Origin of the sequence: Sphingobacterium sp. UDSM-2020, from assembly GCF_016132525.1 — a bacterium.
In the GTDB taxonomy this organism is placed as follows: Bacteria; Bacteroidota; Bacteroidia; order Sphingobacteriales; family Sphingobacteriaceae; genus Sphingobacterium; species Sphingobacterium anhuiense.
Genome location: NZ_CP066166.1, coordinates 1,693,595 through 1,751,265 on the forward strand (window position 1 = coordinate 1,693,595; position 57,671 = coordinate 1,751,265).

53 protein-coding genes (2 of these 53 running past the window's edge) are annotated in these 57,671 nt (G+C 36.3%); 42 read left to right on the plus strand and 11 right to left on the minus strand.

Annotation, left to right across the window (positions count from 1 at the left end; genetic code table 11):
* Positions 1-832 carry the start of a carboxy terminal-processing peptidase gene (locus JAZ75_RS07420; protein ID WP_208700882.1) on the minus strand. Its footprint begins 1,289 nt before the window's first position, so 832 of the gene's 2,121 nt are visible here — the first part of the coding sequence; it begins with the start codon at positions 830-832; its stop codon lies off the left edge, out of view.
* 506 nt (positions 833-1,338) lie between these two features.
* Between JAZ75_RS07420 and JAZ75_RS07425 the strand changes: the two genes are divergently transcribed.
* Complete coding sequence (locus JAZ75_RS07425) at positions 1,339-2,076, plus strand: dienelactone hydrolase family protein (RefSeq protein ID WP_208700884.1); 738 nt, start codon at positions 1,339-1,341, stop codon at positions 2,074-2,076.
* A gap of 45 nt (positions 2,077-2,121) precedes the next feature.
* Here JAZ75_RS07425 and JAZ75_RS07430 read toward each other — a convergent pair whose 3' ends face one another.
* A complete protein-coding gene (locus tag JAZ75_RS07430; protein ID WP_208700886.1) occupies positions 2,122-3,243 on the minus strand; it encodes a tetratricopeptide repeat protein in 1,122 nt (373 codons plus the stop codon).
* Between the two features lie 420 nt (positions 3,244-3,663).
* Between JAZ75_RS07430 and JAZ75_RS07435 the strand changes: the two genes are divergently transcribed.
* Positions 3,664-5,082, plus strand: a complete 1,419-nt coding sequence (locus tag JAZ75_RS07435) for an arylsulfatase (RefSeq protein ID WP_208700888.1) — start codon at positions 3,664-3,666, stop codon at positions 5,080-5,082.
* Between the two features lie 69 nt (positions 5,083-5,151).
* On the opposite strand, the gene JAZ75_RS07440 is transcribed toward JAZ75_RS07435, so the two are convergent.
* A complete protein-coding gene (locus JAZ75_RS07440) occupies positions 5,152-6,729 on the minus strand; it encodes a DUF3843 family protein (RefSeq protein WP_208700890.1) in 1,578 nt (525 codons plus the stop codon).
* Between the two features lie 203 nt (positions 6,730-6,932).
* Here JAZ75_RS07440 and JAZ75_RS07445 point away from each other — a divergent pair, with 203 nt between their 5' ends.
* The 4 genes from JAZ75_RS07445 to JAZ75_RS07460 all read left to right on the plus strand — a co-directional run bounded on the left by JAZ75_RS07445 (position 6,933) and on the right by JAZ75_RS07460 (position 11,693).
* Positions 6,933-8,240, plus strand: a complete 1,308-nt coding sequence (locus tag JAZ75_RS07445) for a replication-associated recombination protein A (protein ID WP_208700892.1) — start codon at positions 6,933-6,935, stop codon at positions 8,238-8,240.
* A gap of 122 nt (positions 8,241-8,362) precedes the next feature.
* Positions 8,363-8,896, plus strand: a complete 534-nt coding sequence (locus tag JAZ75_RS07450; protein ID WP_021188625.1) for a 3'-5' exonuclease — start codon at positions 8,363-8,365, stop codon at positions 8,894-8,896.
* Between the two features lie 357 nt (positions 8,897-9,253).
* On the plus strand, positions 9,254-9,733 hold the full coding sequence (locus tag JAZ75_RS07455; protein ID WP_021188624.1) for a hypothetical protein: 480 nt from the start codon (positions 9,254-9,256) through the stop codon (positions 9,731-9,733).
* Between the two features lie 460 nt (positions 9,734-10,193).
* On the plus strand, positions 10,194-11,693 hold the full coding sequence (locus tag JAZ75_RS07460; RefSeq protein ID WP_208700894.1) for a S41 family peptidase: 1,500 nt from the start codon (positions 10,194-10,196) through the stop codon (positions 11,691-11,693).
* Positions 11,694-11,864: 171 nt separating this feature from the next.
* On the opposite strand, the gene JAZ75_RS07465 is transcribed toward JAZ75_RS07460, so the two are convergent.
* The 5 genes from JAZ75_RS07465 to JAZ75_RS07485 all read right to left on the minus strand — a co-directional run bounded on the left by JAZ75_RS07465 (position 11,865) and on the right by JAZ75_RS07485 (position 16,152).
* Positions 11,865-12,782, minus strand: coding sequence for a hypothetical protein (locus JAZ75_RS07465; RefSeq protein WP_208700896.1), 918 nt, complete (start codon positions 12,780-12,782; stop codon positions 11,865-11,867).
* A 10-nt stretch (positions 12,783-12,792) separates the two neighbouring features.
* Entirely contained in the window at positions 12,793-14,424 is a 1,632-nt protein-coding gene (locus JAZ75_RS07470) for an ABC transporter ATP-binding protein (protein ID WP_207902413.1), read from the minus strand.
* A 22-nt stretch (positions 14,425-14,446) separates the two neighbouring features.
* Positions 14,447-14,716 carry a PqqD family protein gene (locus JAZ75_RS07475; protein ID WP_132769884.1) on the minus strand — a complete coding sequence of 90 codons (270 nt, stop codon included), beginning with the start codon at positions 14,714-14,716 and terminating at the stop codon, positions 14,447-14,449.
* A gap of 61 nt (positions 14,717-14,777) precedes the next feature.
* Positions 14,778-15,236, minus strand: a complete 459-nt coding sequence (locus tag JAZ75_RS07480; protein WP_208700898.1) for a S24/S26 family peptidase — start codon at positions 15,234-15,236, stop codon at positions 14,778-14,780.
* Between the two features lie 10 nt (positions 15,237-15,246).
* A complete protein-coding gene (locus tag JAZ75_RS07485; RefSeq protein WP_208700900.1) occupies positions 15,247-16,152 on the minus strand; it encodes a DUF5106 domain-containing protein in 906 nt (301 codons plus the stop codon).
* A 365-nt stretch (positions 16,153-16,517) separates the two neighbouring features.
* On the opposite strand from JAZ75_RS07485, the gene JAZ75_RS07490 reads away from it, so the two are divergent.
* The 3 genes from JAZ75_RS07490 to JAZ75_RS07500 all read left to right on the plus strand — a co-directional run bounded on the left by JAZ75_RS07490 (position 16,518) and on the right by JAZ75_RS07500 (position 18,726).
* On the plus strand, positions 16,518-16,940 hold the full coding sequence (locus JAZ75_RS07490; protein ID WP_208702381.1) for an adenylyltransferase/cytidyltransferase family protein: 423 nt from the start codon (positions 16,518-16,520) through the stop codon (positions 16,938-16,940).
* A gap of 233 nt (positions 16,941-17,173) precedes the next feature.
* Positions 17,174-17,599 carry an adenylyltransferase/cytidyltransferase family protein gene (locus tag JAZ75_RS07495; RefSeq protein WP_132844242.1) on the plus strand — a complete coding sequence of 142 codons (426 nt, stop codon included), beginning with the start codon at positions 17,174-17,176 and terminating at the stop codon, positions 17,597-17,599.
* A gap of 128 nt (positions 17,600-17,727) precedes the next feature.
* Positions 17,728-18,726: a mannose-1-phosphate guanylyltransferase gene (locus tag JAZ75_RS07500; protein WP_208700902.1), complete on the plus strand. Its 999-nt coding sequence runs from the start codon at positions 17,728-17,730 to the stop codon at positions 18,724-18,726.
* Positions 18,727-19,155: 429 nt separating this feature from the next.
* Here the strand turns inward: JAZ75_RS07500 and JAZ75_RS07505 are convergent, their stop codons facing one another.
* Positions 19,156-20,091 carry a UDP-glucuronic acid decarboxylase family protein gene (locus JAZ75_RS07505; RefSeq protein ID WP_208700904.1) on the minus strand — a complete coding sequence of 312 codons (936 nt, stop codon included), beginning with the start codon at positions 20,089-20,091 and terminating at the stop codon, positions 19,156-19,158.
* A gap of 194 nt (positions 20,092-20,285) precedes the next feature.
* Here JAZ75_RS07505 and JAZ75_RS07510 point away from each other — a divergent pair, with 194 nt between their 5' ends.
* On the plus strand, positions 20,286-21,668 hold the full coding sequence (locus JAZ75_RS07510; protein WP_208700906.1) for a nucleotide sugar dehydrogenase: 1,383 nt from the start codon (positions 20,286-20,288) through the stop codon (positions 21,666-21,668).
* 38 nt (positions 21,669-21,706) lie between these two features.
* Here JAZ75_RS07510 and JAZ75_RS07515 read toward each other — a convergent pair whose 3' ends face one another.
* The gene (locus tag JAZ75_RS07515; protein WP_208700909.1) at positions 21,707-22,318 is read right to left on the minus strand and encodes a DNA-binding response regulator; all 612 of its coding nucleotides are present in this window, start codon (positions 22,316-22,318) and stop codon (positions 21,707-21,709) included.
* On the minus strand, positions 22,309-24,207 hold the full coding sequence (locus tag JAZ75_RS07520) for a 7TM diverse intracellular signaling domain-containing protein (RefSeq protein WP_208700910.1): 1,899 nt from the start codon (positions 24,205-24,207) through the stop codon (positions 22,309-22,311). Before JAZ75_RS07520 ends, JAZ75_RS07515 begins: the two co-directional genes overlap by 10 nt.
* Before the next feature lie 264 nt (positions 24,208-24,471).
* On the opposite strand from JAZ75_RS07520, the gene JAZ75_RS07525 reads away from it, so the two are divergent.
* The 32 genes from JAZ75_RS07525 to JAZ75_RS07680 all read left to right on the plus strand — a co-directional run.
* Positions 24,472-24,984, plus strand: a complete 513-nt coding sequence (locus JAZ75_RS07525; protein ID WP_208700912.1) for a hypothetical protein — start codon at positions 24,472-24,474, stop codon at positions 24,982-24,984.
* A 519-nt stretch (positions 24,985-25,503) separates the two neighbouring features.
* Positions 25,504-25,983 (plus strand): hypothetical protein, encoded by a 480-nt coding sequence (locus tag JAZ75_RS07530; RefSeq protein ID WP_208700914.1) that lies wholly within the window; start codon positions 25,504-25,506, stop codon positions 25,981-25,983.
* A 152-nt stretch (positions 25,984-26,135) separates the two neighbouring features.
* Entirely contained in the window at positions 26,136-27,188 is a 1,053-nt protein-coding gene (rfbB, locus tag JAZ75_RS07535) for a dTDP-glucose 4,6-dehydratase (RefSeq protein WP_208700916.1), read from the plus strand.
* Between the two features lie 116 nt (positions 27,189-27,304).
* A complete protein-coding gene (rfbC, locus tag JAZ75_RS07540) occupies positions 27,305-27,865 on the plus strand; it encodes a dTDP-4-dehydrorhamnose 3,5-epimerase (RefSeq protein ID WP_208700918.1) in 561 nt (186 codons plus the stop codon).
* Positions 27,813-28,730 carry a dTDP-4-dehydrorhamnose reductase gene (gene rfbD / locus JAZ75_RS07545; protein WP_232789379.1) on the plus strand — a complete coding sequence of 306 codons (918 nt, stop codon included), beginning with the start codon at positions 27,813-27,815 and terminating at the stop codon, positions 28,728-28,730. Before rfbC ends, rfbD begins: the two co-directional genes overlap by 53 nt.
* Positions 28,731-28,825: 95 nt before the next feature.
* Entirely contained in the window at positions 28,826-29,179 is a 354-nt protein-coding gene (locus tag JAZ75_RS07550; protein WP_208700920.1) for a four helix bundle protein, read from the plus strand.
* 123 nt (positions 29,180-29,302) lie between these two features.
* A complete protein-coding gene (rfbA, locus tag JAZ75_RS07555) occupies positions 29,303-30,163 on the plus strand; it encodes a glucose-1-phosphate thymidylyltransferase RfbA (RefSeq protein WP_208700922.1) in 861 nt (286 codons plus the stop codon).
* Positions 30,164-30,198: 35 nt separating this feature from the next.
* Positions 30,199-32,730: an SLBB domain-containing protein gene (locus JAZ75_RS07560; RefSeq protein ID WP_208700924.1), complete on the plus strand. Its 2,532-nt coding sequence runs from the start codon at positions 30,199-30,201 to the stop codon at positions 32,728-32,730.
* Positions 32,731-32,736: 6 nt separating this feature from the next.
* Positions 32,737-33,819: a lipopolysaccharide biosynthesis protein gene (locus JAZ75_RS07565; RefSeq protein WP_208700927.1), complete on the plus strand. Its 1,083-nt coding sequence runs from the start codon at positions 32,737-32,739 to the stop codon at positions 33,817-33,819.
* Positions 33,819-35,138: a lipopolysaccharide biosynthesis protein gene (locus tag JAZ75_RS07570; protein WP_208700929.1), complete on the plus strand. Its 1,320-nt coding sequence runs from the start codon at positions 33,819-33,821 to the stop codon at positions 35,136-35,138. The genes JAZ75_RS07565 and JAZ75_RS07570 overlap by 1 nt, the downstream gene beginning before the upstream one ends.
* 17 nt (positions 35,139-35,155) lie before the next feature.
* Positions 35,156-35,872 (plus strand): hypothetical protein, encoded by a 717-nt coding sequence (locus tag JAZ75_RS07575; protein ID WP_208700931.1) that lies wholly within the window; start codon positions 35,156-35,158, stop codon positions 35,870-35,872.
* Between the two features lie 4 nt (positions 35,873-35,876).
* Positions 35,877-36,635 carry a glycosyltransferase family 2 protein gene (locus tag JAZ75_RS07580; RefSeq protein WP_208700933.1) on the plus strand — a complete coding sequence of 253 codons (759 nt, stop codon included), beginning with the start codon at positions 35,877-35,879 and terminating at the stop codon, positions 36,633-36,635.
* A 122-nt stretch (positions 36,636-36,757) separates the two neighbouring features.
* Positions 36,758-37,993, plus strand: coding sequence for an O-antigen ligase family protein (locus JAZ75_RS07585; RefSeq protein WP_208700935.1), 1,236 nt, complete (start codon positions 36,758-36,760; stop codon positions 37,991-37,993).
* Entirely contained in the window at positions 37,968-39,020 is a 1,053-nt protein-coding gene (locus JAZ75_RS07590; RefSeq protein ID WP_208700938.1) for a glycosyltransferase family 4 protein, read from the plus strand. The genes JAZ75_RS07585 and JAZ75_RS07590 overlap by 26 nt, the downstream gene beginning before the upstream one ends.
* Positions 39,013-39,870 (plus strand): hypothetical protein, encoded by an 858-nt coding sequence (locus JAZ75_RS07595; RefSeq protein WP_208700940.1) that lies wholly within the window; start codon positions 39,013-39,015, stop codon positions 39,868-39,870. Before JAZ75_RS07590 ends, JAZ75_RS07595 begins: the two co-directional genes overlap by 8 nt.
* Before the next feature lie 3 nt (positions 39,871-39,873).
* Positions 39,874-40,995: a GDP-mannose 4,6-dehydratase gene (gene gmd, locus JAZ75_RS07600; RefSeq protein WP_208700942.1), complete on the plus strand. Its 1,122-nt coding sequence runs from the start codon at positions 39,874-39,876 to the stop codon at positions 40,993-40,995.
* A 9-nt stretch (positions 40,996-41,004) separates the two neighbouring features.
* A complete protein-coding gene (locus JAZ75_RS07605; RefSeq protein WP_208700944.1) occupies positions 41,005-41,931 on the plus strand; it encodes a GDP-L-fucose synthase family protein in 927 nt (308 codons plus the stop codon).
* 115 nt (positions 41,932-42,046) lie between these two features.
* On the plus strand, positions 42,047-42,883 hold the full coding sequence (locus JAZ75_RS07610) for a glycosyltransferase family 2 protein (RefSeq protein ID WP_208700946.1): 837 nt from the start codon (positions 42,047-42,049) through the stop codon (positions 42,881-42,883).
* Complete coding sequence (locus JAZ75_RS07615; RefSeq protein ID WP_208700948.1) at positions 42,880-43,782, plus strand: NAD-dependent epimerase/dehydratase family protein; 903 nt, start codon at positions 42,880-42,882, stop codon at positions 43,780-43,782. Before JAZ75_RS07610 ends, JAZ75_RS07615 begins: the two co-directional genes overlap by 4 nt.
* Positions 43,783-44,182: 400 nt before the next feature.
* Positions 44,183-45,151, plus strand: a complete 969-nt coding sequence (locus tag JAZ75_RS07620; RefSeq protein ID WP_208700951.1) for an MraY family glycosyltransferase — start codon at positions 44,183-44,185, stop codon at positions 45,149-45,151.
* Positions 45,152-45,264: 113 nt separating this feature from the next.
* A complete protein-coding gene (locus JAZ75_RS07625) occupies positions 45,265-45,690 on the plus strand; it encodes a WxcM-like domain-containing protein (RefSeq protein ID WP_208700953.1) in 426 nt (141 codons plus the stop codon).
* A 294-nt stretch (positions 45,691-45,984) separates the two neighbouring features.
* Complete coding sequence (locus JAZ75_RS07630; RefSeq protein ID WP_232789380.1) at positions 45,985-46,539, plus strand: winged helix-turn-helix domain-containing protein; 555 nt, start codon at positions 45,985-45,987, stop codon at positions 46,537-46,539.
* Between the two features lie 15 nt (positions 46,540-46,554).
* A complete protein-coding gene (locus JAZ75_RS07635; RefSeq protein ID WP_208700955.1) occupies positions 46,555-47,523 on the plus strand; it encodes an SDR family oxidoreductase in 969 nt (322 codons plus the stop codon).
* A gap of 52 nt (positions 47,524-47,575) precedes the next feature.
* Entirely contained in the window at positions 47,576-48,859 is a 1,284-nt protein-coding gene (locus JAZ75_RS07640; RefSeq protein ID WP_208700957.1) for a nucleotide sugar dehydrogenase, read from the plus strand.
* A gap of 6 nt (positions 48,860-48,865) precedes the next feature.
* Positions 48,866-50,401, plus strand: coding sequence for a lipopolysaccharide biosynthesis protein (locus JAZ75_RS07645; protein WP_208700959.1), 1,536 nt, complete (start codon positions 48,866-48,868; stop codon positions 50,399-50,401).
* Between the two features lie 160 nt (positions 50,402-50,561).
* On the plus strand, positions 50,562-51,572 hold the full coding sequence (locus JAZ75_RS07650; RefSeq protein WP_208700961.1) for a glycosyltransferase family 2 protein: 1,011 nt from the start codon (positions 50,562-50,564) through the stop codon (positions 51,570-51,572).
* Positions 51,573-51,575: 3 nt separating this feature from the next.
* Entirely contained in the window at positions 51,576-52,628 is a 1,053-nt protein-coding gene (locus JAZ75_RS07655) for a polysaccharide pyruvyl transferase family protein (RefSeq protein ID WP_208700963.1), read from the plus strand.
* Positions 52,628-53,728, plus strand: a complete 1,101-nt coding sequence (locus JAZ75_RS07660; RefSeq protein ID WP_208700965.1) for a glycosyltransferase family 1 protein — start codon at positions 52,628-52,630, stop codon at positions 53,726-53,728. Before JAZ75_RS07655 ends, JAZ75_RS07660 begins: the two co-directional genes overlap by 1 nt.
* A complete protein-coding gene (locus tag JAZ75_RS07665; RefSeq protein ID WP_208700967.1) occupies positions 53,729-54,817 on the plus strand; it encodes an EpsG family protein in 1,089 nt (362 codons plus the stop codon).
* Positions 54,810-55,700, plus strand: a complete 891-nt coding sequence (locus JAZ75_RS07670; RefSeq protein ID WP_208700969.1) for a glycosyltransferase family 2 protein — start codon at positions 54,810-54,812, stop codon at positions 55,698-55,700. Before JAZ75_RS07665 ends, JAZ75_RS07670 begins: the two co-directional genes overlap by 8 nt.
* On the plus strand, positions 55,697-56,836 hold the full coding sequence (locus tag JAZ75_RS07675; RefSeq protein WP_208700971.1) for a glycosyltransferase family 1 protein: 1,140 nt from the start codon (positions 55,697-55,699) through the stop codon (positions 56,834-56,836). The genes JAZ75_RS07670 and JAZ75_RS07675 overlap by 4 nt, the downstream gene beginning before the upstream one ends.
* A protein-coding gene (locus tag JAZ75_RS07680; protein ID WP_208700973.1) for a phenylacetate--CoA ligase family protein crosses the window boundary here: on the plus strand, positions 56,826-57,671 show its 5' portion. 519 nt of this gene lie beyond the right edge of the window; 846 of the gene's 1,365 nt are visible here — the first part of the coding sequence; the start codon lies at positions 56,826-56,828; the stop codon falls past the right edge of the window. The genes JAZ75_RS07675 and JAZ75_RS07680 overlap by 11 nt, the downstream gene beginning before the upstream one ends.

Sequence of the window (57,671 nt, forward strand, 5' to 3'; positions counted from 1 at the left end):
AGCTTTTATCTTTAAATATCGGTCCGCCAGGAATGATTTCACTAATAGTCACCATTTCATTGTCTATTGTCAATCGTGCACCGATACCTTCAAATGTATTAGCCATACCTTCATTGAAAGCCTGTGCAAATGATGGGTTGAAATACGATGTATGTGGATCAACCGCATCAGTTAATGAAGTCATGATTACTTGGAATGCATCATTTGAATTTATTTTCTTTCCCTGAGAAATTAAATTGTTATATCTTTTGCGAAGGGTTTCCTTCTGTTTAGTTTCTGTACTATCTGTTTTTTTAACAGTTGTCATTTCCAGATTCAGCAAATCATATTTCACACGGTGTTTCCATTGCGTATCAGCTTCTGCTGTGTTTTTGAACCAGCCTAACTTCTCACGGCTTGGTAAATAGCTTTCATCGATCGTGAAGTCTTGTTTTACATCTACTTGCTTCAACGCATATTGCATGCGTTCTAAGTAGCGTTTAGAGTATACATTGAAAATATGAAAAGGAGCAGATAGGTCACCATTACGGAAATCCTGTGCGATTGAATTTCGGTATTGCTGAAACTCGTCGATATCAGATTGCAACAAGTAGTTTTTCCCCTGATCTAAAGATTTAATTAAGTTATCAAATACGATTTTAGATATGGAATCATTCAGCTGTACTTTTTTATAACTGGTCGATTCTAAAAGTCCAGCAACTTCTTTTGCTATGACTTCGTGTTGCGCGCTAGGCTTTAGACCTCCCTCTACTTCGCTTAAATTAACACGGGGCTTCGAGCCACAGGAGACAATTGAAATAACAAAAAGGGTGAATATTAGCTTTTTAAACATATTTTCTATAATTTTAATAGTCATTTTTATATATTGAGATAGCGCTTTAAATCCAAAGAGCTAAATTTAAATAATTTCAGTTCATAAATTTCAACAAATCAACAAATTTATTTGATATTTTAATTGAAAAATATGTACTATTTTATATTTCTTTTAATAATAACTCATTTTAATGAAGTTAAGTATGTTTTCTGAAAAACCAACCGTCCCTGTAATAATAATGTTATCTAATCAATCATTCCTAAGATAGCATCATTATATCTTGCGAATGATCGATTCAGTCTATACATAAAACTGTTTAGGAAGGCCCATTTATACCATTGAAAACTAACACTAATAAATAACCGAGTACAACGAGCTCATTTATACCATTGAAAACTAACACTAATAAATAACCGAGTACAACGAGCTCATTTATACCATTGAAAACTAACACTAATAAATAACCGAGTACAACGAGCTCATTTATACCATTGAAAACTAACACTAATAAATAATTTTTTCTTATGAAAGCCTTAATAATGACAATCATATGTTTTTGTGCCACAGAAACGAGTTTCGGTCAGCTTAAGCCTGTGCGTTACTCCGACGGAGACCAGGCATTAGCTGGTTTAGTAAATACAGATGCAGGCGAGGGTGCTCCTGGAGTTTTGATTCTCCCTGCTTGGATGGGTATTGACGATGAAGCGACACAGGCGGCAGTACAGCTCAGCAAGGAAGGTTATATTACATTTGTTGCAGACATCTACGGAGAAGGAAATAAACCCACTACTGGTGCTGAAGCGGGGCAACAGGCTGGAAAGTATAAGAACGATCCTGTAGCATATCAGAGAAGGATCCGTTTAGCACTAGAACAACTTGTAAAAGCTGGAGCAAGTCCACGTCGTTTGGCTGTGATCGGCTATTGTTTCGGTGGTACGGGAGCGCTTGAGGCGGCTAGGGCCGGTATGGAAGTGCAAGGTGTTGTTTCCATACATGGCAACCTTGGTAAAGGTAACCGTCCAGATGGCCCCATCAAAACCAAAATACTGGTTCTACATGGCGCTGCAGATCCTCATGTATCTCCGGAAGAGATCGCTAATTTCAGAAAAGAGGTGGAGCATGCAGGAGCAGATTGGCAAATGATCTATTATGCGGCCGCAAAACATGCCTTTACCAATCCTGCCAGTAGTGATTTCGAACCTTTAGCAGCGCAGCGTTCGTGGAAACATCTACTCATATTCTTACAGGAAATATTGAAATAAAAGCTTGAAATCTATTCAGATCATTCAAGCAGGTTACAGCTTCATTTATAAATCTTTAACCTGCTTGAATGTCGCTTTTAAGGTTGTGAAGTTTTGATAAGTTTTATCAGCCTCTTCAAAGTCTTTTAGATGTATGTACACTTCACCAAGTTTATCTAATACAGCGAGCTCAAGGGGTACATTTTTCCTTTCGCGGGCTAGTAGAAGCGTAGATAAAAATTCTTTTTTGGCTATTTTAAAGTTTTTATCTAACAATTTTGATGAAGCCAGCAGATATTCAATTGCCGGTAACTCATTTGTGATCTTTTTATTTTCTGCTAGTTGCTGTGCCTGAAGTAGAAACCATTGTGCCTCCGTGTATTTATTTTGCTCAAAATAAACCTGTGCTAATTGCTCCCAGGCAATTATTTTATCTTCATAAGCTTTCGCTTTATTATAGAGTGGTATCGCTTTTCTGATGATATTTTGTTCAGCTTCATGATAATTTCTCCTGCCACTTTTGGCCAATGCTATTTGCATCCAGGCATTTGCTTGGTCATGATAGTCTTTAGATTGAACTGCCAGATTTAAATTTTCCTGAGCTACAGCACTAGCTTTTTCAAAATTACCGGAATAAAGTAGCACTGCCGCTAAGTTTTGATGTAAGACAATACGATCCAGTTTATTGCTTTCTTTTGCCGCAATCAGGATTGCATTTTCAAAATAGGAAATTGCTTGATCGGGTAAATTATTATTGATTGCAAATAGCCCTGCTTCATTTACTAGCGCGAGGTTTACTTGATCATCGTAATTTTGTCTGATGCGGTTCAAGAGTTCATTCCATGTTGCTAAGTCCGTAGGTTCTGGTTTCATTAAATATTGAAACCGTCTTATATTCGGTAGACTATTAACTTGGGTGAGTAACGTTTTATAGCGAAGTTCTTGAGCAATCTTTTTCGCATAATCTTTTCTCATATTGCTATCAAATATGTCAATCAATTGCTCCGTTCTTGACTTAGGTGGCGGGACAAAATATACCTTTGGACCTATTCCTTTGAAATTACTGTTATACTTTGTTATTGAACCAGTATAATCTTTGGTTAATTCCTGCGCATAAGACACGAAGCATAATGCCACTATATAAGCACTACTGAGAAAGGCTATTTTCCAAAATTTCTTTTTAATCATGTATAATACCTGCTGTTGGTGAGGATATTGCAAATATGACGAAAAAATATGTGAAATATTGTTAAAGTGTTGTTCAGAATAGGTTTCAGTTTCTTTTTAAAGATACTCCAAACGGTCTTTAGCTTGTTTTAGTTATAATAATGAAAAAGTCCTTAAGTAAAACTTAATATGATTTTTTCTCAAATCATATTAAATTGTAACTTTTTGATGGATAACCGCAATTTGTAACGATCAAATTTTAAGCTTTCAATTGTGTTCTTTAATTTCGGATCCGGATCACCCATATGAACTATTAATCTGTATTGATGATTTGCAATCTAGGCGAGCAGTATGGCTTTTGCTCCACCATTTATCTATGTCTAAGATGTCCTCTTTTTTTCTGTATTAAACTAAGGACATGAATTATAAAAAACCACTAAAATGAAAAAACCAGCACTATTTGCGTTATTTTTTGCACTGAGTAGTATCGCAATAGCACAAAAGAAAACCGATCGCCCCAATATTGTATTTATAATGGCAGATGACCTGGGTTATGGTGATTTAGGAGCTTATGGACAGCAGATTATTGAAACGAAACATCTGGATGCTTTAGCAAAGGAGGGGATGCGTTTTGATAATTTTTATGCAGGAACTTCAGTTTGTGCTCCATCCCGATCTGCATTGATGACAGGCCAACATACCGGTCATACGCCTGTCCGAGGCAATAAAGAATTGGAGCCAGAAGGGCAGCTACCTTTAGCTGATTCGGTGCAAACGATCGCCATGTTGCTACAAAAAGCAGGTTACGCAACTGGTGCATTCGGAAAATGGGGCCTCGGTATGGTGGATACCTATGGATCGCCTCGTAATAAAGGTTTTGATGAGTTTTATGGCTACAACTGCCAACGTCAATCGCACCGTTATTATCCGACACACCTGTGGCATAATCAAGAACGTATTGAGCTTGAGGGTAATGGTTTATTGGCAAAAGGACAGTATGCTCCTGAATTGATCCAAGAAAAAGCATTGGAATTTATTGATAATAATAAGGATAAACCATTTTTCTTATATGTACCCACGGTCTTGCCTCATGCCGAGTTATCCGGGCCTAACGATCAATATTATGAGCAATATGCCAACAAGTTTGAAGAAAAAGCACATAAAGGAAATGATTACGGACTAAAAGCTACGATTCCAGGATATGCTTCTGTTGCTAAGCCAAGGGCTACTTACGCCAGTATGGTGAGCCGTATGGATGCACAGGTTGGACAGATTGTTGCGAAGCTGAAGGACTTAAATTTGTTAGATAATACGATTATCGTTTTTACAAGTGATAATGGTGCGCATCGTGAAGGTGGTGCAGATCCCGATTTTTTCAACAGTTCGGCAGGTTTACGGGGTTATAAACGTGATCTATATGAGGGTGGTGTAAAAACTCCTTTCATTGTTTATTGGCAAGGAAAAGTTGCTCCTGGCACTACCTCCAATTATTTAGGAGCATTCTGGGATGTCCTGCCGACTTTAGCTGAAGTGGCAAAAGCAGGTAAACCACAATATACAGATGGTCTTTCTTTTGTTCCGACATTATTGGGAAAACCTAAAAAGCAAAAGCAGCATGATTACCTATATTGGGAATTTCATGAAGATGGCGGCCGCCAAGCAGTGCGTCAAGGTGACTGGAAATTGATTTTGCAAAAAGTGAGAAGTGGAAATCCTGTTGCTGAACTGTATAATTTAAAACAAGATCCTAAAGAGCAAAATAATTTGGCGACGAGTAACGCGAAAAAAGTAGAAGAATTACGTAAGATCATCGCGAAAGCACATGTGGAAACGCGTGATTTTCCTTTAGTTTCGAAGTAACGAAGTAAATCGTGAAGTAGTAACGAAGCAATTATCTACTTCGTTACTACTTTACTTGTCACCTCTTTACTATCTAATCATCACATGTGGCTGTTGATGATAGGTTTCGCTTTTATAGAAACGGATCAGAAAATCAATCGTTTCACTGTTTAGTGGATAGAAAAACTGCTCATTGATTTCCTTTTCGTATAATTCGTAATAATGTTGTACAAGCCCAACGGAGTAAAATTTCTGAACCAGGAGCTGCAATAGATTCTGCGCATAACTGATCGGTTCGTTTTCATTTTCGACAAAATATGGATTATTTTGAAGCGGGAAAAGCGTTTCGATTCCACCGAAAAATTCCAGACCTATTTTCGAATTATAGAATGCTGTAACAGGAATAGCTCTTTCCTCATTCGGATTTGCAACCTCTTCGATTGGCGGTAATCCCACCTGCTCGCGGTACGTATTGGTCAGATCGCGGATATAGCTGCTGATTTCAGATTCTTCCATAAATGCCAGCTGACCCTGATGTTTTTTAACAAACAGTTCCTTGAGGTCAGCAACTTGTTGTGCTGCCTTTTCGATAAGTGTTGTTTTTTGATACAAAGCTTCGACAACATATGCTTGATCCATTTCTTGGTCTGAATTTAAGTCAATCTGATCCCTTTCGACAGCAGACATCATACCCGATAGGTTCCAGGTCCCTTCCCATGGCACGATCTCCATATAGAAGAGTTGATCAGCAGTAGGTTCCTGAAAGTTCTGAATCGAATTTTGATTGACCAAGAAAATTTCTCCAGTTGTCAGGTGTTTCAATTCTAAACGGCCCTCTTCCACTTTTTTAAATTCAAAAAAGCTATCAATTCTGTTGCCGATGGTTCTTAGATTCTCATGTTGCGGATGGTTAGTGTCTACAGTAGCAGCAACAAATTCACAGGATCTCAGCGCTAATAAGTGTAGACGGAAAAAAGTGAAATGATTGTCACGAACACGGAAAGTCATTTGATTTAAGTAGGCCGGGTCGTGCTGATAGCGTCCTAAGTCAGCGATATCCATATGCTGCATCAAACTGTTATAATAATAGCCACCGGTGATGTAATTGGTCGCAATTACCTTCTCAGCATAGTTGCGTACTTCAAGATAATTGGCATCTGTAGCTAGCGTATACTCTTTTTGTAACAGCGTATTTTCAGGTGCAGTCTCATAATATTCTTCCAAAACAGCATAAGCAAGATCGGTCACCAAAGCTAGTAAACGGCCTTCTTTATCCAAGAAAAGGTGCGGGTTACGCTCACTGAAAAACAACCATGAAAGGACCAATACATCTTGCGGATTGATATCTTCCGGGTAATAGTCTGTCAATGCCGCATCTTCGAAAAAAGGGAGCATCTTTCCATAAAGTGCCTGGTGCTCTTTTCGGAAAGCATCGAAAAGTTTTGTTCCAGAAACCACATCCTCCAGATAGCAGGTCAAATAAACACTGAGTGTTTTAATCATTTCAGGTCTGATCAGGGCATCGGTTTCTTCTTCATCAAACCAAAGTGTATTTAAGGCATCCTGTATATCATTGGCTACTTCTAAATAAAAACGATCGGCATCCGATCTTCCTTGATAAGGGTGCTGTCCTAGCCAATCCTGTATATAAATGCGGTTTTTTTTCATTAAAATTAATCATTAAATGAGCTCGTTTCACTCGGTTTATTTTTCGGGCAATGAAGCTATCCTAAGCCAAGTATTAAAGAGCTGTTTCAGCTCAAGTGGGTTGTATCGATTCAATGCTCATTCAAAAATAACCAAATTTTTGAATTCCATAAATTGATTGTGAAGTAAATGGACATTTGGCAATATCTTCTTACTTTTGATCTATGGCTACACGAATTCCACTGGCAGAGCGCATGCGTCCCAAGAAATTGGAAGATTATGTTGGACAGCAACATATTATCGGTCACGATGCGGTATTATATCATGCCATCCAGCAAAAAAATATTCCCTCCATGTTACTTTGGGGACCTCCGGGAGTTGGTAAGACCAGCCTTGCACTCTTGATGGCCAAAGAATTGGGGCGTCCCTTCTTTTCCTTAAGTGCTATTCAGGCCGGAGTGAAAGATATTCGCGAAGTTATTGATAAAGCAGAGCGACTGATGAATTTAAATCAGGAACAAGCGGCTATGAATTTTAATCAGGAGCAACCCATTCTGTTTATTGATGAGATCCACCGTTTTTCTAAATCACAACAGGATTCTTTATTAGGGGCTGTTGAACGGGGCTTAGTGACGCTTATCGGTGCAACTACAGAAAATCCATCTTTCGAAGTCATATCTGCGCTATTATCGCGTTGCCAGGTTTATGTTCTTGAACACTTAAGTTCCGAGGACCTGATTGGTTTAGTGGAGAAATCCTTACATGAAGACGAATACCTAAAAGCATTAAATATTGAGATTGAAGAGTATGAAGCTATTTTACGTCTTTCAGGTGGTGATGCCCGTAAGCTCTTAAATGTGCTCGAACTGGTCAGTAATGCTGCGGTACTGCATCATGAACCGATTACCAATTCATTTGTGCTGAAGCAGGTACAGCAGAATATGGCTATTTATGATAAGACAGGTGAGCAACATTACGATATTATATCTGCTTTTATTAAATCGATCCGTGGATCAGATCCCAATGCGGCAATTTATTGGCTGGCACGTATGATCGAAGGGGGGGAAGATCCTTCTTTCATTGCGCGTCGTCTTCTGATATTGGCTTCTGAAGATATCGGTAATGCCAATCCCAATGCGTTACTCTTAGCGAATACCTGCTTTCAGGCTGTTAATGTCATCGGATGGCCCGAATCGAGGATTATTTTAGCGCAGGCCGTGACTTACTTGGCGAGCTCTCCCAAAAGCAATGCCTCTTACGAAGCAATCAATAAGGCACAAGCTATCGTGAAGCAAACGGGAGACCTTTCCGTACCCCTTCATTTGCGAAATGCGCCGACTAAATTGATGAAAGAGCTTAACTATGGAGCCGAATATAAATATGCGCACGCCTATCCTGGAAATTTTGTTCTGCAGGAATTTTTGCCAGATCAACTGAGCGGTATGACCTTATACGATCCCGGTAAAAACCCACAGGAAGAAAAGTTAAGACAGGGATTACGGGATAAGTGGAAGGAAAAATATCGGTATTAATTAGGGCGTTATCGGAGTAAGTTGAAACTGTTTGTTTTCCTTAAGGAGTCTTTTGTAGTATTTCTGTCCACATTTTAAATCTCAGCGGATATTGTTTACCTTTGCTCGGATAGGAGTATAGCATGACATCAGATTTAACATTTACAGCGATCGATTTTGAAACAGCAACAGGGCATCAAAATAGTGCCTGTGCAGTTGGTATTGTGACAGTGGAATCGGGTATCATTACAAATGAGTTCTATTCCTTAATCCAGCCACCTCGCAATGAATATATGTGGCAGACAACCCGTGTTCATGGTATCAAGCCTAGGGATACGCAACATTCTCCTACTTTTAAAGAGTTATTTCCCTCTATTCAGTCCTTGCTTACCAATAAATTGATGATTGCGCACAACGAATTGTTCGACCGCAACGTTTTACGGAAAACAATGGTACATTATGGTTTGTCTTACGAGGAACTGCAGCTTGCCGAGATGTGGGAATGTACTTATAAGATCTATCGTAACAAAGGTTTTAAACCTGCTCGCTTAAATGCCTGCTGTGAAGTGTTGGGAATCAATCTCAATCACCACGAAGCATTATCCGACGCGAAGGCCTGTGCTGAATTATATCTGCGCCATCCTTTTGTAGCAACATTGGTGGAGGAGGGTAATTAGTACTTAGAAGTTAGTAATTAGATTTGAGAAATTACGACGTTACTCCGTCACTACTTTACTCCGTTACTTGATCACTGCGTCATTCCTTCACTTAATCACTGTGTCACTCCGTTACTGGTTACTTCGTTACTTTATATTAGTATCACATCGATTTTAATTTGTTATTATTTATTTTATTGATAATAAGCTTGTTGTGTGTTTTGTCGTGCGATGTCTCCCTATTTGTCCCCTCTTTGTCCCCCCTTAAAACTCGCTCTTGCAGTAGCTAAGAATTATCTTTGCCTTTGTCAATTCAAAAACGCTTAAAAATTGCCTTTTGAAAAGATTTGTCGCAAATGGTTCTTATTTTTTAATAATATGTTTTACGTCTATCTTTTACTTACTGCTTTAATTTTAGTTTCTGGTTTTTATTACTGGCGCAGATCGCGCTTGTCTGCTGAGTTTTTAAAACGCGCTGTTTTACAGGTGCACTATCGCTTTCACCACTTAGAAAATGATGAGCGAGAATACGGTAAATCAAAAAACGGGGCATTATTACTTAAAGTTGAAAGAACAGATCAGGACACACGTAATATTGTTGTGAAAGATGTGATCATGGATCATGCTTGTCTCAGTGTAAGCTTGGATCAGATCATTATGATCACGTTTCCTGCCGATTCAAACCAGGCCTATGAGGCTTCCGTACGTTTTAGAATACGGGGTGCAGTGCGTAAACCTGATTTCCTAAGCCATCACCATGCAACTGTTATCGGTTATATTACTTCCGAAAAATCAGGACGTGTGCCTTTCCGCATTAAAGTTGGGATGCTTGAGGCGGAGCAGGTTAGTCAAGTTTGATTTTAGTAGTTAGATTTTAGAAAGTGAGTGGGTTAGAAAGTTAGATGAAGGTTAGTTGGTTATAGAGTTAGAAGTTTAGAAATTTTTACTTTGTTACTCTTTCGTCACTTGTTACTATGTCACTCCGTCACTACTTTATAGGTTCGTTTTTTTTGTTACATTCATACTTAAGAAGGGGAGACACACGGTAATGCACGTGCTCCCCAATCTTATTATTTATGGATTGGTAAGTTATAAATAGTTATTGGGTGAGCATGTTAGTGAGTTAGATTGTTCATATCACCCTTGTAACTCTGTTACTTCCCTCACTTGTCACTTCGTTACTGGTTACTCCGTCACTTCTTCACTCCGTTACTCCATCACTTCATTAGCCGATAAAATAATTGTATTATAATCAGCATCATGTTATTGTTTATGAGATACTATTTATCTAAGTTTGTTTAATATTATATTAAAAAATATGAAGATAGCGCTACAGCAACCTTTCGGAAAGTGGGTTGTTTTTATTCTGGTTGCATTTTTTTTCGTTAGTTGTAAAAAAAATACACCAGATCCAGAGCCAGAACCTGAACCTACTGTACGAACCACGGATCAAAAAATTCGGGATAGTATCTATTATTATTATAAACTGTACTCCATATGGGAAGAGAAATCCATTCCAAAATATGAGCTTCCATCCGAATTCACAGATAAGTACAATTCTGCTAGTAGTGTTCTCAATGCTCTGAAAGGTATGACTCCTGCCTATGCGAACTATGCCCAGTATGGTGGTGTGTATGATCGTTTTTCTTTTATCGATGGACTTAATGGTTATAATATCAATGCTACGGCGAAGTTAAAAATGGATCGGAATGATGGTTATGGTTTATATATTTCCATGGGTACGGTTGATTCTAAAGTCGCAAGACCTGTTATCTATTTTATTGAAGGAGGTTCACCTGCTGATAAAGCTGGGTTAAAGCGATCGGATATGGTAACGGCTATCAATGGCGAGACCGACTTTACTGTTGCGATCAATTGTGATGCTTCAGGCTGTAAGCCTGTAGATCCCAATGCGCTTAATAATATGAGAAACCGTGTAGCCAATGCACTGGAAGGTGGCGGTCTTCAGCTAGCGCTCTTGCGTCAGGATGGGACGACTTATAATGTAAGTCTTTCTTATGGATCCTATACCATCGATCCTATTTATCAAGATTCCGTATATGAATATGCCACTAAGAATGTGGGCTATTTTGCGCTGTCTTCTTTTGAAGAGATAGAACGTAATAATTATAACCAGCAACGGGTAGATGCTTCTTTTAAAACGTTTGAAGATAAGCATATTGAGGATTTGATCGTAGATTTACGCTATAATACAGGTGGTTATGTTGATGCTGCGGTATATATTGCAAACAAGATTGCAGGAACAAAAGTTTCAGATAAGAAGCTGATGGTGACCTATATCTGTAACGCTTATATGGAGCGAACTCAGAAAGGTACCAATGGTATGTTCAGAGATACATATTTCAGTCAGACAAGTACGTTGAATCTGCGTAAAGTGTATTTTTTGGTAAGTGAAAAAACGGCTTCAGCTGCAGAGATGCTGATTAATGTCTTAAAACCTTATATGAACGTGCAGATTATCGCGACAGGAACACATACTTACGGTAAACCTGTTGGTTTTTTTGAACAGATTATTGAAGACCGTGTTTCCTTTTGGCCAGCATCTTTCCAGTTGAAAAACGCTGATGATTTCGCAGATTACTGGGATGGATTAGTGGCAGATAAACCTAATGTAAATGATTATATCTTTTTGCCGACAGGTGATACGCAAGAGACGATGTTAGAGACGGCTTTGGAAGATGCCGTCCCGGGAAGTACAAAGAAAATGTCAGCGCGTGTTCGTGCAAGCCAACATGCCCGTATGTCAATCGGTGGTGCTGTCAATGCTCTTCCTGAAAGAGGTCTTTTGAAAAACTAGTCGTGCTGTAACATATAGGGAGTGATCGATTGATCATTCCGATTTTTAAAATAAAAAGAGCGGGATCCATCTATATCGATCCCGCTTTTCATTTATAGGGATGAAGCAGATCACCTCATTCAATGTTCAATTGTGATACAGCAAGCTGGTACTAGTGTGAGGCATTATGACTTATGACGGCGTCTCAAAAATACGTTGATGACAGAGTTCTGCAGCCGCTTCATCCGGTAAGCATTTTAGAAAACCAACAGGAACCTGGCTGATTACTTTTTCCAATGTACTGTTCATCATTGCAAAAAGATCTTTATTCCATCTAATAGCTGTACAACTTGGCAATACAGCAATGAAACCTTTCAAGCCAGATAATTGTTCAAATATATTTTCTGGTCCCTGTTGCAGACGTACAAATGCTTTTAATGGTATCGCTTCATTTTTATAACAAGGCGTTTTACCGCTCCAAGGGGTACCATAAATAATCACGCCATTATCTGTCATCCGGATCGCCGGATTATCATCATTGAGCAATGAAGTATCTGGGATATGTTTTAACCACAGACGGCTATGCGTACTTTTTCCTGTACCGCTTTTACCCAGGAATGCTATGCCCTGACCATTTCGGTTGATGACCGATCCGTGGATCATAATGACATCGTGTAGCAGGGCGGCCTGACCAAAAAGCATCATCAGCATCCAGCAGATAACTGCACTCTGTTCTGTTTCGGTACTTTCTGGGATATAAATGGTCGACTGAGCAAAATCTCTTTCACTGTACAGATACCAAAAGTCGTTACCCCGATCATTGGCTATTGTCGTGATAAATGTGTTTTCTTTTTCATAAAAACAGAAGCGGTCTCCCCATGATATGGACTGATCACTTAAGAGTTGCCCGAGGTCTTCACCTTGCGCAGCTTGCTCCATACTCAGGTTCACCTGGATGGTCCTGTTTTCTTTCGTTGTATTGTATTGAAAATCACGGAAAGAGGGTAATAATTTTTCCAGATCTAGGCTAGCCGGATAGTTGATCTCCAGTATTAGATCTGCTATTTTATAGCATTTTTTCGATATTTCAGTAGGGTTTGTTAAAGTCATAGCGCGTTCATTAGTCGAGATAGATACGCTGTACGCATGTATCGGCCAAGTTTAAGTCATGTGTTACAAAAAGGCATAATTTATCTTGCCCAAATTCTAAAAGTCTTTTGATCAGTGTGTCGGCCGTATTTCTGTCCAGTGCCGAAGTCACTTCATCAAATAACCAGATATCACCATTATGCATCAGCGCTCGGGCAATCGCAATGCGTTGTGCCTGTCCTTCGGATAGGCCCATTCCCGATTCACCGACCACGGTATCGACACCATCAGGCAGTTCCAGTACAAATTCTGCACAAGCAATCCATAGGGCTTTTTCTAAAGCAATATGCTCGCCTTCTTTAACATGGAGCATCAGGTTTTCCCGAATAGTTCCACTGAAGAGTGAATTTCCCTGTGGAATATAGGCAAAATTGATGCGGTGTGCAGCAGTTAAGGGTCTGGTACCCTCGTGGTCCGTGAGTAATATCTGGCCTTTTTCTGCTTTGATCAGCGATAGCAATAAGCGTATCAGGGTTGTTTTTCCTTTACCGCTGGGACCTACGATCGCGGTAGGCTGACCCGCCATCAGGTTTAAATTCAGGTTATTTAACACCCATTTATCTTCATATCTAAAAGATAGATCCTGGATTTGTAGCGCTGTTGTTTGCAGTAACCTTTGCTGTTCGATCTGCGGTTCTATCTCACCTTCTTTAAGTTCTAAGAGGCGGTCGGCAGAAACTCTGAACCGTACAAAACCCGGTATATAGGTGATCAGTGCGAGAATCGGTGTTTGTATCCTTGCCACCAATTGCAAAAACGCTGTCATGGTACCAAATGAGATCTGTCCACTATGCAGTCTATAGATTCCCCAGATAAAGGTGAGCAGATAGCCCGCATTGATACAGATTTTCATGGCACTCTGGGTATAGGTCGAAAAATTGAGCTGTTTCATTTTCAAAATGAAAAGCTCCTGCTGGCTGGCGGTGAGTTTTTGCCTTCTTTTTGGAAAGATACCCATAGCCCGGATCAAGAGTCGAAAGCGAAGATTTTCTTGCAGAATGTTAGAGAAATTACTCTCTTCACTTTTTACTTCCCTGCTCAGCTTGCGCATTTTTTGGAAGTATATTTTCGAAAATAGGAATAGGGGCGATATGGCCAATATCATGAGTGCCAGCATCGGATCCATATACCATAAAAACGCCAGTGAAGCAAGTAATTGTATTACGGTAAGCAGAAATGAAAGTGCCGATTTTGCGATCATAGTGGCCACTTCTTCGCAATCCGTTTGGATTCGGATCTGGATATCACCTGTATGCCAGTTTTTGATCAGTTTCCAGACCGAGAGCATCTGTGCATCGAGCATATTCCGTTGCAGCTGAAAGGTCATCATCATTTTGATCCTTTCATTAAGCCAGCTGGTATATGCCCGTATTCCGATGCCAATAGCAACACTTGTCACAATTCCGATCAGTGTCCACTTCAACGGAAGGTCTTCCGGAGAAATGGCCATGTCTACCGCTTTTTTGGAGAGATACACAAAAAGTAGGGAGAGCACAATAGCAATAAGCTCCAATATAAAATACAGGAGCAGTTTCGATCGGTATCCCTGGCTTATCGACCAGGCCCAGCGGATATGCTGTTTCAAGTTATTATTATTGGTCACAGCTAGTGGTTCTTTTGGGCATTTATTTTTGCAGCAAACCTTGTTTTTCGAAATCCTGAATTAAAATTTCAGCATCAGCTTGTGCCTGTGTTTCCGTTACATCATAGTGTTCGCAGAGTAGCTCAACTACAGTAGCACTTGAGAATTCTATTCCTTTCAACTGCTCCCAAAGCCATGCTGCAGAATCATTTAATGTATATACTGTAGAAAGATCGACCATATCTTGACTAGGATCCACAATCATGTGATCCGAACCTATTGTTCTTAAAACTAAATCTGTTCTTAATTTCATTTATGTTAAAGTTAAAAAATTAGTAAAGTCAAAGTTAATCAATCCTTCGCATTCTAAGAAATTAGGTCAGAAACCTTCTTTTTAGTGCACTGATTACCCTTCTAACGATTCTTAGCCGGTACCAGCTCATACCCCTAAATCGTGGCCAGGTGCTGCTGATATCTTTTGCAAAATCACTGTCTCCTGAATAATGTTTTGTAGCAATCGCTATAATATCGGATGATGTTACATACTCATGCAATGCGATATTTCCATCCCCCGCAAGAACAATGTTTCCATTCTTTTTACCCACATAGCGATGAAAAACAAACTTTCCTTCATGCTTAGCCAAGATATTTGCTCCCAAAAGTAAAGGCGTATCGGCAGATGCTACCAGCAGCACCCGGTCTCCATTCTTGATAAAAGGTAACATGCTATTGCCTTTTATGCGGATGCAAACTTCTTTTCCTTCGTGGAGTAAACGTTGTACTTCTTCAAAATACAGCTCATTCGTGATGATACGTGGTTCTGTTTTATCCATCTTTCCTAACTTAGGTGAGCTGGACCACATATTGAAGTGCCTGTTGCAGTTCGGTATCTTTTAAGATCACCTTTTTTTCCGCATCTAAAAGATAGATTGTCGGCGAAGCTTTGGTATCGTAAAGTCGTTTTTTCTGAATGACAGATTCGGTATCAAAACCATTGATCCAATTTTCTGCCAGATGCGTTTGAAAGTTTTTCCATTTAGTACGGTCACCCCAAGGTTCGATGGTTACCATTTGGATCTGTTTTTTTTCAAAAAGATCGACAACTTGTGGTGTATCTTTAAGCGCCGTAATCATTTGCTTACAGTGTGGACATTCCGTATCGTAGAAAAACAGTAGTGTATATTTTGACTTCACATCCGACAGCTTTTGGGTTTTGCCATCGCTGGTTTCGAAACTAAAATCTTCTGCTAATAGACCTACTTTATTCCGCTGTACCAATTTATAAACCGGGCGGTAGGCCTCTTTTTCAAGGTCTGTCAGCTGATCGGTTTTTATGAGGTAGCGCAGTACAGATTCGTATCGGTTATCATTACGCATAGGCGAATTGCCTTCGTAAAGATAGTGTTCATATAATTTAATAAAATGATCAAAAGTTACTTTGTTTCCTTTTGCTTTATCCAACATGCGTGCTACAGCATGATCCGCTACAGTATCTGATACCGAGTTGAGTGCCGAGATAAAGTCAGCTAATTTCTGCTCGCCAATATTGGGATCTTTAATTTTTGCGGTATCCTGCATATCAATTTTATCCCAGTAGCTTAATACAGCACTGTCCGCACCGGTGTAGACGATGGCTTTCTTGTCTTCTGCATGATCCTGTTGATCAGACTTCGGTTTCGGATTGCATGCTATGGATAGCAAAGTGATTGCTCCACCTATACACAGCACTTTAAAGGGTACACATTTCATTATAATTAGCTTAATGATAACAAACTTAGCGATATTGTGATTGATATACAATATTATTGAGGTGAAGTTAAAAACAATTGCTTGATTTTTTTCATCTTTAGAATTTAATTTTAATGCTGGTTTAGCGTAATACCGCAAGGATTTAATGGCTGATGTTTTTTAATGAATTAATAACTTGTTAATTGTATAGGCTGGAATATGGATAATCCGATGTTTTGTGTTAGCATAATTCAATATTAAATTTTTATGAACTTTTCGGAATGGCTTTTGTATTACAAATAATCTCTATCTTTGAGATAGTAATAAAACTGTACTTAATTCATGTTATTATAATTTTAAATATGATTACAATACCTGCTAAAGAAATGCGTATCGGCATTACTTTCAGTGCGTTTGATCTGTTGCATGCAGGTCATATCAAGATGCTGGAAGATGCCAAACGTCAGTGTGACTATTTAATTTGTGGCCTACAAACTGACCCAACCTTGGACCGTCCTGAGAAAAACAAACCGACACAGACTGTTGTGGAGCGTTATATCCAACTCAAAGGCTGTAAATATGTGGATCAGATTGTGCCTTATGCGACAGAACAGGATCTGCAAGATGTACTGCGTTCGTTTAAGATCGATGTGCGTATTGTTGGTGATGAATACCGTGAGCGTGATTTTACGGGGCGTGAATATTGCGAAGAATCTGGTATCGCATTATATTTCAATAGCCGCGATCATCGTTTTTCAAGTTCAGGTCTGCGTCGTATCGTTGCCGAACATGAGGTGGAAAAAGGTTAGTAAGTATCAGAGTAAAGCAGTAACAGAGTAACGAAGTAACCAAGTGAAGAAGTAACGGAGTACTGAAGTAACAGGTTGCATATAACTCGTCACAAAAAAACTAGTCACTAGTTCACTATCGTTACTACGTCACTAAAGAACTCGTCACTCCAAAAAGAAAGAGCTGCGTTACTGATCACTAGTCACTACGTCACTTAAAAACTACGTCACTAAAAAAAGAAAGAACACATTACATGAAAATAGGAATTACATTTGGTGTATTTGATTTGTTGCATGCCGGACATATCATGATGTTGGAGGAAGCACGCCGCAATTGCGATTATCTGATCGTTGGACTCAATACCGATCCTTCAGAAGTTTCACCAGAAAAATCTGCACCTACACAAACTGTTGTGGAGCGTTATATCCAATTAGAAGGTTGTCGTTATGTGGACGAGATTATTCCTTACGAAACCGAGCAGGACTTGATCGATATGATCAAAGCTTTGCCTATTCAGGTGCGTATCATTGGAGAAGAATACCGCGATATGGATTTCACCGGAAAGAAATATTGTGTGGAAGAAGGTATCGACATCTATTATAATAAACGTAGCCACCGTTTTTCAAGTACAGGTTTACGAAAAGAAGTTGCTGCGAAAGAAGCGGAGAAAGTTAAGTAATCGAATAACGAAGGTAACAGATAACTTGTCACTAGTTCACTATCGTCACCACGTTACTAAGAAAAGATTACGTTACTACTTTACTAGTCAATACATCACTAAAAAAGAAAATAATTTATAAAAATAGAATGAGCAATATCGTACATGTGATTTTATCGGGTGGAGTGGGTAGCCGCTTATGGCCACTGTCGCGTAAAAGTTTTCCTAAACAATACCTTTCCTTGTTTAAAGAAGGATCTTTGTTTGAGATGACTGTCAACCGTAATCGGGATTTATGTAACCAGGTTATTGTTGTGGGGAATAAAGATAATAATCAATTAAGCCGAGAAGTTATGGAGAACGGCGGGGTGGAATATATTGATATCGTGGAGTCTACTCCTCGTAATACAGCTGCAGCGATTGCATTTGCGGCATTTGCGGCTAATGCTGATGATATTTTGGTTGTTACTCCTTCAGACCATGTTATCGTGGGCGACGAAAGCTATAATAAAGCGATTCAAGAAGGAATTGAAAAGGCAAACCAAGGATATATTGTTACTTTTGGTATTCAGGCAACTAAGCCGGAGACGGGTTATGGTTATATTGAATATAAAGGTGATCAGGTACTGTCTTTTCGTGAGAAACCTAATAAAGAAACTGCAGAAGATTTTATAGAAAGGGGTAATTTCTTATGGAACTCGGGTATGTTCTGTTTTCGTGCGGACACGTTATTGCACGAACTTCAACAGTTTGAGCCCCGGGTTTATGCAACAGCATTAGCCGCATGGCAACATAAGAAAGATGGTATTTTGGATGAGGCATTATCCAAAGAGATTCCCTCGATCAGTATTGATTATGCTGTGATGGAACGATCCAAAAAAATTCGCGTTGTTGCAACACATTTTAACTGGTCCGATCTGGGTTCATTTGAGTCGATGTATGATTATCTGAAGCATACCGGTCATCCTACGGATGAAAATGGAAACATGGTGATCGGAACGGATGTTTACAGTGCATTCGTTGGTTTAAGAAATACGATCCTGGTTTATACAAAAGATGCCTTCCTGATCTTACAAAAAGAAAGTTCTCAGGATGTTAAGAAAATCTACAATACACTGGAACGACACCAGTCCAAACTGATCGATTAAAAATATACAACAAACTGAAAAGCGTTACGTGTTTTTTTGTAAGATTACGTTTTATTAAAAAACATACGGCTTTTTATATTGTATGCATTAATGGGAATTCTACTTGTATGTGGATTCCCATTTTTTTTAGCGATAAAGTACCTATATATGCTTGTGGTGATTTTGTGGATCGCTGATTATCAGTTGTCTGCAAAAATCAAAAATATCAATTTCGATCTGTAACTACAACAGGGACCGGATATCTTTTTTGACGTGGATATTATGAAACGAATACTCCGAAATCTGTTGATCAATGCGGTTAAATGCAGCCATGAACATTCTGTTGTTAAACTGACTTTACATCAAGATGGGAATTGGTCTGTTTTAGAGGTTATCAATTTTTATGTAAAAGGTGCCCGGTATTTCAAAAGAAAAACGGTGCAATCATATTTAAGACAGATTTTTAAAATAAGCAATGGTCTTTATAAGTCCTTCTTCCAGTTGGATTTTAGGTTCCCAGTTTAATTTTGCTTTTGCCAGATCAATATCCGGTTTCCTTTGTTTAGGATCATCAGAAGGCAAAGGCTGAAAGATAATTTTAGACTTGGAACCTGTCAGCGTGATCACCTTTTCTGCCAGTTCACGAATGCTGAATTCATTGGGGTTTCCCATATTAATGGGACCTATCGTTTCAACAGGGCTTTCCATCATTTTAATCATACCATCGATAAGATCATCTACATACTGAAAGCTTCGGGTCTGCGAACCATCTCCATAGAGCGTAATATCTTTATTGTTTAGCGCCTGAATGATAAAGTTCGATACGACCCTGCCATCATTCGGATGCATATTTGGGCCATAGGTATTAAATATTCTAATGATTTTTATCTTAACATCGTTCATGCGGTGATAGTCCATAAACAATGTTTCTGCGCATCTTTTGCCTTCGTCATAGCAGGAGCGGATACCGATGGGGTTGACATTTCCCCAGTATGATTCCGTTTGTGGATGGATGATCGGGTCACCGTAGACCTCACTTGTAGAAGCCTGCAAAATTTTAATGTTTAACCGTTTTGCCAGTCCCAGCATATTGATGGCACCCATCACCGAAGTCTTGACCGTTTTGATCGCATTAAACTGATAATGTATCGGCGAGGCTGGGCAGGCTAGATTATAAATTTCGTCCACCTCGATAAAATAAGGCATAGTCACATCATGCCTGATCGCTTCAAAGTACGGGTTTGATAATAATGGGGCTATATTTTCTTTAGATCCTGTAAAATAATTATCCAAAGAAATCACCTCGTTGCCGGCATCCAGCAATCTTTTGCATAAGTGCGAGCCGATAAAACCTGCTCCGCCTGTTATCAATATTCTCTTTTTCATGGATCTCTTTTCTTCTAAAAAGTTGAACATTACGAAGATATAGATCTCACCGTTGTCTGACAAATTTATTCCGCTCCGTATTGAAATTTAGTAAATAAATGAGTAATTTCGACATCCATATAGCTGCTTTAATATCCTTATATTTTGTTGGTTAAGACTTTTAGGTCGTTGTATGCTGTATTACATATATATAAATGAGAGAAATTAAGAGAATAGCCTGTGTCGGGGCGGGTTATGTCGGTGGGCCGACGATGTCGGTTATTGCGCAGAAAAATCCAAATATCACGATTACAGTTGTTGATTTAAATCAGTCTCGTATCGATGCGTGGAATGATCCAGATTTAAACAATTTACCGATCTATGAACCCGGTTTAGATGCGGTTGTTGCTGAAGCCAGAGGGCGCAATCTTTTTTTCTCTACTGATGTTGACAAAGCGATTGCAGAGGCAGATATGATCTTTATTTCGGTCAATACGCCTACCAAAACATATGGTAAAGGAAAAGGGCAGGCTGCCGATTTAAAATATATAGAATTATGTGCCCGTCAGATTGCACGAGTTGCAAAAGACGATAAAATTGTTGTTGAAAAATCTACTTTACCTGTACGCACGGCCGCAACATTGAAGAGTATATTGGATAATACCGGAAACGGTGTCAATTTTCATATTCTCTCCAATCCTGAATTCTTGGCAGAAGGTACAGCAATACCCGATCTGCATCATCCCGACCGTGTACTGATCGGCGGTGAAGATGCCGGAGCTATTGAAGCTCTGGTACAGATCTACGAAGCTTGGGTACCACGGGAACGTATATTGACCACTAATCTGTGGTCTTCCGAATTATCCAAATTAGTGGCCAATGCCTTTTTAGCACAGCGTGTCTCTTCGATCAATGCCATTTCCGAATTATGTGAAGTGACAGGGGCCAATGTCGATGAAGTGTCGCGTGCCATTGGTTATGACTCCCGGATTGGGCCTAAGTTCCTGAAGGCATCTGTCGGGTTTGGTGGTTCCTGTTTTCAGAAGGATATTTTAAATCTCGTGTATATCGCCCGTTCCTACAACTTAACTGCTGTGGCCGATTATTGGGAGCAGGTCATTTTGTTAAATGATCATCAGAAAGAGCGGTTTGCACAGCATATCATTAAGACCATGTACAATACGGTCAATGGTAAGAAAATCGTGTTTTTAGGCTGGGCCTTTAAAAAAGATACCAATGATACCCGGGAGTCTGCAGCCATTTATGTGGCCGACCATTTATTAGAAGAAGAAGCGGAGATTGTTGTTTACGACCCTAAGGTGTCTGCAGAGCAGATCTACCGTGATCTGGATTACTTGGGCACGCGTTCTCCATCGGAAAACCGTCGGTTGTTGACTGTTGTCAGCGATCCTTATGAAGCATTGGCGGAAGCACATGCTGTCGCGATATTGACCGAGTGGGATGAATTTAAGCATTATGATTGGAGTAAAGTAAAAGATAAAATGAAAAAACCATCCTTTGTATTTGATGGACGTAAGATTTTGAATAGAAAAGAGTTGGAGGATCTAGGTTTTCAATATTATGCTATTGGCGAATAGCAAATTGAAAGTTGTTTCTGAGCTATTCTAAACAACTTTCAATTTTCCAACATGTGCTGATATTTGATTGCCCAGGTGAGCAGCGCATTATTTTCTTCTCCTAGTGAAAGCTTGCGACAGATACGGTGGCGCGTATTTTTAATCGTGTATGGGCTTAAGCATAGTTTATCTGCGATATATTTGGTCGTATACCCATTGGCGATTAATACTAACACCTGTTTTTCCGCAGAGGTCAATCCAGCTAGATTCAGGTCTGCGTTATGATCGGTATACGTGCTGAGCAGACGCTGCATTATGATATGCGTTCCGGCATATAGGCGGCTTTCATTCAGTGGTTTTATAATATAATTGTCCGGATTTACAGCCGTTGTCCGATCGATACTCTGCTTGGATTCAAACGATGTGATAAAGATGAGGGCAAATTGCTTTTCAGCTTTATATTTCACCATCAGATCAATTCCATCACAATGATCCTGTAATTGAATATCGCACAGGACCAGATCCGGTTGTTGTACCTGCATGTACGTGTCGACCTCTTCAACAGAAAGTGCAATATTAATCTGTATATTCTCATAAAAAGAATAGAAATGTTGCTCTATAAAACGCGCGATTATCATTTCATCTTCGATAATTAATACTTTTATTTCCATAAACCTTTTTTAAATTCAAATTGATAGTGATACCCATTTTTATGATCGATGGTGACCTCTCCCTTGATTTGTCGTGTGAGGTCTCTGATCAGTGCGATTCCCAAAGACGAGCCGGCCACTAACGTATTTGATCCGATGCCATTGTCCCGGCATTCTATCATCAATTTGTCCGTAGACAGTTTGATGCCTAGCGTGATTTTAGCAGACACCTTCCTTTCATCCGGAAACGCATACTTATAAGCGTTGGTTAGAAGCTCCGTAATGATTAAACCTAAAGATGTTGATATATGCGTGGGGATCCAATAATCGGGTGCACCGTATAGGTCGATCTCAATCTTTTTCTTTGGATCATAAAGCATTTGAAGGTAGCTTATGATTTCTACCACCAGTTGATCTAATTTTAACTTATTCCCTTTATTATAGACCAGGAGTTGATTAACGAGCATCATGGTATGGATGCGGCTTTGCATCTCCTGAATGGCGGGATTGTTGGCCAAGCTGTTTTTATTTCCTTTTCGGTAGAGACTTCCCAGACTATATAAAAGCTGCAGATTGTTTTTAACCCTGTGGTTGAGCTCGTCAATTAAAGTTTCAATGTATTTATTTTTTTCTAAGAGCTCCACCTGTTGTTCATTTAGAACGATATTGGCCAAATGCAGTTCAGCTGTTCGTTCTTCCACCCGAATCTCAATTGATTTGTGATATTCGAGTTCCTGCTTGCGGATTCGTAATCTGATCGCAATTAGAAAGATAATGGTTATGCTGAGTATAAATAGTTGAATCGCGGCCGGGATATAAAGTAGTGATTTTTCATCCATCTTGATCAACAAAATCACAATTAACCCGATTCCTAATGAAAAACAGGTCGCGCCATAGGCCAGGAATCGCTGTGGTTCGTCCACCTTTTTCCAGAGATAAATAAATAGAGTCGACAAATAAGCAATGTGTATCGCTCCTAAAATAAAATTAATGCGGTTGGAAAGAAAGTAATTGGAGGTTGTATAGCAATATATAAAGCTGAAAACAGCAAACGAGATCACCAATAAGCAGATGAGGATTGCCAGTTTATAAAATTTTGAACTCAGTTCTTTGAGGTTTAGAAAATCCAGGAGCAACAGGTAAAAGCTGATCGTACCGAGCCGATAAAATAATGGAGCGATGGTCCAGCCCAATCGCGGATTTTCAGCAAAAAACAAGTCTATAAAGTCTTTCTGCAAGGCAAAGCTATACAGGCCTAGCGCCATTAAAAAGGTAAAGATCCAGATATAAGGTCGGTAGCGTGACACGATCCATGTTAGTGCAATATACAGGAGCAATATGATGATGGCTCCCTCCAAGAAGGCATAGATATTGGATTCTTTTTGCTGCCTTTTGAGATAAGCCAGCTGATCTTCGATATAGAAATCCAGCTGGGGGCTGTAGCCTTTGATATGATGGATTTTCAACAGGCAGGTGTAGGTTTTGGTGACATCGATCTCCAGTGTAAAATGATTCCGGTCATCGCCTGGGGTGATCTCTTTGAGAGGTCTGAACAGTCCCGCTTTTCGGCTATCGATCGCGACACTGCTGCGGTCGTCGATCAGGGTCAGGTCCACATAGGTCAGGTTGTTAAACGAAAGAACATAAGTTTTCTTTTTATAGTCTTTACTGGCCGGGATATGGATACGGAGCCAATAGGTACCTTTCGCATCATAATCATCCTGCTTGATTTTAGGGTTTTTGAAAATGGATTTATTATGGTAGTAAAACAGCGGACTGTCTTCGTTCAGCTGCTCCTGGGCAATGAGTACCGTTGGAATTTCATTTGTGCGCTGTATTGCTGCAGACCCTTTTAAAGATACTACAAGTAAAAAAAACAGCAAAAAAGGGGCAACGAGGTCAGGTTTCATTTGTCCCTACAAATGTGCATTATTTACCTGAATATTGAGGTTTATTACTGTGATTTTTTTTATCTAAAGTTAAATAAGACCCTGGGGTCTCTGTTGTAACATCAATTTCATCTGTATTTTTGACTAAAATTAGGAACTGTTGTAAAAGTCTTGCAAAAGATCATGTAAAAGGATTTATTTCATTTTTATAACGACCTGATAAGCTATTCTTTGAGTTCGCTCGAAGTTTTCTGAAAATTAGTTTAATATTTAACATATATATATATGATGATTTATATTTTTATTTTAGTTTTTCTTTCTGCTTTTGTGATGTACTATTTATACAATCGGAAATACAGACGTTCACCATTTGAGAAACAGATTACACTAAATGCCCTTTATCGTATCCAAGATCACGCAGGTCAGTATAGTGGGAATCTCAAAAGCCGCTATGGTTCCCTTATTTTTAGTGCATCTTGTCAAAATGAGCAGCTGCGGGCTATTGTGATTCGAAAAGTTAAGATTTATCATTCAGGCGTGTCGGTCAAATTAAATCAATCTGCTAGTATTCCATTTGTGGAAAATAAAGATCAAGGATTAGCGATTTCGGTCCGTTTTCGAATCAATTCAGCCCAGCAGGTCATAGATTTAACGGGTTGTAAAGTCAGGCTGATCGGGGTATTAAATTTAAAAGGTGGCGATAGGCTCCCCTTCAAAATGAGTATTCCAATTGAAAACATTTATCAGCATCAAGAAGAACAAAATGTCCAGCAATTGGATCTACCCGTATTTCAGTAGCCATATTACTTTCCAAATTATAAATTAGTTTCTGGTACCTTGCTTGTCAAGGTACCTTTTTTATATGCTTATGGCCAGTACCACAGCGGTATAATGAGAAAAGAAAAACAAATGATCTCCTGTTTATTTTATAATAAATTAATAGTAAAGCAGTATCTGCTTGATCTTCAGTAATTATATTTGTGATCGACGGACAGAGCCTGTGTAGGACGTTGATGATCAGTTAAAAACTGATGAAAGATTTCGAATTCATACGATGTGGCTTTTGATTACGTTATTATATGCAAATCATGTTTACTATATGCAAAACCATTTTGAGCATTACAGTGTTACTTAGTTACTATTAACAATTTTAGTATTAGCCATGTAACTATTAGCGATATTACTTCGTTACTATTGACAATGTCACCAAGTCACTTGTTACTGGTCACTACTTACTTCGTTACTACGTCACTGGTCACTACGTTACTGATTACTATAAATGCTCTTTTATTTTACAACCCTTAACCTTTACCCACAATGATTATTGTAATTATTTTAATTGTATTATTTTTATTTGGCAGTTATTACTTTTGGACAGCACAGCAGGCAAAACAACGATTAGCGCAGCACGGAGCTTTATCGGTCAGTTATCTTTTTCAAGAGCGGCCTGGGCAGTACAGTGGCGATCGCAGTGTGAAGAGCGGCGTGATTGTGATCCATACCAACAGCAGTGATCAAAAATTAAAGCATGCTACAATAAAAAGTGTCAATTTAAAACACCCTGATGTCAATATACAGCTTGATCAGTCTTTATCACTTCCTTTTCAGTATAATAGTTTTACGCAACCTGAGGTATCCATCCGTTATAAAGTATTGGATAAGGATATTAGCAACCTAGATCTGACCGGAATACTTACTGTTATTTCCGGGAAATTGCATTTTGAAGGCGGAAAGACGAAACCCTTTCGCGTTGCCATACCGATATCTGGACTATATCAGGAACATATGGAAAAATAGATTTTTGACAAAAAATAAGCTGAAAACCGCATTTTAGCTTGTTTTACTCGCTTACCTTGGTTGATTGTTCATAAAATCTTATTACTTTTGATGCTAATCCCTTAATTATCGTTAAGGGGCTTTAAGCTGTTAAGAAATATTTTGCTCATATTATGAATAAAACAATCCTAATTACAGGTGGAGCGGGTTTTATAGGTTCGCATGTAGTACGAAATTTTGTTACTAAATATCCTGATTATCATATTGTCAATTTAGATGCCTTGACTTATGCCGGTAATCTCGAGAACTTACGAGATATAGAAGAAAAACCGAATTACACCTTTGTTAAGGCCGATATTACCGATGCCTTGGATATGTTTCGTGTTTTTGAAGAATATAAACCGGACGGTGTCATTCATTTAGCCGCAGAATCTCATGTCGATCGTTCCATTGCAGATCCTACCGCATTTGTGATGACGAATGTAATTGGTACCGTCAATTTATTGAATGCCGCCCGCCAGATCTGGAAAGACGATTTTACAGGTAAACGTTTTCATCATGTTTCTACCGATGAGGTATTTGGCGCCTTAGGAGCAGAGGGGCTATTTACTGAAGAAACATCTTATGATCCGCATTCACCTTATTCCGCATCGAAGGCTAGTTCCGATCATTTTGTTCGGGCTTATCATGATACCTATGGTTTGCCTATCGTATTGACCAATTGTTCCAATAACTATGGTCCCAATCATTTTCCAGAGAAATTGATTCCCTTATGTATTCATAATATCTTGAACAATCAACCATTACCGATCTATGGTGATGGTAAATATACACGTGACTGGTTATTTGTGATCGATCATGCAACGGCAATAGATCTTGTTTTTCATGAAGGTAAGAATGGTGAATCGTATAATGTTGGCGGATTCAACGAATGGCAGAATATTGATTTGGTCAAAGAGTTATGCAAACAGGTAGATGAGAAATTAGGCCGTCCAGCAGGTACAGCAGAACAGTTGATTACTTTCGTTAAAGACCGCCCTGGGCATGATCTACGTTATGCTATTGATGCCTCCAAGATCAATAAGGAGCTCGGCTGGTACCCTTCTGTAACGTTTGAAGAAGGTCTTTCCAAAACAATCGATTGGTTTTTGAACAACAAGGAGTGGTTAGAAAGTGTCACCTCAGGAGATTATCAAAAATATTACGATAAACAGTATAAGGATTAAGAAGTGACTGAGTAACAAATAACGAAGTAACAAGTAAAGAAGTGACGAGTACTAGGTCACTAAAAAAACTGTGTTACTAGTTCACTTTCGTTACTATGTCACTAAAAAAATAAACCATGAATTTTACCGAAACAAAATTAAAAGGCTGTTTTATTTTAGAACCGACGGTTTTTGAAGACGAAAGAGGATACTTTTTTGAGGCCTTTAATGATCAAAAGTTTGAACAGATTGTAGGGGCAAAACCAGCATTTGTTCAAGATAACCAATCTCAATCGCAGTATGGCGTTGTTCGCGGATTGCATATGCAATCCGGCGATCATGGGCAAGCTAAATTAGTGCGTGTTTTGGAGGGGAAAGTATTGGATGTTGCTGTCGATGTACGTCCAGGATCAGCTACTTATGGTCAATATGAAGCAGTCGAACTATCTGCCGAAAATAAGAGACAACTGTATGTTCCACGTGGATTTTTACATGGATTTTCGGTATTATCAGAAAATGCTGTGTTTTTCTATAAGTGCGATAATCATTATCACAAAGTAGCAGAAGACGGTGTTCATCCGTTAGATAAAACAATAAGTATTGATTGGCAAGTTCCACGGGAAGATATGATTCTTTCCAAAAAAGATGAAGAAGCACAATCCTTTACGGCATTTAAAGATAAAAATGGAATTGGTTAATCAAAAGCAACGGATCGTAATTACAGGAGCATCAGGGCAGTTGGGGCAGGAATTGAAAGTCCTCTTGGAGCATGATGCTGAAAAAGAATGTTTCTTTTTAGATCGCAAGCAGCTTCCGCTGGATCAGACCTTTATTATTCAAGATATTTTGGGGATGTATCAGCCCGATCTGATTATCCATGCTGGAGCTTATACCGCTGTCGATCAGGCCGAGTCAGAATCTGATCTTGCCGATCTGGTGAATCATTTGGCAGCAGATGAGATTGCGCAATATTGTCGTTTACACGGCACACAATTGATCGCCATTTCAACCGACTATGTATTTGATGGAAACAGCCGTGCCGCTTTGACAGAAGATGCACCCGTCAGTCCCATTAATGTTTATGGTGAAACAAAGTTAAAAGGAGAGCAAGCGATACAAAAATGGTACCCCGAAACGATTATCATCCGTACTTCATGGGTATACTCCACTTTTGGGAAAAACTTTGTCAAGACGATGTTACGTCTGCTATCCGAGCGCGATTCGATATCTGTGATCAACGATCAGATCGGTTCACCGACCTCAGCAGCAGATCTAGCAAAAGCGATCGTCCATATTGTTGATGGAGAAAGTTGGCAAGGTGGGGTTTATCATTATAGCAATGAAGGCGAGATCAGCTGGTATGATTTTGCTGTTGCCATTCGCGATATTAAAGGTTTGACCTGTGAGATACAGGGGATACCGACAACAGCATACCCTACACCTGCAAAAAGGCCTCAATATTCGTTGTTAGATAAAACGAAAATCAAAGCAACATTCGGAGTGGAAGTACCATTTTGGAAAGATAGCCTAGTGAGATGTTTGGATAACGAAGTGTTAAAGTAACAAAGTGAACTAGTGACGGAGTAACGGAATTATCAAGTAACGAAAGTAACGATGTGAAGAAGTAATCGAAAGATATAATCACTAAAATATAAGAGATGAGAAGTCATAAAGATTTAATTGTATATCAACGTTCACTTTTATATGTTAAAAGTATATATGATTTATCTCATGATTTTCCTGAGGTGGAAAAATTTGGTTTGACCAGTCAAATTCGAAGAGCTGCCGTTTCGGTTCCAAGTAATATTGCAGAAGGAGCTGCGAGAAGATCTGCTAAAGAATTTCTCCAATTTTTATATATCGCTTTGGGTTCATTGAGTGAAATTGAAACCCAGATCGAAATAGCTAAATTATTAGGGTATACAATTGTCATTGATTCAGCTTTAGATGAAAATGTTCAGATAAGAAGAATGCTGTTGAAATTAATAGAAAATATTAAAAATAAAATATAAAAGTACTACGTCACTACTTTACTAGTCGCTATGTTACTAAGAAAAACTAAGTCACTAAAAAAAATGCGTTACTACTTTACTAGTCACTACGTCACTAATTACTACGTAACTAAAATTAAAAAAATGAAAGGAATTATATTAGCAGGAGGCTCAGGTACACGTTTACATCCCATGACATTGGCTGTGAGCAAGCAGTTGATGCCTGTATATGATAAACCGATGATTTATTATCCATTATCCACCTTGATGTTAGCGGGAATCAATGAGATCCTGATCATTTCGACACCACAAGATCTACCGCAGTTCCAAAGGCTACTGGGCGACGGTTCACAGTTGGGATGTCGATTTGAATATATCGAGCAACCAAGTCCAGATGGTTTAGCACAAGCATTCATTTTGGGCGAGGAATTTATTGGAGATGATAAGGTAGCGTTGATCTTAGGGGATAATATTTTCTATGGCTCAGGGATGTCTAAGTTACTGCAATCCTGCGTGGATGTTGAGGGGGGGACGGTTTTTGCATATCAAGTGAACGATCCCGAGCGTTATGGCGTCGTGGAATTTGACGAGAATAAAAAAGCAATTTCAATTGAAGAAAAACCGTTTGAACCGAAATCAAATTTTGCTATTCCAGGCTTATATTTCTACGATAACGATGTTGTCGCCATTGCAAAACAAATAAAACCATCTCCAAGGGGCGAATTGGAGATTACTGATATCAATAAAGTCTATTTGGAGCGTGGAAAGCTCAATGTCGCTGTTTTTGATCGGGGCACAGCTTGGTTAGATACAGGAACAATTCAATCCCTGATGCAGGCAGCACAGTTTGTTCAGGTTATTGAAGAAAGACAGGGTATGAAGATCGGAGCGATTGAAGAAGTAGCTTACCGAATGGGGTACATTAATAAGGACCAATTATTAAAGATTGCCGAACCCTTGCGTAAATCAGGGTATGGTGAATACCTGAGTCAGTCAATTAAATAAATTTACCTACTTTTGTGAAAATTTTGGAGTTTATAATGAAAAGAGTAATATTGTTGTTGTGTGTAATGAGTCTTTTTGGGTCTTTATATGCGCAGATCAATCCAGCAAATATAAAAGTTGATGATTTAACGGATGCTCAAATTGAGCAATATGTTAAGCGAGCTGAACTTATGGGGTATGGTGAATCACAGTTGGATGGATTTGCACGTGCGCAAGGCGTATCTGCAGTTGAAACTCAAAAGTTGAAAGATCGTTTGCAGAAAATCAAGAAAAATAAACAACAGCCTAAGCAACTGAAAGATAAACAAAACAATACAAGTTCATCTTCAGGTCGTCAGGTCAATGGCAATTTACAGGTAGATTCTTTAAAAAGTAAAAAAAAGGATCAAGACTCTTTAAAAATTGATGAGAGTAAACTTAAAATTTTTGGTTCAGACTTATTTAAGAACAGCGAAATCACTTTCGAACCCAATTTACGGATGGCTACACCAAGTTCGTATATTATAGGACCCGATGATGAGATCTTATTGGATATTACCGGGGATAATGAAGCATCTTACCAACTTCCCGTAAGTCCTGATGGTACCATCACGGTCGAATATGTTGGCAAAGTGGCTGTTTCTGGGTTATCAGTTTCGGCTGCAAAAAGTAAAATACAACAACGTTTAAGCGGTACTTACCCAGCTATCCGTTCGGGTAATACACAGGTTGATGTTAATATTGGTAATATCCGGAGTATTCGGATTACACTAACCGGTGCTGTGACAAAACCAGGTACCTATACTTTACCTTCTTTAGCGACTGTATTCAATGCGCTATATGCATCAGGTGGTCCTAGTGAAAAGGGAACTTACCGTCAGATCCAGGTGGTTCGCAACAATCAGGTTGTTACGACCATTGATTTATATGACTTTTTAGCGAATGGCATTCAGCGCGGTAATATCCGTTTGCAAGATCAGGATATCATACATATCCCTGTATATGGTAGCCGTGTCCAATTTGAAGGTGAAGTGAAGCGTCCAGCTATTTTTGAAACAGTAGCAGGAGAGTCGCTATTGGATTTAGTGAAATATGCTGGTGGTTTTAGTGAAAATGCATATACTGCCAAAGTTAAAGTATTGCAAAAAACAGATAAAGAGCGTAGTGTCAAAGATATTTACGCAGATCAGTTTGCGGATTACACTCCAAAATCAGGTGATCAATTTATCGTGGAGCCAATTTTAGAACGCTTTGCAAATCGTGTCAGTGTTCTGGGTGCAGTATTCCGTCCGGGTTTATATGGCATGGAACCGGGAATGACCCTTAAGCAATTATTAGAGCAGGCGGATGGTGTACGTGAAGATGCTTTTTTAGAAAGAGGAATTATCAATAGATTGAGAGCTGATAACTCGGCAGAGCTGATTAATTTCAATGTTCGCGAAGTATTAGCAGGAACAGCAGCTGATATTCCACTGAAACGAGAAGATAAGATTGAAATAGCCTCTATTTTCGACTTAAGAGACGAGTATAAGTTCACGGTACAGGGTGAAGTACGTTTGCCAGGTGATTTTCCTTTTGCTAGTAATGCAACGCTAGGCGATTTGATCCAGAAAGCAGGAGGTTTGAATGAATCCGCTAAAAATGCACGTATTGAAATTGCCAGAAGGTTAAATAATCGCGATGTTACAGATCCAAGTTCATCAAAAACAATTCAGGTAGAAATAAAAGATGGTATAGTTTTTAATCCAAATATTACCTTAGAACCCTATGATGTGATTACTGTTTTAGGTGATGCCGGCTTCCGTACACAAAGGCAGGTAAAGATTGAGGGAGAAGTCTTATTTCCAGGTATTTATACAATTTCTAGAGAAGATGAACGTATCTCTGATATCATTAAGCGTGCTGGTGGATTGACTTCTTATGCGTATACCGAAGGAGCGTCACTAAAACGTACCGGTCTATCCAAACTGAAGGCCGAAGAGAAAAAAAAGAAAGATAAGTTGGCAAAAGAGTTAAAGATGAGTCGTCTCCAAGATGATGAAAGTTTAGAAGGAGATACTTTAGATGAATATGCTAATCAAGATGAAGAAGCGGATTCGAATGTTAAAACAAAAAGTAAAGCATTAGCGAAAGTTTCGCAACAAGGCATATCAACTTCTGAAATTGAACCGAGTGATTTAGTGGGTATTGAGTTAAATAAAATTCTTGCCAATCCTTATCAACATGGTGATCTTTTAGTTCTTGATGGTGATGTTATTTTGGTGCCTAAAGAACTGGAAACTGTTAAAGTAATGGGAGAGGTTTTAAACCCTAATAATGTGGTATATGTGAAAGGTAAGAGCTTAAAATACTATGTAAATCAAGCAGGAGGTTTTACAGATAATGCTCTGAAAAAACGTGTTTTCGTTCAATATGCCAATGGAGCCGTAAAAGGGAAAGATGGTGGTTACCCTGATATTAAACCGGGAGCAGAGATTGTAGTTCCAAAACGTGCTCCACGTGAAAAAATAAGCTCACAGGCATGGATAGGGATCGGTACTGGAGTTGCGTCAACATTAGCAATTATTATCAGTTTGTTTAAAAATTAAGTTATTATGGATAAGCATTCGGATCAAATTGTTTTTTCTAATAATGAGATTTCAATCAAAGAAATAAAGAAACGATTAAAAGATTGGCGCAATTTTTTACTATCAAAATGGTATTTCTTTTTTGTGTTAATTTTGATAGGAGGAGGTTTAGGATTTTGTTACGCTAAATTTAAAGCAACTATTTTTACAGCAACAACAACATTCGTTTTAGAATCAGGTGAAAGCCCCGCAGGTGGTGGCTTATCCCAATATGCTGGTATTGCTTCTATGGTTGGCGTTGATCTTGCAGGTGGTGGGAGTGGAATTTTTCAAGGAGACAATTTATTAGAGCTTTATAAATCTCGAAAAATGATAGCAGGAACACTTCTTTTACCATCAATAAATGATACTTCAAAGTTAATAATCGATCGATATTTCGAATTAACCGATGCAAAGGATCGATGGAAGAAAAAAGAACCAGATTTATTAAAAATAGATTTTTCTGTAACATATCCCAATCAATTACAGCGAAAAAAAGATAGTTTGATTTCGGATGCAGTTGAAAATATTAATAAGTTTAATTTAGTTGTTGATAAATTAGATAAGAAATTGTCAATAATTAAGGTTGATGTCAGTTCTAAAAATGAAATTTTTTCCAAAGAATTTAACGATGCTCTTGTACAAGAAGTGAATGATTTTTATGTACGCACAAAAACCAAAAAATCATTAAGCAATATTGCTATTTTACAACATAAGGTAGATTCAGTAAGGTCAGTTATGAATGGTAACATTTCTACAGCAGCTATTGTAGCAGATGATACTCCCAATTTAAATCCAACGAAAATGTCGCGTCGTCTTATTCCTACACAGCGATCTCAATTTTCAGCGGAAACTAATAAAGCTATTTTGACCCAATTAGTACAAAATTTAGAATTATCTAAAATGTCTTTATTGAAAGAGTCACCATTAATACAAATTGTTGATCAACCTATATTACCGATTAAAAAACAATTTATTAGTGTTTTTAAGGGATTAGTGGCAGGTCTTTTCATTGGCTTTTTTGTTTTTTTAGTGTGTGGAACTATAGGATTTTTACTAAGGGTTAGATAATGCATAAAAGAACTCTTCAGCTTAAAAGCAATATTATTTACTCTCTTTTATTTAAAGGCTTGAGTGTTTTAGCCACTTTGTGTATTGTACCTATTACCTTAAACTATGTAGATAAAAATCAATACGGTGTTTGGTTGGTTTTAAGCAGTATCATTGGATGGTTCAGTTTTTTTGATATTGGATTAGGTAATGGTTTGAAAACAAAGCTTACCGAATCATTAACTGACGGAGAGCTTATTAAAGCAAGAAAATATATTAGTACCACTTATCTATTGATGTTTTTTATATCATTAGCAATAAGCATTGTTTTCCTTATAAGTCAGTATTTTATAAAATGGAGTGAAATATTAAATACTGATATTTTGCCAGAGGAGACATTAAAAAAAGTTGTATTTATAGTATTTACCTCGTTTTCAATTCAATTTATACTAAATGTCATCGTAACTGTTGCCGCAGCAAATCAGAATACGATAATTGGAGCTATCATTAATTTTTTAATAAATAGTATAACCTTACTTATTATATACATATTAACATTAGCGTTTGTGAACGGCACTTTGGTAGATTTGTCTTTACCGATGGCCCTGACACCTGTTGGTGTTTTGATAATCGCAAATATATATTTATTTTCTACTAAATATAAAGATATTTCACCTCGTTTAACATTTTTTGATGTTACACTATTAAAAGAAATTTTTGGATTAGGATGGAAATTTTTTATTATACAATTGGGGTTGATATTGGTTTATAATATTGACAATCTTATTATTGCACAATTATTTGGCCCCGCAGAGGTCACTACATACAATGTTGCTTTTAGATATTTTAGTATTATTACAATGCTTTCAGGTATAATTATGGCTCCGCTTTGGGCTGCTTTTGGTGAAGCAAATCGTATTAAAGATTATCAATGGATAAAGGGAACGATAAAAAAGCTTCAATTTGTGATATTAATTCTAGCATTACTATCATTTTGTATGGCTGTATTTGCTCCCTGGGTATATAAATTTTGGGTAGGAAAGGAGATACCAATACCTTTGTTGTTATCCATTATCTTAGCTGTTTATACCGTCGTGAATGCTTTTCGTACTATTTATATTTATTATATGAATGGAGTAGGAATCATTACGCTTCAAGTAATATTGGTTGGTCTTACAGGGCTTTTAAATATTCCCTTGGGAATATTTTTAGGGAAATTATTGGGTGTCCCTGGTGTTGTATTAGCCACTTTAATTTTAAGTGTAATTTCAGGAATAATTGAATATATACAGTTTAGGAAGATAATCTCTGGACAAGCTACGGGAATTTGGAATAGATAAGTAAGAAAGATTAATTTATGACTATTTTATTATTGACAGGTTGTATCAATCCAGATGGAATGGTTTATACTGCTTTACAAAACGTAGAAGTTCGAAAAAGACAATATATTGAATCAATAAATTTTTATTTAAAAACAACTTCTCTCCAAATTGTGTTTGTTGAAAATTCTAATACTGATATTTCAAAATATTTTAGTGATACAGATAAAACAAGGGTTGAATTCATAACTTTTTCAGGGAATGATTTTGATAAAACTTTAGGTAAAGGTTACGGGGAGATGCAAATTCTATTTTCAGCATTTAATAAGTCGTTAAAAATAAGAGAATCTCAACATGTTTGTAAAATAACGGGAAGATATCAAATTCAAAATATAACTAGATTACTAGCTTCTTACGACAAGAATGATGCTGTTATTTATGGGCATGTAAAGGAAAAATTCCATTTTATGGATTCTAGAATATTTTTAGCAGAGACTGATTTTTTTAGACAGTATTTACAACCTTATATGAATATAGTTAATGACAGTAAAGGAATTTATTTTGAACACTGTTTATGTAAAGCAACATTGACATCCATGGGAGATAATCATATTTTTTTACCGTTTAAATATCTTCCTAGAATTTCTGGACAGTCGGGAACTGATGGCAATTATTATAAAACATCTTTTTTACACTGGTATCCTAGAAATTTAATCCAGAGATTGAAATATATTTTATTTAAACTTGATCTTTAAAATAATGAATGAAGAATTTAAAATCTCTATTGTTACAATTGTTTATAATGATGCGAATCATATTGAAACCACAGTCCGTAATATATTGTTTGAACAAGAGTATGGTAATATAGAATATATTGTTATTGATGGAGGTTCTACCGACGGTACATTAGATATTCTTCATAAGTATGAAGATCAAATATCTATTATATTGAGTGAACCTGATAAAGGAATAAGTGATGCATTTAATAAGGGCGTCCAACTTGCAACAGGAGATCTCATAGGCCTGATTAATTCCGGTGATTACTATGAACCGGGTATTATCTCAGAAGTGGTAAAGGCATATGACAAATATCAGGATTGTAATAAGTTTAATGTCATACACGGTGATATCCACATGTTTGATAAGGTACATTCAAAGACTTATAAACCTTTTCCATTAAAGACATTTGCTTATCAGATGCCAATTTGGCACCCTACTTGTTTTGTATCTAAAGATGTTTATAGGGATTTTTCGTATTCATTAAATTATAGAATTGCAATGGATTATGAACTGTTTTCACGATTATATAAAAGAAATGCTAATTTTATTTATATAGATCAGGTAATCTCACATATGAATACTGAGGGAATAAGTAATTCAAATGCTCAGAAAGGATTTAAGGAAGTATATACCGCATCGATTGCTAATTTAGGATTACAGACTTGGAAGGCCTCTTTATATTTTTTTAGAAGGGTTTTCTTGCTTAAATTAATGGAATGTAAACGCAAATTATGGTAGGAATCATATTCTATATACTTTATTTTTTACTTATATTTTCAACAGTATATTTTTTTAAACAGAAATCTGTATATGTTATCTATCCGCTTATAATAACTTCGCAATTTAACGTTACATCTTTTTTGAAATTAGGGATTACTATCTCTTATTTTGAGGCGAACTTATTTTTGTTGACTTTTCTTGTGCTTTTTTTTTACATCAAGGATATCCATAGATTTTTTGGAGATATAAAGCTGTATGCTAGTGATGGTATCTGGATTTCGTTTCTGATTTTTGGTATTATTTCATTATTTATAGGATTACTTCGTGTATTTTTTGATGATCTTCATCCTGATCCTTATATCAGTCCGTCCCCTATCATTCGAGGTTTTATGTCATTAAACAAAATATTTGTTTTTCTTCCACTATTTTTTATTATCCGTAAATATTTAATTGATAATTTTAGTTTGCAAGAGATCAATAGACATTTTATTAAAGCCATGGTTTTAGCGGGAGTCTTACCTTGCCTCGCTGTTATTGTTCAATTTTCAGGAATTGGTTTTAATCTAATTCATAATAATCCTTCTTTTTCGGAAACTTTTCGTATTGAAGACTATCTAGGTGCTCGTCCAGCAGGACTTACAAATGAGGCTTCTTTTTTTGTTTATCAGCTTTTTTTTTCAAATCTTGCTTTGTTTTATGGATATAAAAAGAAATGGTTATCTAGAAATATAACGGTCATTATAGGAACATTATTTTTTATATGTGTAGTACTATCTATTTCACGACTTGGCCAGTTATTATTTGTCATGTTTTATGCCATTGAGTTTGGACGTTTCATCAAGATCTTTAGTATTCGTGGTTTTTTAAAAATGGTTACAATTTTACCTCTTCTTATTATATTACTTTACTTCATAAGCACATTAAATGTTGGAGGATTTAATGTTGGACAACGATTTACAAGCTCATTTCAGGTTGATGCTGATTTATCAACTATCGAGCGTTATGGCAGTTCAGAAGCCCTGTTCAATATGTTGGTCGATAAATCATTATTACTTGGTATTGGTATTTATAATTTTCAATATTATATAAAGGATTATCTACCATCATATATGGATGTGCTTTATTATGGTAAGGGAGAGGGACCTGCCTCATTTAATTTTGTACTACAGATGATGGTGGAGTACGGTTTAATTGGATTTCTAGTGTATGTGACCTTAAATTTTACTATAATAAAAAAGACTAAAAATTTGTTTGTTCAAGACTGGTATTTATATTTATTGATTTTTTCACTATCATTTCAAGTGCTTAATTTCGCTATTCCGTTTGTCATTATGTTTTTTATAACCAAAGATGAAAAAGATTCTATATATTCTTGACCAACCTAATTTGTACGGAAGTGAAATACACGTATTGAAGTTAATTGATATGTTAAAGCATAATTATGATATTACATTGTTATGTTTTAATAATGGACCTTTATTAGAGAGGATACCTAAAGAAATTCATGTAAAAGTATTTCCGATGGGTTGGTTGTCGATTGGAACTTTTCCACATTTAATTAATTTTATAAAGAATGAGCGTTTTGATTATATTCATTGCCATCAGCCCAAAGCTATGTTGTATGGTTCTATGATAGGAAAGCTATTAGGGGTAAAAACCTTTGTAACAGTACATTCATTACCAGAGAATAATAGAGACTCCTATCGACATGTATTTAAACGTTTTCTAGTTTATGCATTTCATACTACTGTTTTATTTTTATCCGAATTAGTATCATCAAAAATTATTTACTTAACGCAATTTAGTCTTAAAAAATCTTTTTTTCAGCATAAGGCGATCTGTATTCCTAATTGGATAGATGTAGATACAGAAGTTAGAATATATAATAGTAGCAAAACTTTAAAGCTAGTTAGTATCGGCAGCGTGAGTTATCAAAAAGGTGTTGACCGGTTGATCGAGGCTTTATATTTGGTCATAGATTTACCATGGGAATTAACGATAATAGGGGATGGTGAAAAAAAATATTTATCAGAACTTCGAGAGAGAATAGATTTGCTGGGGTTGACGAAGCGTATTAATTTTTTGGGATATAAAGAAGATACCGAAAGCTATTTAAAGGTATCCGATTATTTTGTATTGTTATCCAGAGGAGAAACATTTGGGATGGTATATTTAGAAGCGATGAGTGTTGGACTATCCATAGTTGCATGGAATATTCCTGCCGTCTTAGAAGTTGTACCATCATATAATCTCATTATTAATAGTATAAGTCAGTTGAAGAATATATTTACCAAAGAGTACGCTAAAGATTATCAACAGAGAGCAGATCTTAATATTTCATATGTTAAAGAAAATTTTTCGACTTCTTCGGTTTTGAAATCTTATTTAATGATTTATGGTTAGATTTTATTGTTATATTATATTAGAATATTTGTTATATTTCTTATTTGGGTCTCCGAAAAAGAAAGTGGTCAGATGTAAAACACGTCAAATAGTTAATTCAAATGAAGTCATTGTACATACACATGAATGGGCAGGCTATGAATTTGAAAGAAAAAAAGTAATCAAATATATTGAAAAGGAATTTGTTTGTGGTCTGAGGTTTGCTATTAAAAGATTGACAGCTTATACTGGAGGTTTCAAACTTAGGAAAATATTAACTATTTCTGATAATAATACAGATTATATTTCTAAACTTGAAAATTCTGACTTTTTTGATTCCTCTTTCGAAATTTATTCTGTTCCTAACATAGGAATGGATTTTAGTGGCTATAATTATATTTATAGAAACTGCCTGAGTGAAGATAATCAATATTTATTTCTGACTAATACCTCTGTCAATGGAGAATCTCAACCATTTATTGATGAGTATATAAAAATTTTAAGCGATAACCCTCAATTAGGTTTGTTAGGAATATCCTATAGTTCTAAAATTTATCAAACTTTAGTAAAGTCTAATTATACACCTCATGTTCAAAGTTTTTTCATTTTGACAACGACTGATGTGTTAAAGGAGATCGTTCACGCTAATGATGGGATATTCCCTGGCGCAGAAGAAAATTATAAATTAAGTATTATACGATTTGGTGAGGCTAAGCTATCCCAGATAGCAAATTCTTTAGGATATGATATCGGAATTGTTAATGAAAATGGTGCTTTGCAGATATTGCCAACTATTAATGACTCAAGCTTGGTGGATGGAGATTATCGTCTGTATGTTAAGGAGCCCAATAGAATAAATAGAATAAAATAGAACATGAAGAAAGCATTAATTACAGGGATTACAGGACAAGATGGAGCCTATTTAGCAGAATTATTATTGGAGAAAGGATATATGGTTCATGGTGTCAAAAGACGAGCATCATCATTCAATACCCAACGTATAGATCATCTGTATCAAGATCAACATGAAAATAATGTAAATTTTAAATTACATTATGGCGATTTGACAGATTCTACAAACATTATCCGTATTATCCAAGAAGTTCAACCAGATGAGATTTATAATTTGGGAGCGATGTCGCACGTAAAAGTATCGTTTGATTCTCCAGAATATGTTGCTAATGTAGACGGAATTGGTACTCTTCGTATATTGGAAGCAGTGCGCATTTTGAAACTAGAGGAAAAAACTCGTATTTATCAAGCCTCTACATCTGAGTTATACGGAGGAATGGCAGAAAATAAAAATGATAAGGGCTTTTATGATGAAAATTCTCCATTCTACCCTCGTTCTCCCTATGGTGTAGCTAAAATATATGGATTTTGGATTACTAAAAACTATCGTGAGGCGTATAATATGTTTGCTTGTAATGGAATTTTGTTTAATCATGAATCTCCATTAAGAGGTGAAACATTTGTCACACGAAAGATTACAAGAGCTGTTTCGAAGATTGCTTTAGGGATACAAGATAAATTATATCTTGGTAATTTAGATGCGAGAAGAGATTGGGGCCATGCGAAGGATTATGTCGAAGCAATGTGGTTGATTCTACAACAAGACCAGCCAGAAGATTTTGTTATTGCAACTGGAGTAACAACCACTGTAAGAGATTTTGTGAAAATGTCATTTTTGCAAGTTGGAATAGATCTTGAATTTAGAGGTGAAGGTGTGGATGAAGTGGCTACAGTGAAACAATGCAATCATCCAGACTATCAAATTGCTGTCGGAACTGATGTTGTTTCAGTTGATAAAGCATACTTCCGCCCTACTGAGGTTGACCTTTTAATTGGAGATCCTACAAAATCTAAGACAAAATTAGGTTGGACACCAAAATATGATCTACCTCTTTTAGTACAAGAGATGATGGAATCAGATCTTAAATTGTTCGAAAGAGAAGCTGCCCTAAAGGAACTAGGTTGTCAAATTAATAATCAGTAAGAATAGATAATGCAGAAAAGTGATAAAATATATATAGCGGGGCATCGTGGGATGGTGGGGTCTGCAATTCTACGTGAATTAAAAAATCAGGGCTATCATAACTTTATTTTAAAAACTTCTGAAGAGCTGGATTTAAGAGATAGTCATGCTGTGATGAATTTTTTTAAAGACGAGCGACCGGAGTATGTATTTCTTGCTGCGGCAAAGGTTGGGGGGATTATTGCAAATAACTCCTATAAAGCTGATTTTATATATGAAAATTTGATGATTCAGAATAATGTTATTCATCAATCTCATATCAACAACGTCAAGAAATTGATGTTTTTAGGTTCTTCATGTATTTATCCAAAATTTGCTTCTCAACCATTACGTGAAGAATATTTATTAACAGGTGAGTTGGAGCCAACAAATGAGCCATACGCCATAGCAAAAATTGCTGGTATTAAGATGTGCGATTCTTATAGAGACCAATATGGTTCTAATTTTATATCCGTGATGCCAACAAATCTTTATGGACCAAATGATAATTATGATTTAAATAATTCGCATGTACTTCCAGCATTGTTAAGAAAGTTCATTACTGCTAAACGACTAGGTGATCGTGAGGTAATTATTTGGGGTACAGGAAAGCCACTAAGAGAATTTCTGCATGCAGATGATTTAGCTAATGCCTGTATATTTCTAATGAAAAATTATGATGAAAAAGGAATTGTTAATATTGGTGTAGGCGAAGATATTTCAATATCTGATTTGGCAAAATTAGTGAAAAAAATTGTTGGATATGATGGTAATATTGTTTTTGATGAAACTAAGCCAGACGGTACACCGAGAAAATTGATGGATGTTTCTAAATTAAATGCTCTTGGATGGAATGCTAGGATAACATTAACTGAAGGAGTCAGTGAAGTTTTTCAAGCTGTGAAGGACAAGTTTTAAATTTATATTTTTTTCTTCGGTATAAAACTGATTTCATTAAAATTATTGATGATACGGATAGGAATTATGAAAAGTACGTTCCTTTCCATCTAATAAGCATTACATTTACTTTTTTATGAAAATTGAAACATTAAAAATATCTGGGTCCATAGTATTATTCAAGAACGAAGAAAATATTCTTCAAGACGCTATAGCTTCATTTCTCAATACAGATTTAAATGTTTTACTATATTTAATTGATAATTCCCCTACAGATATTCTTAGGAGAATTTGTGAAGACAGGAGAGTCATATATATTCATAACCCTTCCAACCCTGGTTTTGGAGCTGCTCATAATATTGCTATTAAAATGGCAGCAAAAGATAATGCTGACTACCACTTGGTTTTAAATCCAGACGTTTACTATAATAATGGGGTTTTAGAGGAGTTGACGCAGTATATGGAAGATAATCGTGATATAGGCAATATTATGCCTAAAGTATTGTATCCAAATGACGATACTCAGCACCTCTGCAAGCTTTTGCCTACTCCATACGATTGGATAGGTCGAAGGTTTAATCCAATAAAGAGTATGGTAGCGAAAAGAAATGATTTGTTTGAGCTTCGGTTTACTGGTTATGACAAAATTATGGATGTTCCTTATTTATCCGGATGTTTTATGTATTTGCGAATGTCTGCTATAAACAAGGTGGGGCTTTTTGATGAACGGATTTTTATGTACGGAGAGGAAACTGATTTGTGCCGTAGATTGATTGATGGAGGGTACCGTACTGTATTTTATCCAAAAGTGCATATCTACCATCATTTTGACAAGGGATCACATAAATCATGGCGATTAACGAAAATTGGTATGCAGTCAGCCCTCTATTATTTTAACAAGTGGGGGTGGTTCTTTGATAAAAAGAGAAGTTTGATTAATAAGTCAATCTTATCTAAACTAAAATCATCATGAGTGGAGCATTAGTTTTTGGAGGTAGTGGTTTTATAGGTCAAAATTTATTGAATATTTCTAATCAATATTCCACTGTTAGCTTGAGGGATCCGAATTGGAAGGAGCAAGTAGATGGATCAGAAACTTGGATAAATCTTGTTGGTAAAGCTCATGATCATAAAGGAGAAGCAAGAGAAGAGGATTATTATTATGCAAATGTTCAATTAGTTAAAGAAATATTTGAAGCTTTTGTTTTATCTGAAGCGAAACTGCTAATTCATATCAGTTCGTTAGCGGCAATAGAAGAATTTGAGTCTGATAAAGCTTTGTCTGAGACTGATGACTGTTCTCCTGTCTCTTGGTATGGAAAGTCTAAACGAGCCGCTGAAGAATGGCTACTTAGTCAAGAACTTCCAAACGATAAGAAATTGATTATCCTTCGACCACCAATGGTACATGGTCCTGGTGATAAGGGAAATTTAGGATTATTATATAAGTTTATTTCAAAGGGAATACCTTATCCTCTTACCGCATTTGATAATAAGAGATCACTCATTTCAATCCAAAATTTCTGTTATTTTATTGAACAAATAATTACTCATAACCATAAGCTAGAGACTGGTATTTATCATATTTCAGATGATGAGCCTATGTCGACGAGAGAGATTATTAATGTTATTAAGGAGGTAACGGGTAAAAATATCATGAATCTCTCTATCCCAAAATTTTTGATAAAAGGCATTGCTAAAGTTGGAGATGTAATTCCTATACCACTAAATACCAAACGGCTTAAAAAGTTAACAAGTAATTTGCTGATTTCCAATCAATATATAAAAAACACGCTTACAATCAGCAATTTACCTTTAACTGCTAAAAAAGGATTAGAAACAACTATCAGATCATTTTGGGAAAAAAAATAATCTTTAATCTTTTTCTCAAGAAGAAATGTTATAGGTTTTTTAAAAAGATTATCCATTTTGCAATGGATGATCTTTTTTGAAGAATTTTTAATGTCCCATCAATATAAAATTCCTGATCAATTATACTAATTTCTATTTATCCAAATATTTTGAGGCAATCGTTTGTAATAGGATGTTGAGCTTGGTAATAAGTCGCTATTTATTAAATTTGCGTGAAAATACCTAACTTGAATATGAATTGTTACAAAATTGATATTGAAAAATATAAGCCATAGCACTTTAAAATCGCGTAATTGAGAATTTTTTCATTTTAGCTGTAACGTTTTAAATAGATTTAACGTTAAGTAAATATATAAGACAATAATGATTATATTTGGATCTTTAAATATTAACGATATTCATGGCATATATCTTTACCGTTATATTATTATTTGTGCTCGAGCTTTTTTATTTTAAGATAGCCGATAAGTTCAATATCATTGATAAACCAAATGAGCGTTCTTCGCATAGTACTATTACTTTACGAGGCGGTGGTATTATTTTTTATATTGCTACATTGATATTTTTTATTCAATCTGGTTTTTCGTATCCTTGGTTTATGCTAGGCTTGACGCTAATGGCTACTATTTCTTTTTTGGATGATATTTTAGAAATTTCCACTCGATTGAGATTGGGTATTCATTTTACATCTGTTTTATTGATGGCTTTTCAGATGGGTATATTTTCACCACCTTGGTACTATATTATCATCACCTTTATTATTGTTGTTGGTGTCATCAATGCTTACAATTTTATGGATGGCATAAACGGTATAACTGCGCTCTATAGTTTAGTAGTGTGTGCACTTTTATACTATGTGAATCAAACAGTCAATTTTATAGAACAGGATTTCTTGATTTATGCATTGTTAGGAATATTAGTTTTTGGCTTTTTTAACTTTCGTAATAAAGCCAAATGTTTTGCCGGTGATGTTGGTTCTGTTGGTATCGCATATATTTTATTATTTGCATTAGGCAGTTTGATTTTCAAGACCGGTGATTTTATTTATATCTTATTTCTTGCGGTTTATGGTGTTGACGCGATCTGGTCTATTGTACGTCGTTTATATCTTGGCGAGAACATTATGGAGGGACATCGTACGCACTTGTATCAATATCTCGCTAATGAAGCGGGTTACAATAGATTGTTAATTTCGAGCATGTATGGATCGCTTCAATTGCTTTTAGGTATTTTAGTAATTTATTTTGCTCAGTTTGACGGTAAGATAAAATGGTTTTTTGCAGTATTAATTGTCGTATCTCTAAGTGCAGTATATTTAGCCTTGAAAAATTATATTATCAGACAGTATGTACTCAAATTAGCTAAATAACTGTTAGAATTTTTTATCGTTTTTTGTAGCATTAAATGTTGCAGTTCGTTTTGATAAGAAACAATTATTTCTCAAGCTATCTTTTATTTAGATAGCATCTTTTTAATTAAATTATGATTACAAATATTAAAGGCGGTATTGCTCAAGATGAGCGGGGAGGGATTCGATTTGTCAATGATTTTGATATGACACCTATAAAGCGGTTTTATATTATAAAAAATATAGATACATCACTCATCCGCGGATGGAGAGGTCACCGTATTGAACAAAGGTGGTTCTATGTTCTAGAAGGTTCTTTTTCTGTTGATATTGTCAAGATTGATAATTGGGACAATCCATCTTCAGACTTACCAGTTGAAAATTTTGTTTTAAGTGCTCGTGATTTAGAAATTCTTTATATTTCTGAAGGATATGCAACCGCTATTCGTGCACTAGAGGAACGAAGTGAATTATTGGTTCATTCTGACTACCCACTTTCTCATGCGCCAGAAGATAACTATACTTATCCAATAGATTATTTCGTCAATATGAAGAGATAAGGATTTACTATATATCCTTATTTAAACTGATAAACAGCTATTATAATGATAGCTGTTTTTTTTATTTAACTTGGCTTCGCTCTTATTCTAGATTTTACCCTAATTTCAGTACATCAGCAACATTGCTTTTTCCTGTTATTATGGAGCTTATATAGTTGGCAAGATACTGTAGTTAATATCCATTTCATAACGAACTAATATAAGGTTTTCAATTGAGCACATGAATTGTTAGGAGTTCAGATTAAAAAATGCAGATTTTCTTAACAAATTTTTAATTTGGAGATTTAATTTCTGTTGAGTACTTTTGTTGCTCAAAGACTAATCAACCCTATGCTGGATTCGCTGATAACATCCAAAACAAGACTGAAGCTTCTGATCAAATTTTTTGTTTCAGCAAGCAATCAGGGTTATTTGCGAGGGCTGGCCGATGAATTTCAGGAATCGACCAACTCAATACGGAAAGAGCTCAACCAATTGGAAGAAGCAGGATATCTAGAAAAGAATTCAGAAAAAAATAAGATTTTTTATCGTGCCAATACTAAACATTCGTTATTTCAACCACTTCAAAAGTTAATTCATACTTTTTTAGGTATTGACGAGATTGTCGATCATATTCTTGGTAAAGCAGGTGATGTACAGTCTGTAAGTCTTATTGGTAACTATGCCAAAGGCTTAGATTCTGGTCATATTGAAGTTCTTATTTTAGGTGAAAATCTAAACGAGGCATATTTATTGCAGTTAGCGGCAAAGGTTGCTCTAAAATTGAACAAAGAGATCCAACTTTATTTCAATGAGCCTCAGAAGGAGGCGCATCACATTAATTTGTATATAAAAAACGTAGAAGTATAAATATTTTCAATAACAATGAGTAAAATATTAATAACAGGCGGAGCCGGATTTATCGGATCCAATTTGACGGAACATTTCTTAGGTAAAGGCTATCAAGTTGTTGTTTTGGATAACTTTGCTACAGGACATCGTCAAAATTTGGCGCAGCACGCTGAAAATCCTAATTTTTCTTTAATTGAAGGCGATATCCGCAATATTTCTGATTGCGAGTTAGCTGTTCAAGGTGTAGACTATGTGTTGCATCAGGCCGCATTAGGTTCAGTTCCACGTTCCATTAAAGATCCGCAGACCACTAATGAGGTCAATGTTACCGGTTTTTTAAATATGCTGGTTGCCGCGCGTGATGCAAAAGTGAAGCGTTTTGTTTATGCAGCATCTTCATCTACCTATGGCGATTCAGAAAATCTTCCTAAAGTAGAAGATATTATTGGCAAGCCGTTATCACCATATGCGATTACGAAGTATGTTAATGAGTTGTATGCTGATATTTTTTCTAAGACCTATGGTTTAGAAACAGTTGGTTTGCGTTATTTTAATGTATTTGGCCGTCGTCAAGATCCAAATGGAGCATATGCAGCCGTTATCCCATTATTTGTAAAGAAATTTATGAATCATGAAGGTCCTGTGATCAATGGCACCGGAGATTACTCACGTGACTTTACCTATATTGACAATGTGATCCAGATGAATGAATTGGCTATGAGGACGGAAAATCCTGATGCAGTTAATACCGTTTATAATACCGCAGTAGGCGATCGTACAACATTGACACAATTAGTTGGTTATTTAAAAGAATATTTAACCGAGTTTGATGCCGATATCGCTAAAGTAAACGCTACATATGGTCCCAACCGTCAAGGTGATATTCCACATTCGTTAGCTTCTATCGAAAAGGCAAAGACTTTGTTAGGATACGAACCAACACATACGATCGACAAAGGCTTGAAAGAAGCAGTACAATGGTACTGGGACAATTTGAAGTAGATCAAGTGAAAAAAGATATTTATTAAAATCTAAATACCAAAATATAAATTAGATGAAAAAAATTGCTGTTATAGGTTTAGGATATGTAGGCTTACCATTAGCCCGCTTGTTTGCTACAAAATTTCCAGTAGTAGGCTTTGATATTAATCAGAAGCGTATCGATGAATTACGTTCAGGAAAAGATTTAACATTAGAAGTTGAAGATGATATTTTACAAGCTGTTTTGGCAGAAAATAATCCCTTTACTACAGGTCTTAACAGTTTATGGTGTTCCAATCAATTAACCGATATTGACCAAGCAAATTTCTATGTAGTCACGGTACCTACACCAGTTGATAAAAATAATCGTCCAGATTTGACCCCTTTATACAAAGCTTCAGAAACGGTGGGTAAAGTTTTGAAAAAGGGCGATATCGTCGTTTACGAGTCTACGGTTTATCCAGGTGTTACGGAAGAAGAATGTATTCCAGTTTTAGAGAAAATATCGGGATTAAAATTTAACGTTGACTTCTTTGCAGGCTATTCACCAGAACGTATTAATCCAGGAGATAAGCAACATACAGTAGAAAAAATATTAAAAGTAACAGCAGGTTCGACACCGGAGATTGGTTTAGAGGTAGATGCTGTTTATAAACAAGTTATTACAGCTGGTACTCACTTAGCACCATGTATTAAAGTTGCTGAAGCGGCTAAAGTTATTGAAAATTCACAACGTGATATAAATATAGCATTTGTCAATGAGCTGGCTAAGATTTTCAATATTTTAAACATTGATACCCATGCCGTTTTAGAAGCTGCAGGTACCAAATGGAATTTCTTGCCATTTAAACCCGGGTTGGTTGGAGGCCACTGTATTGGAGTCGATCCATATTATTTGGCTCAAAAAGCACAAGAGCATGGTTACCATCCAGAGATTATCCTAGCAGGTCGTCGATTGAATGATTCAATGGGTGAGTATGTCGCTTCGCAAGTGATCAAGACGATGATCAAAAAAGGTATCAATGTCAATGGAGCTGAGATCCTGATGTTGGGTGTTACCTTCAAGGAGAATTGTCCAGACGTACGTAATACTAAGATTGTTGATGTTATTGCAGCACTTGAGGACTATGGTGTTCAGGTGACGGTATACGATCCATGGGCTAATCCCGCAGAAGTAGAACATGAGTACAAGCTTGTTAGTACAAAAGATTTGCCAGTGGGTAAATTTGATGCCATTGTTTTAGGCGTAGCCCACAAAGAATTTTTAGATCTAGATTTTATCGCATTAAAAAAGGAAAATGCTATTGTATATGATGTGAAGGGCATTATTTCGGATAAAGCGGATAATAGACTATAATACTTTATGTCTGCTTCCAAGTCCATCGCTAAAAACACGCTTTTTCTATATGTTAGAATGTTTTTCATTCTGGCAGTCTCCTTATATACGTCTAGGGTCATTCTACAATATTTAGGAGTAGAAGATTTCGGGCTTTATAATCTTGTAGCTGGGGTTGTGGTTCTATTCTCATTTTTGAATGGTGCCATGACCGCCGCAACACAACGGTTTATTAATTTTGAAAAAGCAAGTGATGACGTTATCAAGATAAATCACGTTTTTTGCATCAGCATGAACATTTATTTTCTCATCTGTGCTATTGTTTTTTTGCTGGGCGAGACTGTTGGACTCTGGTTTTTAAATGCAAAACTAAATATTGCTGCAGATCGTTTGTTTGCTGCCAATGTTATTTATCAGATTTCTTTGATAACTACTGTTATCAATATTCTAAGGGTACCTTATAATGCTGTTATTTTAGCTTATCAAAGAATGTCATTTTATGCTTTTTTAGGTATTGTTGAGACTGTTGGAAAATTGTTAATTGTGTTTTCTTTGGCATTATTTAGTTTTGATAGACTTATTGTCTATTCGATATTATTAGCATGTTTAACATTAGCGATTAATGGTTTTTATTATTTATTCTGTGTAAGAAATTTTAAGGATCAGACAGCATATCGTTTTATCAAAGATAAAGTCTTGTTTTCAAAGATGACTGTATTTTCGGGATGGAGTTTATTTGGTAATGTTGCTCTTATGGGGACTAATCAAGGTGTAAATATTATTTTAAATTTATTTTTTGGGGTACTTATTAATGCAACGATAGGGATTGCAAATCAGGTAAATACAGCTATTTATTCATTTATATCTAATTTTCAAACGGCTTTTATGCCTCGAATTACACAGTCTTATGCTGAAAATAAGATGGAAGAGCATCAAAAACTGGTTTTGCAGACATCAAAAATGTCATTTTATTTATTGATCTTGATTTCATTACCCATATTAATAAATACGGAGTTTGTCATGACTTTTTGGTTAGGTAAATTTCCCGATTATGCAGTTCAGTTTACCAAATTAATAATTGTTTTTTCTTTATTTGATGCGCTTTCAGGTCCATTGTGGATGTCTGCTAATGCTGTTGGTAATATTAGGGTTTATCAGCTAGTGATATCATGTTTATTGATTCTGAATCTTCCTTTATCTTATTTGTTATTACATCTAGATTATTCCCCTATTTCGGTGATGGTTTTAAAGGTGGTGGTTAATTTTTTGGTATTTATATTCCGAATAGTATATGTCAACTTAAAGATTCAGTTTCCCAAAAGGATGATGTTTCAGTATGTAGCGCAACTTTCGCTTATCGTTGTTTCGTTATATCTATTGTATTATTTATTTGATCAATCTGGAAAAATCAACAATATATTAAATGCTGCTATTGTCAGCATTATATCGGTGCTTATTTTGTCACTTTGTATATTTTTTCTTGGGATGTCGGTAGGGGAGAGGACATTTGTTAAGAATCAGATTAGTAAATTGAAGAAGAAATTTTTTTCTTTAGGGAAGTAATGTGTATTTTTTGTTATAAACAGACTTATTTATGAAGCGAATATTTAAAAGATGGTTATATAGGTTCAAGTTGAATTTAATCTTAGAACACACCATTGTAAGCAAGTTTTTAATTGCAAGAAGTTTATAATGATGAAGATATTAAAGTATATTACAGGTTATGATATTTAAAAAGGGGTTAGTCTCCGTAATTCTGCCTTGTTATAATGTGGAGCAGTATTTGACTCGTGCCATTGAATCGGTATTGAATCAAAGTTATAGCAACTTTGAATTGTTAGTTATTATTGATGGGTCACCTGATAATAGTAAATTAATAGCTGAGGAATATGCAAAAAAAGATGATAGAATTAAAGTGTATGAAAAGCCCAATGGAGGTTTGTCCGATGCGCGCAACTACGGGTTGTCTAGAGCTGAGGGTGAATTTGTATATTTTATGGATTCTGATGATTGGATTGAGACAGATCTTTTGATGGACAATGTGAAAGTCTTGGAAAATGAGGGGTTGGATTTTGTTGTATTTGGCTATATACAGGATGATGAAGATGCGACAGGAAAAGTGACGCATTCTACAGTGGTTGTGCCAAAAGATCGATCTTATCATAAAGATAACAAAGATTTAAAGATCGATAATACATTATTGGGTTTATTGGGATATGCTTGGAATAAAGTATATAGACGACAGTTTCTGGAGACATTTTCTCTGCGATTCGATAAGGGTATATCTTTAGTTGAAGATATTCTGTTTAATGCTCAAGTTTATACGCATTCATCGCAATTAAGGACAGTGGATAAAGCCTATTATCATTATCTTAATCGTCAGACTATAACGTTGGTGAAGACATTTCATCAAAGTTCCTTTGAACTTGTGAAAATGAAGATACAGGCTCTTGATAAGTTTCTTATAAGCTGGAATGTAGAATCGCCAGATCTTGTTTTATCGCAGAGTTTAATGGTTGGTATTCGGTATTGTTTTAATAATTTATTTGCGTATAAAAATCAATTGACGTTTCTTCAAAAGGAGAGTTTAGTGCGTCAAATTTTGAAAGATGATAAGACTGTATATTTGATAAAATTTTATATTCCACGATCCTTTAAGGATCGTATTTTTAAATTTTTAATTAGCATTAGGTTTTCTTTGGGTATTTGTCTAATTATGAAAATAAGTAAGTAAGATATGGTTAGTAATTTATTAGATTTTAGGGCGAAATATGGTATTTTGCTGTTTTTGCAACAATTTAAAAGTTTTAAGTATTTTAAAAACACGAAGCTTGATTCCTCCAAAAATCAAGTTTATATCTTTTTAGCAGCAGATTATGGCAATTTGGGCGATGTAGCAATTACATTTGCACAAACAAAGTTTCTGAAGGGAAATTCCAATTTCCAGGTTGTGGAAATTCCGATCAGCCAAAGCTTGGAAGGTCTTTGTTTTGTACGTAAACATATTAAAAAAGGGGATGTCGTAACTACTGTTGGCGGAGGGAATATGGGCGATCTATATGATCAGATCGAATATATCCGTCAATTAGTGATTGGTTTCTTTCCAAATAATAAGATTATTTCTTTTCCCCAAACGTTTGATTTTTCTGAAACTGAAAAAGGTCACAAAGCACTTGATCGTGCTAAACGTGTTTATAATAGTCATCAAGATCTACATATTATTGCTAGAGAGCAAACTTCCTTTGGGTTGATGAAAAAACATTATACAAACGCAAATGTTTTACTGACACCTGATATTGTATTGTCTTTAAATGAGATCGAGCCAAAGCAAGTGCGCAAAGGAGCAGTTATTTGTATGCGTAAAGATGCAGAGAAATCTTTATCACAAGAACAAAATGACTATATCATTGAGGCCATTCATCAGCAGTTTGACGATGTCGCCTATTATGATACACACATTACTCGAGGTGAACTCACTGTGGCAGAACGTGAAGAAGAGCTATACAAAATATGGAATAAATTTAAGGGCGCGGAGCTGGTCATTACAGATCGTTTGCATGGCATGATATTTTGTTATATAACTGGTACCCCATGTTTGGTTTTTCAAAATAATAATCATAAAGTGCGTGAAACGTATGATTGGTTAAAGGACACAAGTTATGTAACGCTAATGGGCAATTTTTCAAAAAGCAACATAGATGATTACTTGAGTAATCAAGTGTATAGTAGCCCTGTGAACTATAAGAGTTTGACGGTTCAATATCAGGTTTTAAAAGACATCTTAGCATAATGAAAAGAATACTGCAAGTAGTGGGTACTATGCATCGTGGCGGAGCCGAGACGATGGTCATGAATTTTTATCGTGCTATTGACAAGAGTAAGTTTAATTTTGACTTTGTTTACTTTACAGATGAGAAATGTGATTATGATGAAGAGATCCTATCTTTAGGAGGTAAGATTTATCGTATACTGGATAAAAATCCAGTTAAACGAATAATTGCTTTAACTACACTTATCAAAAAAAATCCGCAGTGGGATACCGTACATGCACATACTTTATTCAGTATTGGTTTTCATTTACTAGCAGCAAAAAGAGCTGGAATTAAGAAAAGAATTGCTCATGCGCATAGTACAAATGATGCTGCAAATCAATCGCTTGTAGGAAAGATCTATCAATATATTGCGCTTAAGTTCATCAATAAGTATACTACTATTCCATTAGCTTGTGGAGCGGCGGCTGCAAAATATTTGTATCCGTACGTTAGCAATACAACGATAATCGCAAATTCTATAGATGTGCATCGTTTTGCTGATATTGCAGAGCAAAATGGAGATTATCTCAGAAAGGAATTTAATTTAAAACCTGAAACCCTAATTTTATTACAATTAGGACGGTTAAATGGTATTAAAAATCCTTTTTTTTCCCTCGCTATTGCAACGGATTTAAAAAAAAGAAATATTAATTTTAGACTTTTTTTTGTAGGTAAGGGTGAAGCCAGAGAAGAATTGATTAGAAAAATAGGAGAACATGGTTTAGCAGAGGAGTGCTATTGCCTTGGTTTACGTACGGATGTTGCAGCGCTTCTGGCTGGTTCAGATTTAATGTTAATGCCATCCTTATATGAAGGTTTTCCAATGGTTCTCGTCGAAGCCCAGGCTTCAGGCACACCAGCTTTGATTTCAGATGGAATTTCACCAGAAGTTGATCTAGGAATTGGTTTAATTGATTTTCAATCGTTGAAAAATTCACCTGCACATTGGGCTTCCGAAGCACTAGAAATTGTAAAGCGTAAAAAGAGTAATGCTGTCGAGCGCGTACGTATTTTAGAACATTTAGGTTTTGACGTTTTGAGTAATGTAAAACGTTTAGAAGAATTATATAAAAAGTAGATGAGTATTGATTTTATCCCTATAGCTTCCTATAGTCCGATTTATTATCATGTTTTATTGATAATAACCTTAATTACATTTTTGTATACACAAGGGAGAAATATTGATGATGCCAATAATTTGCTTTACATCAAGATCGCTGGATTTTTGCTATTTTGGTTTGTATTGCTGTATATGGGACTAAGACCCATAGATGGTGTTTTTGCAGATATGAAGACCTACGCTCGAATTTTTGATAGATATGAGCAAGGTGCCATTATTCGTTCTGATAAGGATCTTTTCTTTCACCTTTTTATGAAAGCAAGTAGTGGTATAATGTCTGCATCGGCTTTCTTTTTTGTTTGTGCTCTTTTCTATGTATACCCCTTATATTTTTTAAGTAAACGTTGGTTTGGGCAGTATTGGTTTTATGCCTTTTTGATGTTGGTCGGTTCATTCTCCTTTTGGGCCTATGGCACCAATGGAATACGAAATGGAATGGCTACGTCATTTTTTTTAATGGCTATGTGTCAAACTAAAAAGCCCTATCAGATTTTTTGGCTATTTCTATCTGTCAATTTCCATGGATCCATGTTTTTACCAGCAGCGGGTTTAATCGCGACATGGTTCTATAATAAACCTAAGGTCTTTTTCTATTTTTGGTTACTTGCTATACCCCTCTCTTTATTATTACCTGGTTTTTGGGAAGGTTTGTTTGCTTCTTTAATAGAAGATGATAGGACTGTTTATCTCAGTGATGATAAGTATGCAGACTCCTTCAGTAGTACTGGGTTTCGTTGGGATTTTTTATTGTATAGTGCGACCGGTGTTTTCGCAGGCTGGTATTATATTTTTAAACGAAAATTTAATGACCCACAATATATTCGGTTGTTCAACACTTTTTTGTTTGCCAATGCTTTCTGGATATTGGTTATTCGCGCGTCGTTTTCGAATCGTTTTGCCTACCTAAGTTGGTTTATGCTGGCTTTAGTTATTATCTACCCTTGGTTAAAGGTCTATTTCGTCAATAATCAGGTGAAAAAAATGGGTTTGATTTTGATTGCATATTTTGCCTTTACTTATCTGATGAACATTTTTATATATGGATAAAAAGATACTTACGGTGTTTACACCGACCTATAATCGTGAAAGTTTATTGCCTAATCTCTATAAAAGTCTGTGTAGTCAGACAAATCATGATTTTCTTTGGCTAATTATAGATGACGGCTCTCAAGATCGTACTGGAGAATTAGTAAAAAAATGGCAAGCGGATGGTTTAATTACCATTCAGTATCATTATAAGGAAAATGGCGGTATGCATACTGGACATAATAGCGCTTATGAGCTGATTCAAACAGAATTAAATGTTTGTATTGATTCAGATGATTATATGCCTGATAATGCGGTTGAACTTATTTTAGAGAAGTGGGCTTGTGTTGTATATAAAGATAAATATGCAGGGATCATTGGGCTAGATGCTTTTACAGATAACAGTATTGTCGGATCAAAAATACCTGAAAATCTGTCTGATGGGAGTCTAAGCGATTTATACAAAAAATACGGGGTAACAGGAGATAAAAAAGTAATTTTGCGAACTGATGTTGTCAAAAAGTATCCTGCGTATCCCGAATATAAAAATGAGAAATTAGTTCCATTGGGGACGCTATATACGTTGATTGGTGCTGACTATTCATTCTTATATAGTAATGATATTTATTGTATTGTTGACTATCAGCCTGATGGCTCTAGTCATACTATTTTTCGTCAATATAAGCAGTCTCCTAAAGGTTTTGCATATGCTAGAAAGATTCATATTAAATATGCAGATAATCTTTTAACAAAACTCAAAGGTTATGTTAATTTAGTGTCATCGGCTTTGTTTGCAAAGGACATATCTTTAGCCTTTAAAGGTGTAAATCCTATTTTAACAATTTTAATGTTTCCTTTTGGTACTTTGTTATATTTATATATCCGTTTTAAGATAAAGAAATGAATCAACCTATTCGTGTATTGCATATATTTACCATTTTGAACCGTGGTGGCGCTGAATCCATGGTGATGAACTATTACCGTCACATGGATCTGGAAAAGGTTCAATTTGATTTTTTGGTACATCGAGAAGAAATCGGGGTATTTGAAGATGAGATAATCAAAATGGGAGGTCATATCTATCGATTGCCTGCTATTAACCCTTTATCTCCGCAAAAGTATAATCAGGCGTTTGCACATTTTTTGACACAACATCCGTATCAGATAATTCATTCGCATATCAATACCTTTAGTTTTTATCCGTTGAAAGTGGCTAAAGAAATGCATGTTCCTATTCGAATAGCGCATGCACATACTACAACCCAAAAACTTACTCCAAAATTTGTATTCACTCGCCCTTCAGAAGCGATCAAAATTTTATTTAAAGATCTGAATAAATACGCAGTTAAAAAGCAGGCAACGCATTTGTTCTCTTGTGGTAAACGAGCCGGAGATTGGTTGTTTGGAAATGATGCTTACAAAATCATTCCTAATGCCATTGATGTGGCCAAATATGTCTATCATCAAGATCGTGCTTCTGCTGCTCGAGCTCAATATAATCTTGATAACCAATTTGTTGTTGGACACATTGGCAATTTTACCCACCCCAAGAATTATCCTTTTATTTTACACGTATTTAAACAAGTAAAAGATCTTCATGTTAATAGTAAACTCGTATTAGTCGGGGGAGGGCCTTTGGAGACAGTTGTAAAAGATTTGGCCAAAACTTTGGGCATTTTTGATGATATTCTATTTCTTGGTATCCGTAAAGATATACCCGATTTACTTCAAATGATGAATGTTTTTATTTTCCCTTCTCATTATGAAGGACTCCCTGTTACCTTAGTCGAGGCACAGGCATCTGGCCTGAAGATTTTTGCCTCCGCTAATATTTCAGATGAAGTCGCAATGACCGATGATGTTACATTTTTATCATTAACAGATTCGGCTGAATCATGGGCACATCAAATGCTTAGCCGTATGGATGATGTACGCCACGATAATACTGAGCGATTAAAGAAACATGGTTATGATGTCGTAACCAGTTCAATAGCATTGGAACAATTTTATCTCACTAATTATTCTAGCAATGAAAGATAAGATATACAAAATATTGCCCGATTTCATGCAGGGAATATTAATTTCTCTATATAATTATCTCGCCTATAAGGATCGCTACGGTTTAAAGTATAAGGAGTACTTTGAACTATTTAAAAAGAATAGGCATTTAAGTTTGGACGAACTTCAAAAAAATCAGCAAGAACGATTTCATCTTTTCTTATCCGATGCGATCAAGAATGCACCTTTTTACAAAAACTATCCTTTGATACGACTAGATCAGCTAGCTCAATTGCCTATTATTAAGAAGGAAGATTTACGTCAGCATATTCATCAAGTGTATACGGTATCCAAGGCAGAGGGCGTGGTGTCAAAAACAGGTGGGACAACCGGAAAATCTTTGGAAGTTCTTTTTACAAAGGAAAATACGCAAGAGCGCTTCGCGCTTTTAGACGATTTTAGAAATCGTTTTGGATATCAATTGGGAAAAAAAACAGCTTGGTTTTCGGGTAAAGATTTGTTGACACAAGCAGATGTTGAAAAGCATCGATTTTGGAAAACAGATTGGTTCTATAAGGTGAGGTATTACTCAACATTTCATATTAAAGAAGATTATCTTAAATATTATATTGAGAATTTAATGCACTATAAGCCTGAATATTTTGTCGGCTTTCCTTCAACCATCTTGGAGTTGGCAAAATATGGACTGAAAAATGGATATGATTTCCCTGAAGGTACAGTAAAAGCTATTTTTCCAACAGCGGAGACGATTACTTTGGAAATGAGAAAAACGATTGAGTCATTTTTTAAAACCAAGATGTACAATCAATATGCATCTTCTGAAGGGGCTCCTTTTATTTTTGAATGTGAAAAGGGA

Excerpts from the sequence above, each read along its gene's own strand:
- JAZ75_RS07425 (WP_208700884.1), top strand. The coding sequence starts at position 1,339 with ATGAAAGCCTTAATAATGACAATCATATGTTTTTGTGCCACAGAAACG.
- JAZ75_RS07430 (WP_208700886.1), bottom strand. The coding sequence starts at position 3,243 with ATGATTAAAAAGAAATTTTGGAAAATAGCCTTTCTCAGTAGTGCTTAT.
- JAZ75_RS07435 (WP_208700888.1), top strand. The coding sequence starts at position 3,664 with ATGAAAAAACCAGCACTATTTGCGTTATTTTTTGCACTGAGTAGTATC.
- JAZ75_RS07440 (WP_208700890.1), bottom strand. The coding sequence starts at position 6,729 with ATGAAAAAAAACCGCATTTATATACAGGATTGGCTAGGACAGCACCCT.
- JAZ75_RS07445 (WP_208700892.1), top strand. The coding sequence starts at position 6,933 with ATGGCTACACGAATTCCACTGGCAGAGCGCATGCGTCCCAAGAAATTG.
- JAZ75_RS07450 (WP_021188625.1), top strand. The coding sequence starts at position 8,363 with ATGACATCAGATTTAACATTTACAGCGATCGATTTTGAAACAGCAACA.
- JAZ75_RS07455 (WP_021188624.1), top strand. The coding sequence starts at position 9,254 with ATGTTTTACGTCTATCTTTTACTTACTGCTTTAATTTTAGTTTCTGGT.
- JAZ75_RS07460 (WP_208700894.1), top strand. The coding sequence starts at position 10,194 with ATGAAGATAGCGCTACAGCAACCTTTCGGAAAGTGGGTTGTTTTTATT.
- JAZ75_RS07465 (WP_208700896.1), bottom strand. The coding sequence starts at position 12,782 with ATGACTTTAACAAACCCTACTGAAATATCGAAAAAATGCTATAAAATA.
- JAZ75_RS07475 (WP_132769884.1), bottom strand. The coding sequence starts at position 14,716 with ATGAAATTAAGAACAGATTTAGTTTTAAGAACAATAGGTTCGGATCAC.
- JAZ75_RS07480 (WP_208700898.1), bottom strand. The coding sequence starts at position 15,236 with ATGGATAAAACAGAACCACGTATCATCACGAATGAGCTGTATTTTGAA.
- JAZ75_RS07485 (WP_208700900.1), bottom strand. The coding sequence starts at position 16,152 with ATGAAATGTGTACCCTTTAAAGTGCTGTGTATAGGTGGAGCAATCACT.
- JAZ75_RS07490 (WP_208702381.1), top strand. The coding sequence starts at position 16,518 with ATGCGTATCGGCATTACTTTCAGTGCGTTTGATCTGTTGCATGCAGGT.
- JAZ75_RS07495 (WP_132844242.1), top strand. The coding sequence starts at position 17,174 with ATGAAAATAGGAATTACATTTGGTGTATTTGATTTGTTGCATGCCGGA.
- JAZ75_RS07500 (WP_208700902.1), top strand. The coding sequence starts at position 17,728 with ATGAGCAATATCGTACATGTGATTTTATCGGGTGGAGTGGGTAGCCGC.
- JAZ75_RS07505 (WP_208700904.1), bottom strand. The coding sequence starts at position 20,091 with ATGAAAAAGAGAATATTGATAACAGGCGGAGCAGGTTTTATCGGCTCG.
- JAZ75_RS07510 (WP_208700906.1), top strand. The coding sequence starts at position 20,286 with ATGAGAGAAATTAAGAGAATAGCCTGTGTCGGGGCGGGTTATGTCGGT.
- JAZ75_RS07515 (WP_208700909.1), bottom strand. The coding sequence starts at position 22,318 with ATGGAAATAAAAGTATTAATTATCGAAGATGAAATGATAATCGCGCGT.
- JAZ75_RS07520 (WP_208700910.1), bottom strand. The coding sequence starts at position 24,207 with ATGAAACCTGACCTCGTTGCCCCTTTTTTGCTGTTTTTTTTACTTGTA.
- JAZ75_RS07525 (WP_208700912.1), top strand. The coding sequence starts at position 24,472 with ATGATGATTTATATTTTTATTTTAGTTTTTCTTTCTGCTTTTGTGATG.
- JAZ75_RS07530 (WP_208700914.1), top strand. The coding sequence starts at position 25,504 with ATGATTATTGTAATTATTTTAATTGTATTATTTTTATTTGGCAGTTAT.
- rfbB (WP_208700916.1), top strand. The coding sequence starts at position 26,136 with ATGAATAAAACAATCCTAATTACAGGTGGAGCGGGTTTTATAGGTTCG.
- rfbC (WP_208700918.1), top strand. The coding sequence starts at position 27,305 with ATGAATTTTACCGAAACAAAATTAAAAGGCTGTTTTATTTTAGAACCG.
- rfbD (WP_232789379.1), top strand. The coding sequence starts at position 27,813 with ATGAAGAAGCACAATCCTTTACGGCATTTAAAGATAAAAATGGAATTG.
- JAZ75_RS07550 (WP_208700920.1), top strand. The coding sequence starts at position 28,826 with ATGAGAAGTCATAAAGATTTAATTGTATATCAACGTTCACTTTTATAT.
- rfbA (WP_208700922.1), top strand. The coding sequence starts at position 29,303 with ATGAAAGGAATTATATTAGCAGGAGGCTCAGGTACACGTTTACATCCC.
- JAZ75_RS07560 (WP_208700924.1), top strand. The coding sequence starts at position 30,199 with ATGAAAAGAGTAATATTGTTGTTGTGTGTAATGAGTCTTTTTGGGTCT.
- JAZ75_RS07565 (WP_208700927.1), top strand. The coding sequence starts at position 32,737 with ATGGATAAGCATTCGGATCAAATTGTTTTTTCTAATAATGAGATTTCA.
- JAZ75_RS07570 (WP_208700929.1), top strand. The coding sequence starts at position 33,819 with ATGCATAAAAGAACTCTTCAGCTTAAAAGCAATATTATTTACTCTCTT.
- JAZ75_RS07575 (WP_208700931.1), top strand. The coding sequence starts at position 35,156 with ATGACTATTTTATTATTGACAGGTTGTATCAATCCAGATGGAATGGTT.
- JAZ75_RS07580 (WP_208700933.1), top strand. The coding sequence starts at position 35,877 with ATGAATGAAGAATTTAAAATCTCTATTGTTACAATTGTTTATAATGAT.
- JAZ75_RS07590 (WP_208700938.1), top strand. The coding sequence starts at position 37,968 with ATGAAAAAGATTCTATATATTCTTGACCAACCTAATTTGTACGGAAGT.
- JAZ75_RS07595 (WP_208700940.1), top strand. The coding sequence starts at position 39,013 with ATGGTTAGATTTTATTGTTATATTATATTAGAATATTTGTTATATTTC.
- gmd (WP_208700942.1), top strand. The coding sequence starts at position 39,874 with ATGAAGAAAGCATTAATTACAGGGATTACAGGACAAGATGGAGCCTAT.
- JAZ75_RS07605 (WP_208700944.1), top strand. The coding sequence starts at position 41,005 with ATGCAGAAAAGTGATAAAATATATATAGCGGGGCATCGTGGGATGGTG.
- JAZ75_RS07610 (WP_208700946.1), top strand. The coding sequence starts at position 42,047 with ATGAAAATTGAAACATTAAAAATATCTGGGTCCATAGTATTATTCAAG.
- JAZ75_RS07615 (WP_208700948.1), top strand. The coding sequence starts at position 42,880 with ATGAGTGGAGCATTAGTTTTTGGAGGTAGTGGTTTTATAGGTCAAAAT.
- JAZ75_RS07620 (WP_208700951.1), top strand. The coding sequence starts at position 44,183 with ATGGCATATATCTTTACCGTTATATTATTATTTGTGCTCGAGCTTTTT.
- JAZ75_RS07625 (WP_208700953.1), top strand. The coding sequence starts at position 45,265 with ATGATTACAAATATTAAAGGCGGTATTGCTCAAGATGAGCGGGGAGGG.
- JAZ75_RS07635 (WP_208700955.1), top strand. The coding sequence starts at position 46,555 with ATGAGTAAAATATTAATAACAGGCGGAGCCGGATTTATCGGATCCAAT.
- JAZ75_RS07640 (WP_208700957.1), top strand. The coding sequence starts at position 47,576 with ATGAAAAAAATTGCTGTTATAGGTTTAGGATATGTAGGCTTACCATTA.
- JAZ75_RS07645 (WP_208700959.1), top strand. The coding sequence starts at position 48,866 with ATGTCTGCTTCCAAGTCCATCGCTAAAAACACGCTTTTTCTATATGTT.
- JAZ75_RS07650 (WP_208700961.1), top strand. The coding sequence starts at position 50,562 with ATGATATTTAAAAAGGGGTTAGTCTCCGTAATTCTGCCTTGTTATAAT.
- JAZ75_RS07655 (WP_208700963.1), top strand. The coding sequence starts at position 51,576 with ATGGTTAGTAATTTATTAGATTTTAGGGCGAAATATGGTATTTTGCTG.
- JAZ75_RS07660 (WP_208700965.1), top strand. The coding sequence starts at position 52,628 with ATGAAAAGAATACTGCAAGTAGTGGGTACTATGCATCGTGGCGGAGCC.
- JAZ75_RS07665 (WP_208700967.1), top strand. The coding sequence starts at position 53,729 with ATGAGTATTGATTTTATCCCTATAGCTTCCTATAGTCCGATTTATTAT.
- JAZ75_RS07670 (WP_208700969.1), top strand. The coding sequence starts at position 54,810 with ATGGATAAAAAGATACTTACGGTGTTTACACCGACCTATAATCGTGAA.
- JAZ75_RS07675 (WP_208700971.1), top strand. The coding sequence starts at position 55,697 with ATGAATCAACCTATTCGTGTATTGCATATATTTACCATTTTGAACCGT.